Below are 57232 nucleotides of genomic sequence, written 5' to 3' on the forward strand. Positions count from 1 at the left end.
CCGGCTCCGGGCCCGCGCCTGAGCCGGTCCGGAGCCGGTCCGCCCCCTGCCCGTCCCCACCGCTCCCACGGCTGCCGTGCCGCCCGGCCACGTCGTCACGTCGCCGTCCGCTCGTGGGGCGGGCGGTGACTACAGGGCCCGGCGCGCGTGCAGGGCCGCCGCGACCACCGTGCGGGACTGGTGCTCGACCTGGTGCTCCAACGGCACCCAGCGGGCCCGGAACCGCTCGGCGAACGCGTCGCACCAGTCCGCCACGAGACGCTCCGCGCGGGGCGCCGCCCGGTCGTCGCGCTCGCGCAGCACCCGCCACAGCATCGCCGCCGCCCGCAGCGGCAGCCGGCGGGCGAAGGCGTCCACACTCCCGACGTACGCCACCGTGGTGCCGGCCGGGGGCGTGTGCGTCCAGTCGCCGGCCAGGCCCGGCACCAGCTCCAGTGCCCAGCGGGCCGCCCGCAGCAGGGGCCCGTCGACGCCCTCCAGCCGCGGCGAGGCCTCCGCCAGCACCCGCTCCACCTCCCCCGCGTCCCGCAGCAGCCGCCCCGCCAGCCGCCGGATCGCCTCCGCGGGATCCGGGTGCGGCGCCGGATCGTCGACCATGTCGCTCGCCCACATCGGCACCTCCACGACCGCGGTCAGGCCGCCGTGGCGGTGGGCGTGGTACCAGGTGCTGTGCCGCGCGTCGTCCGGCAGGCTCGGATACGCCGCCCCCGCCCCGGGCTCCGGCAGCACGTGCACCCCCGGTCCGGACGCCGGCCAGCCCGCCGCGTCGGAGGCGCCCGTCTCCACCGGGATGTGCGACTGCGCCGCCGACTTGGCGAACGGTTCCGCGAGGCCCGGCACGTCCCTCGTCAACTGCACCCAGCTGCCGCCCAGTTCGGTGCCGTGCAGCGTCACCTGGAGGTAGGGCCGCAGTTCGTCGATGACGCCGGTCAGCGCGCGGGTCTCGGGCGGCAGCCGGTCCGCGGGCAGCAGCGCCGGGGACCACTCGGGCTGCTCCGGGCCCGCCGGCCGGAAGAAGCCCCGGTGGTACTCCAACAGGCTGCGCGGCGCGGGCGTCACGTGCAGGCTCGCCCCGTCCGGATCCGCGCACAGCAGGAAGTGCCAGGACGTGCCGTCCCGCAACTCCCTGTCGGACAGCACGCGTTCGGCCAGGGCGAGCAGGGTGGGACCGCCGGCGGGTTCGTTCGCGTGGGCCCCCGCGACGACCAGCACGGCCCGCCGCGCGTGCCCCACCGACAGCAGGTGCAGCGGCCGTCCCGCGCGGGAGAGCCCCACCTTCCGCAGCCCGCACAGCCCGGGCCGGAGCGTGGCCAGCGTCCTGGCGGACGAGGTCAGTTCCGTCACCGTGGGGTAGCGCAGCTCCGGCAGGAGACTCACCCCCGTCGTGTCCGACCGGCCTTCGCCTCCGCAGTACCCCACGGACTCGGTGACCTGTCAAGAACGCGTCACGGGTGCTTTCGGGAGGCGCCCGGAAGCACCCCGCGAACGGCCCCCGGCGGACGCCGCGGCATCCGGGGCCGCCGCCCCGACGGCCGCCGCGGCAGCCGGGTGCCACCGCCCCGGCGCCGCCGCAGGCCCCGCCCCGCGTCTCACCCCACCCTCTCCAGCAGTGCCACCGGCAGCCGCCCGAACAGTTCCGCCACGCGCGCGTGCCCGGTGAACTCCCGGTCGGGTCCCAGGGCGTCCACCCACCTGCCCGGGGGGAGCGTCAGCCGGGTGTCCCCCCAGCCGCCCGTCTCCGCCAGGCGCAGCGACAGCCGGGTGACGGCCGTGACGACCCGGCCGGAGCGGGCGAAGGCCAGGCAGTGGTCCGCGGCCGGGCCCTCGGCGGGCAGCGGTCCGTACGTCGCCGCCGCACCGAAGGCGTCCGGGTGCCGGCGCCGCAGCCGCAGCGCCGCCGCCGTCACGGCCTCCTTGACGCCGGTGCCCGCGGCGCCGACGTGCTCAGCGCCGACGTGCTCAGCGCCGACGTGCTCGGAACCGATGTGCTCGGAACCGACGCCCGCGGCGCCTACGGGTTCAGCGTCGACGTCGTCGGAGCCGGTGCTCCCGGCGCCGACCGCCCCGGTGCCGGCGTCCGCCGGCGGGAAACGGACGGGGCGCCGGTTGTCGGGGTCGACCAGGGCCAGGTACTCGCCCTCCGTGCCCTGGTAGACGTCCGGCACCCCCGGCATCGTCAGCTGCACCAGCGCCGCGCCCAGCACGTTCGCCCGGACGTGCGGCGCGAGCGCCTCCCGCAGCGCGGCCACCCGCTCACCCGGCACCCCGCACGGCCCCGCCGTGACGAACGCGGCCACGGCCTCCTCGTAGGGCGGCTCCTGCTCCGTCCAGCTCGTGTGCACGCCCGCCTCGCGCACGTGCTTGAGCATCGCCTCCCGGACGCGCTCCGGGGCGGCCGGCCCGAGCCCGAACACGGTCTGCCAGGCCGCCCACGCCGACTGCCCGTCCGGCGCGTCCTCCTCGGCGCGCGCGACCTTCTCCAGGACCTCCGCCCAGCGCTCCGGGCACTCGGTGAGCACGGCCAGCGCCGCCCGGACGTCGGCGCTGCGCTTGGTGTCGTGCGTGGACAGCACCGTCCCGGTGAGCGGCCAGTCGCGCTGCACGCGCGCGCAGTACGCGTGGAAACCGGCGGGGGAGACGCCCTGCCGGCCGGGGTCGCCGCCGACCTCGTTCGCCGAGAGCAGCGGCACGTACCGGTAGAACGCCGTGTCCTCGACCGACTTGGCCCGCAGCGCGGACGCCGTCTGCGCGAACCGGGCGCGGAACTCCACCGCCGCCGGATCCTCCCCGCCGCCCAGCACCAGGCCGCGCACCACGTCCACGGCCCCCGCCTCCTCGGGCACGGCGAAGGCGAGCCGGGCCTCCCCGGCGGCCTCCTCGGTGACGACGGCGGCCGCGTCGCCCGAGGCGTACGGCCGGTAGACCTCCATGCGCACCAGCAGCTCCTCCAGCGCCGTGCGCAGCGCCCAGGGCGCCCGGTCGCGCAGTGCGGGGTCCGGCGACGCCGCGCACGCGCGCGCGGCCGCCCGCGTCAGCCGGTCCAGCTCGGTCGCCAGCTCGTGCCGGAGCACCGCGTACGCCGCCCGCCGCACCGTCGCCGCCCAGTCCCCGCCCAGGTCCGCCCGCGGGGCCGCGAACCGCCGGTACAGCTCCAGCAGCTCCCCGGCGCCCGCCGGGTCCGTGAACAGGCCGTCGACGTGGCGCAGGGCGTCGTAGCCGGTGGTGCCCGCGACCGGCCAGGCGTCCGGCAGCCGCTCGCCGTCGGCGAGGATCTTCTCCACGACCGTCCAGCGGCCCCCGCTCGCCGTGTGCAGCCGCGCCAGGTAGGCGTCGGGGTCGGCGAGCCCGTCCGGGTGGTCGACGCGCAGCCCGTCCACCACGCCCTCGTGCAGCAGCTGGAGGATCTTGCCGTGGGTGGCGTCGAACACCTCCGGGTCCTCCACCCGCACCCCGATCAGCTCCGAGATGCTGAAGAACCGCCGGTAGTTCAGCTCCGTGCGGGCCAGCCGCCACCACGCCGGCCGGTACCACTGGGCGTCGAGCAGCTCGGGCAGCGGCAGGTCCGCGGTCCCCTCGCGCAACGGGAGGACGTGGTCGTAGTAGCGCAGGACGTCCCCGTCGACGCGCAGCTCGTCGAGCACCTCGCCCACCGGGGCGCCGAGGACGGGCAGCAGCAGACGGCCGCCCTGCGCCTCCCAGTCGACGTCGAACCAGCGCGCGTACGGCGACCGCGGGCCCTCCCTCAGCACCTCCCACAGGGCGCGGTTGTGCCGCGGCGCCATGGCCATGTGGTTGGGCACGATGTCCACGACCAGCCCGAGCCCGTGCTCGCGCGCCGTGCGCGACAGGGCCCGCAGCCCCTCCTCGCCGCCCAGCTCCGTCCGCACGCGCGTGTGGTCGACCACGTCGTAGCCGTGCGGGGAGCCGGGCACGGCCTCCAGCACGGGGGACAGGTGCAGGTGCGACACGCCGAGCGAGGCCAGGTACGGCACGGCCGCCGCCGCGGCTCCGAACGGGAACCCGGGCTGGAGCTGGAGCCGGTAGGTGGCCGTGGGCACGACGGGGACAGGGCGCTCAGAGGTCATGCAGACCTACGTACCCGCCCTGCCCCCTTTCGTGTCATCCCGGCCACCGGGTGTCATCCCGACCACCGATCACCGATCACCGATCACCGGCCACCGGCCCGTGCGGGCCGGCGGCCTACGCGGGCCGCTGCAGGACGGTCATGCTCCGGTCGACCAGGGTCAGCCGGTCACCGGCCTCGACCCGCACGGGCGTCTCGCCCCGCACGGACTCCGGGTTCGCCGTGTCCACGACCACCTGCCACTGCCGGCCGTGGTCGACCGGCACCACGAACTCCAGGGTCTTGGGGGAGGCGTTGAACATCAGCAGGAAGGAGTCGTCGGTGATCCGCTCCCCGCGCGAGCCCGGCTCGGAGATCGCGTTGCCGTTGAGGAACACCGTCAGCGTCGAGGCCTGCGCCGAGTTCCAGTCCCGCTGGGCCATCTCCTTGCCCTCCGGGGTGAACCACGCGATGTCCGACAGGTCGTCGTGCGTCCCCTCCACGGGCCGTCCGTGGAAGAAGCGCCGGCGGCGGAACACGGGGTGCTCCTTGCGCAGCCGCACGATCTCCCGCGTGAAGTCGAGCATCTCGCCGCCCTCCCCCCCGGGGTCGGGCCACCGCACCCACGACAGCTCGCTGTCCTGGCAGTAGGCGTTGTTGTTGCCGCGCTGGGTGCGCGCCACCTCGTCGCCGTGGCTGATCATGGGCACGCCCTGCGACAGCATCAGCGTCGCCATGAAGTTCCGCATCTGCCGGGACCGCAGCTCCAGCACGTCCGGATCGTCGCTGTCGCCCTCGGCGCCGCAGTTCCAGGAGCGGTTGTGGCTCTCGCCGTCCCGGTTGTCCTCGCCGTTGGCGTCGTTGTGCTTGTCGTTGTACGACACCAGGTCGCGCAGCGTGAACCCGTCGTGGCAGGTCACGAAGTTGATCGAGGCCAGCGGCCGGCGTCCGTCGTCCTGGTACAGGTCGGAGGAGCCGGTCAGCCGGGAGGCGAACTCGGCGAGCGTGCGCTGCTCGCCCCGCCACACGTCCCGCACGGTGTCGCGGTACTTGCCGTTCCACTCGGTCCACAGCGGCGGGAAGTTCCCCACCTGGTAGCCGCCCTCGCCCACGTCCCACGGCTCGGCGATCAGCTTCACCTGGGAGACGACCGGGTCCTGCTGCACCAGGTCGAAGAACGACGACAGCCGGTCCACCTCGTGGAACTGGCGGGCCAGGGTCGCCGCGAGGTCGAAGCGGAACCCGTCGACGTGCATCTCGGTGACCCAGTACCGCAGCGAGTCCATGATCATCTGGAGCACGTGCGGGGACCGCATGAGCAGCGAGTTCCCGGTCCCCGTGGTGTCCATGTAGTACCGCGGGTCGTCCGCCAGCCGGTAGTACTGGGCGTTGTCGATGCCCCGGAAGGACAGCGTCGGGCCCAGGTGGTTGCCCTCGGCGGTGTGGTTGTAGACCACGTCGAGGATCACCTCGATGCCCGCCTCGTGCAGGGCCCGCACCGCCGACTTGAACTCCAGCACCTGCTGCCCGCGGTCGCCCCAGGAGGCGTACGCGTTGTGCGGGGCGAAGAAGCCGATCGTGTTGTAGCCCCAGTAGTTGTTGAGGCCCATGTCGACCAGGCGGTGATCGTTGACGAACTGGTGCACGGGCATCAGCTCCAGCGCCGTGACGCCCAGCTCGGTGAGGTGTTCGATGATCGCCGGGTGCGCCAGGGCGGCGTAGGTGCCGCGCAGCTCCTCCGGCAGCCCCGGATGGAGCATCGTGAGGCCCTTGACGTGCGCCTCGTAGATCACCGTGTGGTGGTACTCGGTGCGGGGGCGCCGGTCGTCGCCCCAGTCGAAGTAGGGGTTGACCACGACCGACGTCATCGTGTGGGGGGCCGAGTCGAGGTCGTTGCGCTTGTCGGGGGCCCCGAAGTGGTAGCCGTACACCTCCTCGCCCCACCGCACCGCACCGCTGATCGCCTTCGCGTACGGGTCGAGCAGCAGCTTCGCCGAGTTGCAGCGCGACCCGCGCTCGGGCGCGTACGGCCCGTGCATCCGGAAGCCGTAGCGCTGCCCCGGCATGATGCCCGGCACGTATGCGTGCCGGACGAAGGCGTCGCTCTCGCGAAGTTCCACCGCCGTCTCCGAGCCGTCGTCGTGCAGCAGACACAGCTCTACTCGGTCCGCGGCCTCCGTGAAGACCGCGAAGTTCGTACCGGCGCCGTCGTACGTGGCGCCGAGGGGATATGCCTCTCCAGGCCAGACCTGCATGGACACGACTCTTTCAGGTGTGCTGCTCCGCCGGGACCGCCTTCGTACCGAGTCTCCAGGAAAGTGAGGGAACCACCTGTGACTTACGTCCCTCTTACCGGGCGACCAGTGCATACGCCCCATTCGGCGTACGCCGAACCAGTGGGGCCTACAACGTACTCCCGGGGCACAGGGGGAGTAGGGGGAAGATGTGCGCACGACAGTGCGCCGCCACCTGGGCAAGGTGGTGGCAGGCGCGGCCGTCGCGGTGGCCGCGACAGCCGCGATGATCGCGATCACCCTGCCGGGGACGGCGGGGGCGGAGGGAACCGGAGGGGGATCGGCCGGCCGGACGGCGGCCGCCGCACAGGACGGCGCCGCACAGGACGGCGCGGGACAGCAGGACGGCGCGGCGGCGGTGGCGCCCGGCGTCGTCGAGCAGGCGCCCGCCGAGGGCGAGCGCGGCACGGGGCGCGACCCGCTGACCGACGACGAGATCGCCCGCGTCGAGCGCATCGCGCTCAACCGGCAGCTGCTCGACGCGAGCCGGGACGTCGACGGCGACCGCGGCCCGCAGCACCTCGGCGTGGACCTCGCCGAACCCGAGGCCGACGAGGTCGACGACCCCTCGGCGCCCCGCCGCGCCGAGGTGACCTTCTACGACTACGAGGACGACACGCTCGTCACCAGGACCGTCAACCTGGACACCGGCAAGGTCGAGGCCACCGACAGCGGACGGGGCGTCCAGCCGCCGCTCAGCCGCGCCGAGAACACCGAGGCGGCCGCGCTGCTGATCGCCGACCCGCTCGGCGCGGGCCTGCGCGCCGACTACCGGGACGCCACCGGGAAGAAGCTCACCTCGCCGGAGCAGCTGCAGCTCTCCAGCATGGTGTACCGCGCGGTGCCGGGCGCCCAGCCCGCCGCCTTCGACCGGTGCGGGATCCACCGCTGCGCCCGGCTGCTGCTGAAGGTCAAGAACGGCCCGTGGATCGACACCCGGTCCCTGGCGATCGACCTCAGCACCCGCAAGGTGGCCGCGCTCACCCGCTGAGCGCCCCCTTCCGTCCGCTTTTCCGACTCACCTCCCGCGCGGCCGCGCCGCCTGCCCGGGAGGACGACGCACAGGGAGTCATGTCCGCATGCGCCTGAACCACCCGAACGGCGGTCACCGGCCGCCCGCGATCAGCCGTGCCCGCAGGAGCGCGGCCCTCGGCCTGTCCGTGGCCGCGCTGGCCGCCGGAGTGTCCGCGACCGGCACCGCCCCGGCCGCCGCCCGCCCGAAGGCGGCCCCCGCGGCCGCCGCCGACTGCAGCGCCGCCTACCGCATCCAGCAGAAACTCGCAGGCGGTACGACCTGGAGCATGTGCTGGCGCTTCGAGTCCAAGTCCGGGCTCGTCCTGGAGAAGGTCTCCTACCAGCCGCGCGGCGAGGCCCGCCCGATCAGGGTCCTCAACAGCGCCAAACTCGCCCAGATCCACGTGCCGTACGACGACGGCTCCAACGAGTACAACGACATCACCGACTACAACTTCGGCTCGGGCCTGGTCAACATGAGCCCCGCCGAGTGCCCCGGCGGCACCATCAAGACGGTGAAGGTCCCCGACGCCTACAACTCCGAGAGCCCCGACGTGAAGGGCCTGTGCACCACCACGCGGGCCCGCGGCCACGCCTACCGGATGCAGACCGACTCCGGGAAGGTCTACCAGGCGCAGGGCAAGGACCTGCTCGTCTACACCGTCAACAAGGTGAGCTGGTACGAGTACATCACCGAGTGGCGCTTCTCCGACGACGGCACCGTCTCCATGAACGTCGGCGCCACCGGCAGCCTCTCGCCCTTCGACTACGACGCCGGCGACGGCCGCGGCTGGCCCATAGGCAAGGGCGCCAGGTCCTACGCCACCAGCCACAACCACAACGTGTTCTGGCGGCTCGACTTCGGCCTCGACGGGTCGAAGAACAAGGTCGAGCAGTACGACTCGGTGGTCAAGCCGCCCGCCGGCGGCGCCCAGGCCCCCACCAACAAGACCACCCGCACCCCCGTCACCAAGGAACTCGCGGGCGACGCCAAGAACATGCGCTGGTGGCGCGTGGTCAGCACCACCGGCAAGAACAAGGACGGCCACCCGCGTTCGTACGAGATCGTCCCCGGCGTCAGCAGCAAGTACCCGGGCCGCGCCTTCACCCGGCACGACGTCTACTTCACGCAGTACGACAAGTGCGAGCGGTACGCCAACAACAACGTCCGGCTGTGCCCCTCCGGACATCCCACGACCGTCGACAAGTGGGTGAACGGCCAGGCCCTCACCCACCCCGTGGCCTGGGTGAACGTCGGCTTCCACCACGTCGCGCGGGACGAGGACCAGCAGCCCATGCCGGTGCACTGGCAGGGATTCTCCATCGCGCCCCGGGACGTCACCGCTATGAGCCCGCTCACTCCGCCCGCCCTCACCGGTGAGAACGGCCGCCCGCGCGCCGGAAGTTGAGAAACGACCCTGTCCATCCGGCTGCACCGCCGACCGCTCCCGGAGTACCCTTCCTTGATCGTTGGGACGGGGATGCTCGGGGGAGCGGAAGGCGGTGCGCGGGTGGGCTCGGGAGGCCTGGAGCTGCCCTCTGGTGACGACAGTCACGAGGGGGGCTCCACAGACGTCCCGCCCGGCACGGTGTCCCTGGCCCGGCCGATGGAGGGCGCCATCGGACCGGAGCTGGACTGGGACGCCGAGGCCTGGCGGGAGGTGCGCACCCGCGCCCAGCGGGCCGGCCGGGCCTACATCTGGCTGAACCTCGTCGAACAGCGGCTGCGCGCCGTGGTGGCCGCCGTGCTGCGGCCGATCTACGAACCCGTCCACGGCGACGAGTGGGTGGTCGCCGCGGCCGGGCCCGCCGGCCAGGAGTGGGTCCAGCGCGCCGTCGCCGTCCGCGAAGTCAGCCGCCGCAAGGGCTACTTGCTCGATCCGGCCGACGACAACGTGATCTCCTTCCTCACCCTGCCGCAGCTGCGCGAACTGATGGTGCAGCACTGGCCCTGCTTCGCGCCGTACCTCGACGACCGCCGGGACGTCGAACTCGCCCTGGACGAGCTGGAGGTGACCCGCAACGTCGTCTCCCGCAACCGGGCGCTGTCCGAGGCCGTCCTGAGCCAGGCCGAACGCGCCTCCGCGCGCCTGCTGGAGATGCTCGGCACCGGCGGCGACGTCCCCTCCGCGCGCCGGCTGCCGGTGGACGCCGTCGAGGACCTCGTCGGCGACCGGTACGCGGACGTGGTCGCCGTCCACTCCGACCGGGTGCGCCTGCTGCGCCAGTTCCCCGCCGAGGACATCTTCGACGGGGCCCGCCGGCTCGACGCGATCGGCATCGGCCTCAACCTGCTCGTGCAGAACTTCTCCGGCCGGCGGCTCGTCCGGCTGGCCGAGGCGGGCGCCCGGGTGCGGCTGCTGTTCCTCAACCCGGCCTCCAGCGCGGTGAAGCGCCGCGAGCGCGAACTCGGCATGAAGCGGGGCGAACTGAGCCGGTCCGTGGAGATGAACATCCTGCACATGCGCCGGGTCCGCTCCCGGCTGCGCGACCCCGGCGCCTTCCAGATCCAGGTCTACGACGAGACGCCCCGCTTCACCGCCTACCTGGTCGACGGCGACGGCACCGACGGGATCGCGGTCGTGCAGTCCTACCTGCGGCGCATGCGCGGCATGGAGGCGCCGGTGCTGGTGCTGCGCAACGGCGACCGGGTGGTCAAGTCGGGCGAGGCCGACGAAGGCGGACTTTTCGCGGCCTACCGCGAGGAGTTCGAGCTGGCCTGGGTGGACTCGCGGCCGGTGTCCTGACCGCCGGTGGGTGATCTGCCGAATCTGTCGGATCTGTTTGATCTGTCGGATTTGCGGAATTTGCCGGAAGCGGCCGGGTGGTGGGCGGAACGCGTTCCGCTGATTGTCAGTGGCGCGTGCGAAGGTGGAGACCACTGGGGGAAGCACCACCAAGAAGGGGGGCCACCATGGCCTGGCACCGCGAGCTGCTCATCGGCTTCGACCTGGAGACGACCGGGACCGACCCGCGCGAGGCGCGCATCGTCACGGGCGCCGTGATCGAGGTCAGGGACGGCCAGGTCCTCGGGGGCCGGGAATGGCTGGCCGACCCGGGCGTGGAGATCCCGGCGGAGGCGGTGGCGGTCCACGGCATCAGCAACGAACGGGCGAACTCCGAGGGCCGTCCGGCCGGAGAGGTCGCGGACGCCATCGCCGGCGCCCTCACCTCCCACTGGCGCACCGGCGTCCCCGTCGTCGCCTACAACGCGGCCTTCGACCTCACCCTGCTCTCCGCCGAACTGCGCAGACACGGCCTGCCCTCCCTGCGCGACCGCCTGGCCGGCCTCGACCCCGCCCCGGTCGTCGACCCGTACACCATCGACCGCCGGGTCGACCGCTACCGCCGGGGCAAGCGCAACCTCGAAGCGGTCTGCGCCGAGTACGGCGTCACCCTCGACGCGGCGCACGACGCCCGCGCCGACGCCCTCGCCGCGGCCCGTCTGGCCCGCGCGATAGCCGAGCGCCACCCCAAGGTCGCCGCCCTCGACCCGGCGGAGCTGCACCGCCGCCAGATCGAGTGGTACGCGGCCTGGGCGGCGGACTTCCAGGACTTCCTGCGCCGCAAGGGCGACGCGGACGCCGTCGTCGACGGCGTCTGGCCGGTGCGGGAGCCGGTGGACAGCCGCACCGGCTGAGCCCGGCCCGCGGCCGCACCCTTCACGTCCGGCCCGCGGCCGCCGGGCGGTGCCGGGCGGCCGCCGGAGACGGCCGGGCAGGGCCCGCCGGGGGCCTCCGGGCGTGGGTCAGAAGGGGTACCAGCGCACCGACTCGTCCCCGTCCCGCAGCGACGCCACCCGGCGCCCGAACTCGGCCAGCGCCCTGGGGTTGGCCGGCGCGTGCTGGGCCACCCAGGCGCAGCTCGCCGTCTCGCGGGCGCCCCGCAGCACCGCGCAGCCCTCCCACTCCCGCACGTCCCAGCCGTAGGCGGCGGTGAAGGAGTCGTAGGCCTCGGCGGGCAGTCCGTAGCGGTCGCGGGAGAGGGCCAGGACGACCAGGTCGTGCTCGCGCAGGTCGGTGGAGAAGGTCTCCAGGTCGACCAGGACCGGCCCGTCCGGGCCGACGTGCACGTTGCGGGGGAGCGCGTCGCCGTGGATCGGGCCGGGCGGCAGGTGGGGCGCGAGCGCGGCGGCCGCCGTCGCGAAGCCGTCCCGCCGCTCGCGCAGGTACGCCGCGTCCGCCGGGTCGACCGCGTCGCCGGCCAGCCGCAGCCAGCGCTCCACGCCGGCCAGCAGGTCGCGCGGCGGCAGCGCGAAGGAGGGAGCGGGCAGCGCGTGCACGAGACGCAGGAGTCCGGCCAGGTCCCGGGGCTCGGCGGGCCGCAGCGGGTCCGGCAGCCGGTGCCACACCGTCACCGGGTGCCCCTCGACGAGCAGGGGCTCCGCCTCGGCCGCCCGCACCGCGGGGACGCCCGCGTCCGCCAGCCAGGCCGCGACGTCCAGCTCGCGCCGGGCCCGCCCCAGCAGCTCCGCGTCCCGGCCGACCTTCACCACCAGGTCGCCGGCGGCGAACACCGCGTTCTCGCCCAGGGCGAGCAGCCGCGCCCCGCCGGCCGGCAGCCCCGCCGCGGCCAGGACGTCCCTCGCGCGCGCCTCGTCCATCGTCCGCCTCCCTGTCGTGACCGTCTGCTCCTGGCGGGACGGCACCGGGAACCGGCCGTCCGCCGCCCAGTCTCGCATTCGCACAGGTCGGACCGGGTGCGCGGTGCCCCGACGACGCAGCCCCGCCGCAGGGCCGGGGCTGGCGACGGGGCTGAGGCCGGCGCCGGGGCTGAGGCGGGGCCGGGGTGGGCCCGCCCCGCGTAGCGCGCCCGGCACCGGGCCGCCTGCGCCGCCCTCGTCGCGCGCCCGCGCCCTGCGTCCGTACCGTCCGCGTCCGTACCCGTCCCCGCCCTCCCGTGTCCCTGCCCCCCGTGTCCCCGCCCCCCGTGTCCCCGCCCCCCGTCGCCCGCGCCGCCCGCGTCGCCCGTGTCCGTGGGCGGCCACCCGGGGTGGGGGAGGGGCGAGGCGGCGGCCCCGGCCTTCCCGGGGTACCGCGGCGGCGCGATCGGCCGGCGGGTGACGGGAATCCGGCGCCGGTCCGCCGTCGGTGACGGCACCGGCACGTTATTGCATTGCACGAGACGTCTCGTCTCGCGTACTGTCTCTCACATGACCGCACCCGCGCACATCGCCATGTTCTCCATCGCCGCCCACGGCCATGTGAACCCCAGCCTGGAGGTGATCCGCGAACTCGTCGCACGCGGGCACCGGGTCACCTACGCCGTTCCCCCCGCCCTCGCCGACAAGGTCGCCGCGACCGGCGCCGAGGTGAGGCCCTGGCATTCCATCCTCCCCTCGCCCGACGCGGACCCGTCGGTCTGGGGCTCCACCCTCCTCGACAACGTGGAGCCCTTCCTCGCCGACGCCGTCCAGGCGCTGCCCCAGCTGGCCGAGGCGTACGAGGGCGACGAGCCCGACCTCGTCCTGCACGACATCGCCTCCTACCCGGCCCGCGTCCTCGCCCACCGCTGGGGCGTGCCCGCCATCTCCCTCTCACCGGCCCTCGTCGCCTGGGAGGGCTACGAACAGGAGGTCGCCGAACCGATGTGGGCCGAGCCGAAGAGGACCGCGCGCGGCCGGGCCTACTACGCCCGCTTCCACGCCTGGCTGGAGGAGAGCGGCATCACCGCCCACCCCGACGACTTCGTCGGCCGGCCCGCCCGCTCCCTGGTGCTCATCCCGAAGGCGCTCCAGCCGAACGCCGACCGGGTCGACGAGAGCGTGTACACGTTCGTCGGCGCCTGCCAGGGAGACCGCACCGCGGAGGGCGACTGGGCCCGGCCGGCCGACGCCGAGAAGGTCGTGCTCGTCTCCCTGGGCTCCGCCTTCACCAAGCGGCCGGACTTCTACCGCGCCTGCGTCCAGGCCTTCGCCGGACTGCCCGGCTGGCACCTCGTGCTCCAGATCGGCAGGCACGTCGACCCCGCCGAGCTGGGCGACGTCCCCGCGAACGTCGAAGTGCGTTCCTGGGTGCCGCAGTTGGCCGTGCTGCGGCAGGCCGACCTGTTCGTCACCCACGCCGGCGCCGGCGGCAGCCAGGAGGGGATGGCGACGGCGACGCCGATGATCGCCGTACCGCAGGCCGCCGACCAGTTCGGCAACGCGGACGTGCTCCAGTCGCTCGGGGTCGCCCGCCACCTCCCCGCCGAGGAGGCCACCGCCGAGGCACTGCGCGCCGCCGCGCTGGCCCTGGTCGACGACCCCGAGGTGGCCCGGCGCCTGAGGGCGATCCGGGCCGGCATGGCCGAGGAGGGCGGCACCCGCAGGGCGGCCGACCTCATCGAGGCCGAACTGCCCGCCCGGTAACCGCCCCCGGCTCCGCTCCTGCCCGGACCCCGCTCCTGGCCAGGCCCCCGCCTTTGGCCAGGCGCCCGCCCCTGCCCCGTCGGCACCTCTGCCCCGACCTCCGCTCCTGCCCCGGTCGGTACCCCGGCCCCGGCCTCCGTTCACACCCCGGTCGGCCCCCCCGGTCGGCACCCGTCCCGGTCGGCACCCGTCCCGGTCGGCACCCGTCCCGGCGGACAGGGGTGAGGGCCCGTCGACTCCCCGGTGGTCGACGGGCCCTCGGTCCGGGAGGGCTCCGCAGCCCCGGTTCCGGAGATCCAGGGCTGCGGGCGTCCGGAGGCGTGCGGGACGGTGTGGTCAGCGGGTCAGCGGGTCAGCGGGTCAGCGGGTCAGCGGGTCAGCGGGTCACACCCGCGCCGGCTCGCCCTCGTCGTCCCTCGTCGTCGGCCCGACACCTCCGACCGCTCCGACCGCTTCGGCCGACTCGTCGTGGGTCAGGTCGGGCAGGCGGTGCAGCCACGTCGGCAGGTACCAGTTGCGCTCGCCGAGCAGCGCCATCACCGCCGGGAGCAGCACGCCCCGGATGATCGTCGCGTCGATCAGGACCGCGGCGGCCAGGCCGACGCCCATCTGCTTCATGGACTGCATGGACAGCGTGCCGAAGATCGCGAAGACGGCGACCATGATGACGGCGGCGCTGGTCACGACCCCGGCCGTGGTGACGACACCGTGGGTGATGGCGTCCCGCGTGGTCCGGCCGCGCAGCCGTGCCTCGCGGATCCGGGAGACCACGAACACGTGGTAGTCCATCGACAGGCCGAACAGGATCACGAAGAGGAACAGCGGCAGCCAGGTGACGATGGCGCCGACGCCCTCCGCGCCCACCAGGGACGCGCCCCAGCCGTGCTGGAAGACGCCCACGAGGATGCCGTAGGCGGCGCCCACCGACAGCAGGTTGAGCACGATCGAGGTGATCGCGATCGTCAGCGAGCGGAACGAGAGCAGCATCAGCGCGAAGGCGAAGACGACGACGAACGCGAACACCGGGACGACGGCTCCGGCCAGCTGGTCGTTGAAGTCCTTGGAACCGGCCACCTGCCCGGTGATCGGCGCCTCGACGCCGGCCACCTTCCCGAGCGTCGCGGGCCGCACCTCGTCGCGCAGCTTGTCCAGGCTCGCGCCCGCCTCGTCCAGGTCGGAACCGCCGACCAGCGGGACGTACACGAAGGCGATGTTCTGCGCGTCGTGCAGCTTGATCTCGACGGGGCCGCGGGAGGCGCCCGAACTGATCGCCCGCTCGCGGAAGCCGGAGAGGGCCGACCGCACCTCGGGGGCGTTGATGTCCTTCGCCCGGACGACCACCTCGGCCGGGTCGGAGCCGCCGGGGAAGGCCGCGTTGACCCGGTTGTAGGTCTGCACGATCGGCAGCGAGTCGCCGAACTCCTGGTCCAGGGTGAGGTTCTGGGTCTTCATGCCGAGCGCGGGGGCCGCGACGGCCAGCAGCGCGCCGGCCGCGACGACCACGGAGACCAGGGGCCGGGCGAGGACGCCCTTGAGGACGGCCGACCAGAACCGGCTCTCGCCACCGCCCTTGCGGGCGCGGGCCCGGCGGCGCAGGAAGGGGATGCGGCCCTTCTCGACCCGCTCGCCCAGCAGCGACAGGAGCGCGGGCAGCACGGTCACGGAGCCGACCATGGCCACGGCCACCACCATCAGCGAGGCCAGGCCCATCGCCTCGAACTCGGCGAGCCCGGTGAACAGCATGCCCGCCATCGCCACGCACACGGTGACGCCGGAGACGATGATCGCCCGGCCGCTGGTGGCGGCGGCGATCCGCAGCGCGGTCTGCCCGTCCCGGCCGGCCTCGCGCTCCTCGCGCTCGCGGCGCAGGTAGAACAGGCAGTAGTCGACGCCGACGGCCAGACCGACCAGCAGCATCACGGAGTTGGCGGTGTCGCTCATCGGCATGACGTGGCTGACGACGCCCATCAGACCCATCGTCGCCATGATCGCGGTGACCGCGAGCAGCACCGGGAGCAGGGCGGCCACCAGGGCGCCGAACGCGATGAGCAGGATGCCGAGGGCCACCGGCACCGCGGAGTACTCGGCCTTCTGGAAGTCGTCGCCGAACGCGTCGTCGAACGTCTTCATCATGCTGGCGCCGCCGATCTCCTCGATCCGCAGCGCCCCGTGGTCCTCCTGCACGCCCTCGACGGCCTTCAGGACGGGCTCGATCCGCTCGCCGGCGGTGTCGGAGTCGCCGCGCACGTCGAACTGCACCAGCGCGCTGCGGCCGTCCTTCGAGATCGTCCGCGAGTCGTACGGCGAGGTGACCTCGGTGACCTCGCCGGTGCCCTCGACGGCCGTGACGACCGCCTCGACGGCCTCGCGGAACGCGGCGTCCGTCGCCTTCAGCTTCGCGTCCCTGGCCTGGACGAGGACCGTCTCGCTCGCGGGCTCCTCGATCCCGGCGTCCTCGATGATCCTGGCGGCGGTGTGCGTCTCGCCCTTGAGCTGGTCGCTGTCCTTGACGTCGACCCGGCCGGCCGCCGACCCCAGCGCCATGGCCAGGAACACGAACAGCACCCAGATCCCGACGGCCGTCCAGCGGTGCCGGGCACTCCAGCCGCCGGCCCGCGCGGCGATGCCCCGCACCCGTGAATCTCCGTTCCCCATGACGGGCTTTCCCCCTCGCGGTGCGGTGGCAGCCCCCTGCCGCCACCTCTCCCTTCGAAGGTAGGGGGCGTATAAAACCATCTCGTCGTGCTGGTCGACGAGGTGCGGGCCGCCCGGCTCCTCCCCTCGGACCCCGCCGTCTCACCGCTGGGGAGGACGGCGGCCCCCTACATCTATCGCCGGGCCTCGGGGACGACGATCAGGGTCGTGCCCCGCCGGCCCGTCCCACCGCACCCGCCCGCGGGCGGGCCCTCAGGCCCCGACCGCCGCCGGCACCGGCACGCGGGCCGCGTCGTAGCGCTCCAGCAGGACGCGGGCCACCTCGGGGGCCGGGCCCAGCACGTCGGCCAGGACGTCCGCCCGCGCCGCGCCCCGGGCGATGCGGTCGGGGAGGAAGCCGGGGGCCAGGACGTACGGGGCGACCGCCACCGTGGCGCAGCCCAGCTCGCGCAGTTCGCGCACCGCGTCCTCGGTGCGCGGCAGGGCCGCGGAGGCGAACGCGGGTCGCACGGCGCACCAACCGGTGCGCCACCACTCCCGCGCGATGTCGGCGATCACCGCGATCGCCTCCGGGTCCGTGGACCCCGCCGAGGCCAGCACGACCCCGGTCGAGGACTTGTCGGCGGGCGTCAGCCCCGCCTCGTACAGGCGCCGTTCCAGCGCGGACAGCAGCAGCGGGGAGGGGCCGAGCACCTCCGCCGGGTGGATCCGCAGCCGGCGCGGCGCGTCCCGCAGGACGGCCGGGATGTCCGCCTTGGCGTGGAACGCGCGCGTCAGCAGCAGCGGGAGCGCCACCACGTCGCGCACGCCCTCCGCCGCCAGCGACTCCAGCACCCCCTGCACGGAGGGGACGTTGAAGTCCAGGAAGCCGGTCTCCACCCGCAGCCCGGGCCGCAGCGACCGCACCCGCCGCACGAGGGCGTGGACGGTCGCCGCGTGCCGCGGATCGCGGCTGCCGTGGGCGATGACGAGGAGGACCGGTTCTCGGCGCACGGGAGTCAGCCCTTCACCAGCAGTCCGCGCCCGCGCAGCACCCGCCGCTCCAGCGGACTGAAGATCAGCAGGTCGATGGCGATGCCCACGAACAGGATCAGCACGATCGCCTCGAACACCATCGCCATGGAGCTGGCGTTGCGGCCGTTCTCCAGCAGCGCGCCCAGGCCGATGCCCAGGTCGGGGGAGGAGGCGATGATCTCCGCCGCCATCAGCGACCGCCAGGAGAAGGCCCAGCCCTGCTTCAGCCCGCCCAGGTAGCCGGGCAGCGAGGCCGGCAGCACGATGTGCCAGGCGCCCTTCAGCCCGGTCGCGCCCATGGTGCGGCCCGCCCGCAGGAACAGCGGCGGCACCTGGTCGATGCCGGAGACCAGGCCGTTGGCGATGGAGGGGACGGCGCCGAGCAGGATCACCGCGTACATCATGGAGTTGTTCAGGCCCAGCCAGATCACCGCGGGCGGCACCCACGCCACCGACGGCAGCGACTGCAGACCGGACAGGACCGGGCCGATCGCGGCGCGCACGAACCTCACCCGCGCCACCAGCAGACCCAGCGGGGTGCCGATGGCGAGCGCCAGCAGGAAGCCGAGCAGACCGCGCGAGACGCTGGTCCAGATGTAGCCGAGGAGCTTGCCCTCCAGCCACGCGTCCCGGAACTCGGCGCCCACGTCGGACGGGGACGGCAGCTTCGCCGGGTCGTCGACGATCCTGAAGGTGATCAGCGCCTGCCAGACCACCAGGACCACCGCGATCGCGACGACCGGCGGCAGGATCTTGTTGACGAAGGTCTGCCGGAAGGACGTACCGGCGGTCGCCGGGGTCTCGAGGGCGTCGAGGCCCGCCTCCACTCCCGCGATGCCGTTGTCGCGGACCGGGGCCTTCGCCGCCGGTCCGCCGGTCTCAGTGCTGGCCATGACGGCGGATCTCCCCACGCAGGACTTCGGTGATCTCCAGGGACAGCTCGGCGACGGGAGCGTCCTCGATGCGGCGCGGCTGCGGAATGCCGACCGTCCACTCGCGCGCCACCCGGCCCGGCCGGGAGGACAGCAGCACGACGCGCTGCGCGAGCCGCACCGCCTCGCGCACGTTGTGCGTGACGAACAGCACCGAAAGGCCCGTCTCCGCCCAGATCCGGGTGAGTTCGTCGTGCAGCACGTCCCGCGTGATCGCGTCGAGCGCCGCGAACGGCTCGTCCATCAGCAGCAGCCGCGCGTCCTGGGCCAGCGCCCGCGCCAGCGCCACCCGCTGGCGCATACCGCCGGACAGCTCGTGCACCCGCTTGCCGTACGAGCCCTTCAGCCGGACCAGTTCGAGCAGTTCCTCGGCGCGGGCGCGCCGGTCGTTCTTGGCAACTCCCCCCAGTTTCAGGGCGAGTTCGATGTTCTTGCCCGCGGTGAGCCACGGGAACAGGGCGTGCTCCTGGAACATCAGGGCCGGCCGCCCGTCGGTGCTGATCTCGCCGGCGCTCGGGGCGTCGAGCCCCGCCACCAGGTTCAGCAGCGTCGACTTGCCGCAGCCCGAGGCCCCCAGGAGGGTGACGAACTCGCCCGGCGCGACATCGAGACTGATGTCGTCCAGGACGAGCTGCGGCCCGGCGGGCCCGGCGAAGGACTTCGAGACGTGCTCGATGCGGGCGGCGTGGTCCACCGACCTGGTGCCGTCGGCGGCCCTGGCGAGGGTGGTTGCCATGGTCGTCACCTCCTGGGAACTCTCGTGGTTGCGTGGTTACTCGACGCCGAGGCCGGCGTCGTCGACGGGGGGCTCACCCGCGGCCCGGAGGACCTCGTTCAGGGGTGCGAGGTCGTAGATGCCGTCCAGCAGCGGGTCCTCCAGCAGGCCGGCCTCGACCGCGTGCCGGGCCTCGCTGTTCAGCGTGGCCGCCAGCGGGTCGTCGGTGAACCGGATGGACTTCCACGCCGGGTCCAGCACCTTGGCGGGCAGGGCCTTGCCGGAGTCCGCCTTCAGCTGGGCGTTCGCCGCCGCCTTCGCCTCGTCGGGGTGGGCGTTGATGTACTTGTTGACGTCGACCGACGCCTTCAGGACCGCCGCGACGGCCTTCGGGTGCTCCGCGAGGAACTTCTGCGACACGATGATGTTCGTGATCACGAACTTCTTGTCGGGCCACAGGTCGGACTCGTCCAGCAGCACCTTCGCGCCCTCGGCCACCAGCTTCGACGCGGTCGGCTCGGGCACCCAGGCGCCGTCGACGGAACCGGATCGGTAGGCGTCCGGGGTGACCTTGTTGTCGGTGCGGACGACCGACACGTCGCCCTTGCCGCTCTCCGCGTCGACCTTCCAGCCCTGCTCGGAGATCCAGTTCAGCAGCGCCACGTCCTGCGTGTTGCCGAGCTGCGGCGTGGCGATCCTCTTGCCCTTGACGTCCGCGACGGACTTGATCTCGGCCGGGTTCACCACCAGCTTCACCCCGCCGGACGCCGAACCGCCCACGATGCGCAGGTTCTTGCCGGCGGACCTGGTGTAGCCGTTGATCGCCGGGGAGGGACCGATCCAGCCGATGTCGATCGAGCCGGAGTTGAGCGCCTCGATCTCGGAGGGGCCGGCGTTGAAGACCTGGTACGACGCCTCGGTGGCGCCGAGCGCCTTCTGGAAGTACCCCTTGTTCACGCCGACGAGGGCGGTCCCGTGGGTCAGGTTGCCGAAGTAGCCGATTTTGACGGAGTCGAGGCCGTCGATCTTCTCCGCCCCGGCGGCGACCTTCTGCCCGGCCGGCTCGTCCGCGGCCTGAGAGCCGTAACCGCAGGCGGCGAGGGCCAGCAGGGGAAGCGCGGCCAGGACGGCGAGGCCGCGGCGCAGCGGGCGGCGGGGGCTGCCCCCGCCCGGACGGAGCCGGGAAAGGGGGAGGTTGGCAGGCACGGGAGGTCTTCCTCTCGTCGGCCCGGCGGTCACGGTCTCTCAGGTCGTGGCCGGGAGGTCGGCAGGTTTTCGTCTACGGCGGCGGGGGGTACGGGCGCGCAGGCAGTGCGCGCAGGTCAGCGCGCACATCGCGCCACCCCGCCCTGCCCGCTGCCGACGGCGCCGCTGCCGACGCGGCCGCCCTCCTTCGCGAACGTGGAGTAGTGGTCGGTGGAGTTCACGTCAGAAGTCCCACCCGTCGTCCCCGTCCGGGTCCTTGACCGGCTCGGGGGAGGCGAACGACTCGCCGACCATGCCCGCGGTGAGCGTGGTGCCGTCGCTCGGGTCGATCAGGATGAACGAGCCGGTGCGCCGGGAGTCGGCGTAGGAGTCCACCGGCAGCGGCTCCGCGGTGCGGATCTTCACCCGGCCGATGTCGTTGGCGACGAGCTGTCCCGGGTGCGGGTGCAGGGACAGGTCGTCGAGCGTGAGACGGGAGGGGATGTCCTTGACGATCGCCTTGACGGTGCGGGTGCCGTGCTTGAGCAGGACCCGGTGGCCGACGGTCAGCGGCGCGTCGGCGACGTGGCAGACGGTCGCCTCGACGTCCTGGGTGGTCGGCGGGGCGTCCTTGCCGGGCACGATCAGGTCGCCGCGCGAGACGTCGATGTCGTCCTCCAGCAGGACGGTCACCGACTGCGTCGTCCAGGCCACGTCGACCGGCGTGCCGAGCAGGTCGATGCCCGCGATCCGCGTGGAGCGGCCGGACGGCAGCACCGTGACCTGCTCGCCCACCCGGAACGTGCCGGCGGCGATCTGGCCCGCGTAGCCGCGGTAGTCGCGGTGCTCGGCCGTCTGCGGCCGGATCACGTACTGCACGGGCAGCCGCGCGTGGCAGTGCGCCAGGTCGTGACTGACCGGAACCGTCTCCAGGTGCTCCAGGAAGGTCGGCCCGGCGTACCAGTCCATGTGCGCGGACGGCTCCACCACGTTGTCCCCGGCGAGCGCCGAGATCGGGATGGCGGTGACCTCGGGGACGCCCAGCTCGCCCGCGTAGGCGGTGAACTCCTCGGCGATCGCCGCGAAGACGGACTCCGCGTAGCCGACGAGGTCCATCTTGTTGACGGCGAGGACCACGTGCGGGACGCGCAGCAGGGCGGCGATCGCGGCGTGGCGGCGGGTCTGTTCGACGACGCCGTTGCGGGCGTCGACGAGGACCACCGTCAGCTCGGCCGTGGAGGCACCCGTCACCATGTTGCGGGTGTACTGCACGTGGCCGGGGGTGTCGGCGAGGATGAACCGGCGCCGGGGGGTGGCGAAGTAGCGGTAGGCCACGTCGATGGTGATGCCCTGCTCGCGTTCGGCGCGCAGGCCGTCGGTGAGCAGCGCGAGGTCGGGGCCGTCCTGTCCGCGGCTCGCCGACGCGCGCTCCACGGCCTCCAACTGGTCGGTGAGCACCGACTTGGAGTCGTGCAGGAGCCGTCCCACGAGGGTGGACTTGCCGTCGTCGACGGAGCCGGCGGTGGCGAACCGCAGCAGGGTGGTGGCCGAGAGCTCCTCGGTCGTGATCGTGCTCATGGCTAGAAGTACCCCTCGCGCTTGCGGTCTTCCATCGCGGCCTCGGACATCTTGTCGTCGGCGCGGGTGGCGCCGCGCTCGGTGAGCCGGGAGGCGGCGATCTCGGCGATGACCTGCTCCAGCGTCAGTGCCTCGGAGTCGACGGCGCCGGTGCAGGACATGTCGCCGACGGTGCGGTAGCGCACGAGGCGCTTCTCGACCGTCTCGTTCTCCTTCGGGCCGCCCCAGTCGCCGGCCGTCAGCCACATCCCGGCCCGCCGGAACACCTCGCGCTCGTGGGCGAAGTAGATCTGGGGCAGTTCGATGCCCTCGCGGGCGATGTACTGCCACACGTCCAGCTCGGTCCAGTTGGACAGCGGGAAGACGCGGACGTGCTCACCGGGGGCGTGCCGGCCGTTGTACAGGTTCCACAGCTCGGGGCGCTGGCGGCGCGGGTCCCACTGCGAGAACTCGTCCCGCAGGGAGAACACGCGCTCCTTGGCGCGGGCCTTCTCCTCGTCGCGCCGTCCGCCGCCGAAGACCGCGTCGAACCGCTCGGCCTGGATCTTCTCCGTCAGCGGCAGCGTCTGCAGCGGGTTGCGGGTGCCGTCCGGGCGCTCCTTGAGGACGCCGCGGTCGATGTAGTCCTGCACGGAGGCGACGTGCAGGCGCAGCCCGTGCCGGGCGACCGCGCGGTCGCGGTAGTCGAGGACCTCGGGGAAGTTGTGCCCGGTGTCCACGTGCAGCAGCGAGAACGGCACCGGCGCCGGCGTGAACGCCTTCAGCGCCAGGTGCAGCATGACGATGGAGTCCTTGCCGCCGGAGAACAGGATCACCGGGTTCTCGAACTCGCCCGCCACCTCGCGGAAGATGTGCACCGCCTCCGACTCCAGGGAGTCCAGGTGGCTGAGGGCGTACGGGGAGTCCGTGCCCTCCTCGGTCCGTGCGACGGTCGTCACACCAGTCCCCTCTCGCTGAGCAGGGCGTACACCGACGCCGCGGACTCCTTGACGGTCTGGTTCTGGGACTCGATCCGCAGATCGGGCCGCTCGGGGACCTCGTAGGGGTCGTCCACCCCGGTGAGCCCGGTCAGCTCGCCCGCCGCCTGCTTGGCGTACAGGCCCTTCACGTCCCGCTCGCTGCACACCTCGACCGGGGTCGCCACGTGCACCTCCAGGTACGCCGTCGTGCCCTCCTCGTGGCGCTTGCGGACCGCCTCGCGGCTGTCGGCGTACGGCGCGATCACCGGCACGAGCGCCTTCACCCCGTTGCGGGCGAGCAGTTCGGCGAGGAAACCGATGCGCTGCACGTTGGTGTGCCGGTCCTCGCGGCTGAAGCCGAGGCCCGCGGAGATGAACTCGCGGATCTCGTCGCCGTCGAGCACCTCGACGCGGTGGCCCTCCTCGCGCAGCCGGGCGGCCAGCTCGTACGCGATGGTGGTCTTGCCGGCGCTCGGCAGACCCGTGAGCCAGACGGTGGCTCCGGTCGTCACGTGGTTCTCCTGGGTCGCAGTGGTCGCAGTGGTCGCTTCCGCCGCCACCGTGGCGGCGGGAGCCGGGGGAGTCGTGCGGGCCGTCTCGGCGCCCGTCATCCGTGTAGCCCGCACTCGGTCTTCGCGCGGCCCGCCCAGCGGCCGGCGCGCGCGTCCTCGCCCTCCAGGACCCGGCGGGTGCAGGGGGCGCAGCCGACGGAGGCGTAGCCGTCCGTCAGCAGGGGGTTGGTCAGCACGCCGTGCTCGGCGACGTAGGCGTCCACGTCGTCCTGGGTCCAGCGGGCGATCGGGGAGACCTTGACCTTCTGCCGCTTCTCGTCCCAGCCGACGACCGGCGTGTTCGCCCGGGTCGCGGACTCGTCGCGGCGCAGCCCGGTCGCCCAGGCCCGGTAGCCCTTCAGGCCCTCTTCCAGGGGCCGCACCTTGCGGAGCGCGCAGCACAGGTCGGGGTCGCGGTCGTGCAGCCTCGGCCCGTACTCGGCGTCCTGCTCGGCGACCGTCTGCCGCGGGGTGAGGGTGAGGACGTTGACGTCCATCACGGCCTCGACCGCGTCCCGGGTGCCGATGGTCTCGGGGAAGTGGTAGCCGGTGTCGAGGAAGACCACGTCCACGCCCCTGCGCACGCGGGAGGCCAGATGGGCCACCACCGCGTCCTCCATGGACGAGGTCACGCAGAACTCCTCGCCGAAGGTGTCCACGGCCCACTGGAGGATCTCCAGCGCGGAGGCGTCCTCCAGGTCGCGGCCCGCCTGCTCGGCGAGCGACTTCAACTCCTCGGCGGTGCGGTGTTCCTGAGCCGACGTCATATCGCCTCCCCTCCCTCGTCGGTGCGCCGGATCCCCCGGGCGAGCAGCTCGAGGAACTTCAGCTGGAACGCGCGGTTGCACGCGGCGCACTCCCAGGCGCCGTGTCCCTCCTCGCTCGGCCGCAGGTCCTCGTCACCGCAGTAGGGGCAGTGGAAGGGGGCGGCGCGCTCGCTCACGACAGGGCCTCCTCGTCGGCCCGCGCGGCCCACGCGGCGAACCGCTCGCCGTCCTCGCGCTCCGCCTGGAACCGCTTGAGCACCCGCTCCACGTAGTCGGGCAGTTCGTCCGAAGTGACCTTCAGACCACGGACCTTGCGGCCGAAGCCGGCCTCGAGGCCGAGTGCTCCGCCCAGGTGCACCTGGTAGCCCTCGACCTGCTCACCCGCGTCGTCGAGGACCAGCTGGCCCTTGAGGCCGATGTCCGCCACCTGGATGCGGGCGCAGGCGTTCGGGCAGCCGTTGAGGTTGATGGTGATCGGCTCGTCGAACTCCGGCAGGCGGCGCTCGAGTTCGTCGATCAGGGCGGAGCCGCGCTGCTTGGTCTCGACGATGGCGAGCTTGCAGTACTCGATGCCGGTGCAGGCCATCGTGCCGCGCCGGAACGGGGAGGGCTCGGCGGTCAGGTCCAGCGCTCCGAGGGCCTCGACCAGCGACGTGACCCGGGCCTCCTCGACGTCGAGGATGATCATCTTCTGCTCGGCGGTGGTCCGGACCCGGCCCGAGCCGTGCGCCTCGGCCAGCTCCGCGATCTTCGTCAGGGTGGCGCCGTCCACGCGGCCGACGCGCGGGGCGAAACCGACGTAGAAACGGCCGTCCTTCTGGCGGTGCACGCCGACGTGGTCGCGCCAGCGTCCGGCGGGCTCGGCGGGGGCGGGGCCGTCGACGAGCCGGCGCCGCAGGTACTCGTCCTCCAGCACCCGGCGGAACTTCTCCGGACCCCAGTCGGCGACCAGGAACTTCAGCCGGGCGCGGTTGCGCAGCCGCCGGTAGCCGTAGTCGCGGAAGATGGAGACGACGCCCTCGTGCACGTCCGCGACCTCGTCCAGCGGCACCCAGGCGCCGAGCCGCACCCCCAGCTTGGGGTTGGTGGACAGGCCGCCGCCGACCCACACGTCGAAACCGGGGCCGTGCTCGGGGTGTTCGACGCCGACGAAGGCGACGTCGTTGATCTCGTGCGCCACGTCCAGCAGCGGCGAACCGGAGACCGCGGTCTTGAACTTGCGGGGCAGGTTCGAGAAGGCCGGGTTGCCGACGATCCGGCGGTGGATCTCCTCGATGGCGGGGGTGCCGTCGACGATCTCGTCCTCGGCGATGCCGGCGACGGGCGAGCCGAGGATGGTGCGGGGCGTGTCACCGCAGGCCTCGGTGGTGGACAGGCCGACCGCCTCCAGGCGGTTCCAGATCTCCGGCACGTCCTCGATGCGGATCCAGTGGTACTGCACGTTCTGCCGGTCGGTGATGTCCGCGGTGCCGCGCGCGAACTCCTGCGAGATCTCGCCGATCACGCGCAGCTGACGGGTCGTGAGCCGGCCGCCGTCGATGCGGACCCGCAGCATGAAGAACTCGTCGTCCAGCTCCTCCGGCGCCAGGACCGCGGTCTTGCCGCCGTCGATCCCGGGCTTGCGCTGGGTGTAGAGCCCCCACCAGCGCATCCGTCCGCGCAGGTCGTTGGGGTCGATCGAGTCGAAGCCGCGCTTGGAGTAGACCGTCTCAATGCGTGTCCGCACATTGAGACCGTCGTCGTCCTTCTTGAACTGCTCGTTGCCGTTGAGCGGGGTGAAGTGTCCCGCGGCCCACTGACCCTCGCCGCGGTGACGGCTCACCTTGCGGCGGGGCGCTGAGGCGGCAGGGCTGTCGGGGGTGGCGGCCATCGTGAATACGTCCTTCGGGACAGTGACGGGAGGGGGCCGGCGCGTGGCGCCGTCCGTGAGGAACGGTGGTCGGGTGCCGGGCGGGCGGCCCTGACCTGCGCAGCAGGGAGCGCGCGGAGGCACACGTGCGCGTCGTTGCGCGGAGGAAGGGCGGAGAGGGCTGTCGGCGGGAGCTTCGGCTCGTCAGCTCGCCGGACAGATGGCGCTGGACATGCGGCCGAGATCGACGTGCCGCCGACTCACCAAGGCAACTCCAGTTCCGGACATGACGGAAGCGTGGCACGGCGATCTGGACACAGTCCAGCTTCGTCCGCCATGTGGACACCCTGGTCTCGCCATGTGGGATCAGGGTGGCGTCGGTCACATGCGTCGCGTGACGTCTTGTCGACGCAGGTCAGACGGGGTATGCGCCCGGCCAGGGGCCCGGAGTGGCCACCTCGGGCTGCTCCTCGACCGAGGTGTCGAACAGGGTGAACCCACGGCGCCGGTAGTTGTCCATCGCGTGCTCGCCGTCCAGGCTGCACGTGTGCAGCCACACCCGCTTCGTCCGCGACAGCCCCGGCCAGCGGTCCGCCAGGTCCCAGGCGCGCGCGGCGCCGTACGACAGCAGGTGGCCGCCGATCCGCCGCCCGCGGAAGGCCGGGACCAGCCCGAAGTAGACGATCTCGACGGCCCCGTCGTCCTGCGCCTCCAGCTCCACGTACCCCGCGGGCGTCCCCCGGTCGTACGCCACCCAGGTCTCCACGCCCGGCCGGTCCAGGTGCTCCCGCCACCGCGCGTACGTCCAGCCCAGCCGGTCGGTCCAGCGGATGTCCCCGCCGACGGAGGCGTACAGGAAACGGCTGAACTCGGGCGAGGGCACCGCGGCGCGCACGATCCGCACGTCGCCCCCGGGCGCGGCGGCCGGTCGCAGGTCGCCCGGCGAGGTCTGCTCCAGGGACCAGGTGGTCACGGGTATGTCGGTCATGCCCGCCAGGGAATCATCTACTCCGCGGATCTGTCGATCGAGGCCAGCGGCAGCGCGAACAGCATCCGGCCGGACTGCGTCCACACCTCGCCGGTCTGCGCCCAGTACGACAGGGACTCGGTCCGCGGGCTCCAGCAGTCCCGGCTGTCGTCGGCGCCGCAGTGCGCGGCCCGCGCGCCGTCCGCGTCCTGCCGCCACAGCGTCCCGCGCCGGTCCTCGGCACCGCTCCGGCTCACGTACCAGCCGTCCTCGTGGGACAGCACGCCGCGCACCCCGCTCGCCCCGGTCCGGTAGGCCTGCGTCACGCCGACCCGACCCGCCGGGCCGGCGGCGAGGAGACCGGCCCGGCCGGGCGCGGTGTCGAAGGCGTACCGCCACAGCCGGGCGCCCCGGTCGCCGTCGTCGAGGGTCCACTCCCCGGCCACGAGGGTGTCCGGGGCGGTGCTGCGGTCCAGGGAGACGGTGGCGGGGCGCGGGGCGCCGGAGCCGCCGGCCGGCCGGTAGGAGGCCACGGCCGGCAGGACGTACGGGGCGCCGTGCGCCGACCAGCCGCCGGGCACCCGGCCGACCGCCGAACCGGAGGCCGTGGCCCGGTGGATGCGGTCGACGTCGTACACGTACAGCGCGGACCGGTCCCCGTCGCCGGCGGTCACCAGCAGCTTGTCCTGGTACCAGACCATGCCGGAGACCCGGGAGACCAGGCCCCGGTAGTCGCGTCCCCCGTCCACGGGGACGGCCAGCAGTGCCCAGGTGTAGGAGAGCCGGGCCGGGTCGTCCGCGTCCACGAACGCGACCCGCGCCAGACCGCGGTCGGCGACCGGGCCGGAGTCGCGCGACCAGCCGGAGACGATCACCCGGTGCGCGCCCCAGCGGCCGTCCTCGTCCGCGTCGCCGGAGGTGGTGACGGCGCCCGGCTCCCAGCCGGCGGTGTCGTCGGTGTTCCAGCAGTACGCGCGGGTGGCCGTCGGGGCGACGGGCAGGGCGTCGCGCTCGCCCCCGGTGCAGCCGGCCGCGCCGCGCAGCGAACGGCCGGCGGCGCTCAGTGCCTCGCCGACGCCGACCGCCGGGCCCATCTCCGCGGCGAGCCGGTCCAGGGAGGCCTGCGGCACCGTCTCCTCCGTCAGCCGCAACGCGGCCGTGTCGGCGGACGACGTGAGCGGTTCGAGCGCGCCGGGGCCGTCGGAGACCGTGGCCTGGGAGGCGCTGATCATGGTGGCGGCCGCGGTGAGCGCGAGGGCGGTTCCCGCCAGGAAACCACGCAGCACCCTGCCCCGCCTGCGCCGGCGATGTCGGCCGCGCTGCTTCATTCGTCCTCCCGAGGCGTGCCAACTGCGCCCGACGAACCTTGCGTTGCCCGAGGAGCGGGTGAGGTGACCCCCGGGGGATGCTACGGCAGCCGGCGTCCGCGGGGGGCGAAGACCGCGTATCCGTACGGAAACTGCTACGACGCGGGCCGGTCACGGGACGGGACGCCGACGGCCCCGCGCACGGCGGGCACGCGCCGGCAGCCGCTCTCCGGATCGCCCCGGCTCCCGCCGGCTGCCACCCCGCTCCTGCCGGCTGCCGCCCCGCTCCCGCCGGCTCCCGCCCGCCCCGGTCGGAGCACGGGCCGGCCGGAGCGCGCCCCGGTCAGAGCACGGGCCGGGCCCGCTCCACGATCGCCCGCAGATCCAGCGTGTGGGGCAGCGTCCCGAAGGCGGCGCCGCCGTCACCGGCCAGCCGCGCCGCGCAGAACGCGTCGGCCACCTCCGGCGGCGCGAACCGCACGAGCAGCGACCCCTGCAGCACCAGCGCGAACCGCTCCGCGATCCGCCGGGCCCGCGCCTCCGCCCCGTCCAGGTCGGCCAGTTCGGTCAGCAGGTCCTTGATCGCCGCGTCCAGCCGGTGGTCCGCCCCGCGCGCTTGTCCCACCTCCTGGAGGAACGCGTTCAGCGCCTGCGGCTCGCGCCGCAGCGCCCGCAGCACGTCCAGCGCCTGGACGTTCCCCGCGCCCTCCCAGACCGAGTTCAGCGGCGACTCGCGCACCAGCCGGGGCATCCCCGACTCCTCCACGTACCCGTTGCCGCCCAGGCACTCCGCGGCCTCCACCGCCACCGGCGCACAGCGCTTGGTCACCCAGTACTTGGCGGCCGGCACCGCGATCCGCAGCAGCGCCCGCTCCTGCTCGCCGTCGTCGTCGCAGGCCGCCGCGAGCCGCAGGCCCAGGACCGTCGCCGCCTCCGACTCCAGCGCCAGATCGGCCAGCACGTTGCGCATCAGCGGCTTGTCGACGAGCTTCCCGCCGAACGCCTCCCGGTACGTGCCGTGGTGCACGGCCTGCGCGACGGCCGCCCGCATCAGCCCCGCCGACCCCAGCACGCAGTCGAGCCGGGTCGCCGCCACCATGTCGATGATGGTGCGCACCCCGCGCCCCTCCTCACCGACCCGGCGGGCCCACGTCCCGTCGAACTCCACCTCGGCGGAGGCGTTCGACCGGTTGCCCAGTTTGTCCTTGAGGCGCTGGATCAGGAACGGGTTGCGCGTGCCGTCCTCCAGCACCCGCGGCACCAGGAAGCAGGTCAGCCCCTCCGCGGCCTGTGCCAGCACCAGGAAGCCGTCCGACATCGGCGCCGAACAGAACCACTTGTGCCCCGTCAGCACGTACGTCCCGGCCTCGGCCAGCGGCCGCGCGGACGTCGTGTTCGCCCGCACGTCGCTGCCGCCCTGCTTCTCCGTCATCCCCATCCCGAACAGGGCCCCCGCCTTGTGCCGGGCGGGCCGCAGCTCCCGTTCGTAGACCGTGGACGTCAGCCGCGGCACCCACTCGGCCGCCAGCTCCGGGTCGGTGCGCAGCGCGGGTACGGCCGCGTGCGTCATGGACAGCGGGCAGCCGTTCCCGGCCTCGACCTGGGTCCACACCAGGAAGCCCGCCGCCCGCCGCACGTGTCCGCCCGGACGCGTCCAGGCCGCGGTCAGCCCCGCGCCGACCCCCTTGCCCAGCAGCCGGTGCCACGCGGGATGGAAGACGACCTCGTCGACGCGGTGCCCGTAGCGGTCGTGCGTGCGCAGCTCGGGCGGATGCTCGTTCGCCTGCACCGCCCACTCCTGGAGCTGGGCCGACCCGGCGGCCCGGCCCAGCGCCGACAGCTCGCCGCGCGCCTCGTCGAGCAGCCCCGGATCGAGGTGCCGCTCCACCGCGGACACCAGGGCCCGGTCGGTGCCGTAGACGTCGTGTCCGAGGAGGGGAGGGGGCTGGTTGGTCACGGTGTGCGTACTGCCTGCCATACGGCGAACCTACCCCCCGGTACGGCGGTCATGGCCGCGGGAGCCCGGAACGTGCCGCCCGGGACCTGCCGCCGGGCCCACCGGAGGTGAGTGCGGCCCCGCGCGGCGGATACCTTTAAGGCGTGCAGCCAGCAAGTCAGTCACCCGAGCAACCCGAGACACCCGGCGGGCGTCTCCATCGGGCGCGTGCCCTCTACCGCAACGTCTCCAAACGGAGGACCGCCTGGCTGCTGGTCAAGGACACCGTCGACTCCTGCATCGAGTACCGCATCCTCGGCCTCGCCGCCGAGGCCGCCTTCTTCACGCTGCTGTCCGTGCCGCCGCTGCTGCTCAGCCTCATCGGCCTGCTCGGCTACGTCGACGACTGGACCGGCACCGACACCATCAGCAGCCTGGAGACCAACCTCCTCGACGCCTCGCGCACCGTCCTGTCCGAGAAGGGCGTCGCGCAGATCGCCCAGCCGATCCTCGACGACGTGATGAAGGGCGGCCGCCCCGACGTCATCTCCATCGGCTTCCTGTTCGCCCTGTGGTCCGGCTCGCGCGCGGTGAACGTCTTCATAGACACGATCACCGTCATGTACGGCCTCGACGGCGTGCGCGGCATCGTCAAGACCCGGCTGGTGGCGTTCCTGCTGTTCGTCGCCGCGCTGCTGATCGGCTCGATCGCGCTGCCCCTGCTGGTCGCCGGGCCCGACGCCGTCGTACGGATCGTGCCGTGGTCGACGACGGTCGTCCAGGTCCTCTACTGGCCCGTCGTGATCCTGCTGTCGATCGCCTTCCTGACCACGCTCTACCACGTGTCCGTCCCGGTGCGCTCCCCGTGGATCGAGGACGTGCCCGGCGCGCTGGTCGCCCTCGCCATGTGGGTGCTCGGCAGCTTCCTGCTCCGCATCTACCTGCAGAGCACGATCGAGGGTGCCACCATCTACGGTTCCCTGGCCGCCGCCGTCGCCGTCCTGCTGTGGATCGGCGTGTCCGCGTTCGCCGTGCTCGTCGGCGCCGCCATGAACGCCGCCATCGACCGCGTCTGGCCGGCCGCCGCGACGGCCGCCGCCCGTGACGCCAACGAGCGGCTGCGGCAGGAGGAGGCCGCCGAGTACGTCGCCCGGGTGGCCGCCGCCCGCGCCCACGAGGACCCCGACGATCCCGACATGCCCTCGGAGTTCCCCGAACGCTGGTCGCGGTTCCTGCCCCCGGAGGACGTCACGGGCCGGCTGCGCACCCACGTGAGGACCGCGCCGAAGGGCAACGGGGGCGGACCGGAGTGCCCGCCCCCCGAGGGGTGAGACGACGCCCCGGGGCCCGAGGCCCTAGGCCCGGGGCCCGAGCCATGAGCCCTGAGGCTCGGCACCCGGTACCCCCGCCCGTGAGCCGCGCGTAGCCTGGGCCCCGTGTACGAGGAGCGGCCTTCCCGGCTCGCCGGTGCGGTGGTGTGGACCAGCACCCCGGCGGGCGGCGCCCCGGGTCCCGTGCTGCCCGACGGCTGCATGGACCTGTTGTGGAACGAGGGCAGGCTGATCGTCGCCGGACCCGACACCCGCGCGCACCTCCCCGACGGCCCGGCCACGCCCTGGGCGGGCGTGCGCCTCCACCCCGGCACCGCGCCCGCCCTCCTCGGCGTGCCCGCCCACGAACTGCGCGACCGGCGGGTGGAGCTGACCGACCTGTGGCCCGCGGCGACGGTACGACGGCTGTGCGCCGGGATCGAGGCCGCGACGCACCCGGCGACCGGGCTGGAGGAACTGGCGCTGGAGCGGGCCGCCCCGCCCGACCCCGTACTGCGCCGACTGGTGACCGCGCTCGCGCGGGGCCGCCCGGTCGCCGCCGTCGCGGAGGAACTCGGCCTCGGTCCACGGCAGCTGCACCGGCGCTCCCTGCACGCCTTCGGCTACGGCCCCAAGACGCTGGCCCGTGTCCTGCGTCTCCAGCGCGCCCTGGCCCTGGCCCGGCGGGGCGTGCCGTACGCGGACACCGCGACCCGCGCCGGTTACGCCGACCAGGCGCACTTCGCCCGGGACGTCAAGGAGCTGAGCGGCATGACGCCGACGGCGCTGCTGGGCCGGTGAAGCCGGGGGCCGGGGAGGCCGGGCGCGGCGGAGGCCGGGGCGGCTGGGACCGAGAGGCGCCGTGGTGGTCGGGACCGAGAGGTCAGGGGCCGGTCAGGGGTGCGAACAGGTCGACCTCGTGACCGTCCGGGTCCTGTACGACGGCGTACCGCTGGCCCCAGAAGGCGTCCCACGGCTCCAGCTCGCCCGCGCACCCGGCCGCCACCAGTTCCTCGTACACCGCGTCGACCTCGGCCGGGTCCTCGCAGCGCAGCGCGAGGGAGTGCCGGCCGCCCCGGGCCGGGGTCAGCCGGCCGGGGTGGAAGGACCGGACGGTGTCCTCGGTGTCCAGCAGCAGCCGCAGCCCGCCCGGCAGCACGGCCTCGGCGTGCGGCTCCCGCTCGGCGCCCCCGGGGAACGCGAAGCCGAGCCGGCGGTAGAAGGTGACGGAGGCGGCCATGTCGGAGACGACCAGGCCGACGGCATCGAATCGTGGACTCATGCGGCCCACCGTAGGCAGCGCCGCCCGGCGGGTCTTGAAGGAAACGGACACACCGTGGCGCGCGGGGGCCGTCCGTGCGCGGGGCCCGTCCGCCGCACCCGTACCGTCCCGCTCGTCAGGTGGGGGCGACCGGGCCGTTCTGTGTGGCCACCGGGTCCGACAAGCCCGCGTCGCGGGCCGCGGAGACGAGGTGATCGAGCCGGGCCGGAAGGGTGTCCGTCCCGCCCGGGAGCACGCGCCCGGTCCCCGGAAACACCGCGGCCCCTGAACACCTGTGCGGCAGGATGACCGCATGACCCGTGCCGTCCGCCTGCTCCCCGTCCTGCTGCTGGGGTCCGTGCTGCTCACCGCCTGCGGCAGCGAGCGGGCCGGCCCCGCGGACTCCGCCGACCCTGCCGGACCCGCCGAACTGGCCTCCCGCGCACAGGCGCTGGGCATCGCGCCGGAGGCGGTGTACACCACCGACGCCCCCGGTCACACCCTCGCCCAGCAGTCCGTCGGCGTGCTCGGCGACGACGGCTTCTCCGCCGTCTACGTCTCCCCGCAGAAGGGGACACAGGTGCGACTCGCCGTCGACCGGGGCACGGTGACCGCCGCCACCTGCGAACGGCGAACCGGCGCCGAGGCCGCCACGACACCCGTCACCTGCGTCCGCGACGGCGACGCCTGGTACCGCAGCGCCGGGCAGTGGGCGGAGTACGCCGTCCCGAAGAAGGACTTCGTCGTCCGCGTCGGCGGCACGGGCGTGCCCCGGGACGTCCTGCGCGAGGCCGTCGACCACCTGCACCGCCCCTCCGCCGACGAACTCGACACCCTCCTGCCGTCGGCACCGGCGGGCGGCGAACCGGTGGAGCGCGGAGACCTGCCGTCGTTCGGCGACGGAGCTCCCGACAACGACGTCGACGCGGGCGGCTGAGCCACCCGCCGCACGGCCGGCGTCGGGCGGGGGACCGGCGGGGCGCCGCCTCCGCCCTCCGCTCCGGGAGTCCGCCGCCTCCGCCGAAACCTTCGTCCGGGACCCGGAACGCCGCCCCGGAGCGCCCACGCCGCCCCGCATAGAGTCGGGTGTCATGACCGTCCGCCTGCTCGTGTACACCCGTACCGCCGACTACCGCCACGACTCCATCCCGGACGCCGTGGCCGCCGTACGCGCGACAGCAGATGTCGCCGTCGACCACACCGAGGACCCTGCGGCCCTGGAGACGCCGCTGGACGGGTACGCGGCCGTGGTCTTCCTCTCCACCAGCGGTGAGGTGCTGACCCCGGCGGGGCGGGAGCGTCTCGCCCGGTACGTCGACTCGGGCGGCGGCTTCGCCGGCGTGCACGCGGCGGCCTGCACCGAGTACGACTGGCCGTACTACGGCGAACTCCTCGGCGCCCGCTTCGCCCGCCACCCCGCCCTCCAGCCCGGCAGGGCGCTCGTCGAGGACCACGGGCATCCCGCCACCCGCCACCTGCCGGCCGTCTGGGACTTCACCGACGAGTGGTACGACTTCCACACCAACCCCCGGGGGCGGGACCGGGACGGGGGACGAGGCCGCGTCCACGTGCTGGTCACCGCCGACGAGTCCTCCTACGACGGCGGCGGGATGGGCCCCGACCACCCGCTGGCCTGGTGCCGCGAACAGGGCACGGGCCGCGTCTTCTACACCGCTCTCGGCCACACGTCCGAGGCCTACCGGGACCCCGGCTTCCTGGCCCACCTGCGCGGCGGGATCGGCTGGGCGGCCGGGGTGGCGGAATGAGGCGTGCGGACGTGCGGACGTGCGGACGTGCGGCTCGCGTGACGTCTGCGCGCTGAGCCGCCTGAGCCGCCTGGGGTGGCTGGGGTGCCTGAGCCGCCTGGGGTGACCGTGGCCATCGGGACCGCCGGGACCGCCGGGATGCGGGCGGCCCGCACCCCGGGCGGCCCGCAGGCGCGGTGCTCGCTACCGGCCCGGTGGTGCGGTGCTCGCCCGTTCCACCAGCCGGGTGGAGAGCTCCGTGCGGGTCCCTTCCGGGTGCTCGCCGTCCATCATCCGCACCAGCAGCCGCAGGGCCGTCGCCGCCATCTCGGCCAGCGGCTGGCGGACGGTCGTCAGGGCCGGCGTGGCCCAGCGGGACTCGGGGAGATCGTCGAAGCCGACCACGCTGATGTCGTCCGGGACCCGTAATCCCCGTTCCGCCAGGGCCTCGTACACACCCAGCGCCATCCGGTCGGAGCACACGAAGACGGCCGTCGGCGGCTCGGGCAGGTCGAGCAGCTCGTGCATGCGATGACGGGCCACGGACTCGTCGAAGCCGGCGTGGCGGACGTACTCCGGGCGGTGGCCGAGGCCCGCCGAGGCCAGGGCGGAGCGGTAACCGGCCACGCGCGCGGTGCTGCACATCCTGCGGTGCGCTCCGGCGACCACCGCGATCCGCTCGTGGCCGAGGGCCAGCAGGTGCTCGGTCGCCGTCACGCCCCCCTGCCAGTTCGCCGCGCCCACCGACACCACGCCCGGCGGCGGCTCCAGCACCGGGTCGATCATCACGAACGGGATCCGGTGCTGCTCCAGCCACAGGTACTGGCTCTCCGACAACTCCGCCAGGTCGAACAGCACCCCGGCCGAACCGCGCGCGGTGAGCTTGTCCAGCCAGCCCCGTTGCGGACGGCCCGCCCGGGTGCGGGACAGCGCGGCCGAGACGACCACGTCCAGGCCCGCGTCGTGCGCCGCCTCCTCCACACCGTGCAGCACCGCACCCGACCAGGTGTTGGCCAGGGAGCGCACCACGAGATCGACCAGCCGGGGCGGCTTCGTCGGGTCGAAACGGGGTCTGCGCACGTAACCGAGCCGGTCCAGGGCCTCGGTGACACGGCGTCGGGTCTCGGGAGCCACGTCCTCGCGGCCGTTGACCACTTTCGAGGCGGTGGGCACGGACACCCCCGCCTCGCGGGCCACGACCGCCAGGGTCGGCCCGGCCGTCGCCACGCTCGCACTGTCCGTGCGGACCATCGGAAACCACCTCTCCGGCCCGCCCGGGGGCCAGCGAAAGTTCGACCACCGCCCTTTCGGAGCCGATCCTGACCGACGGCTCGCAGAAAGCGCTTGCTATCCTAGGTCCGCCTCGGCGTGGCGTGAAGACGTGGGCACCGGTCGTGAGGTGAGGGCGGGTGTCGCGGCGAGAGGGGCGCCTCGCGAAGCTCACCGTCCACGTCGTCGACTGGACCCCGGCAAGATGCCCCTGTTCCTGGAGGGGGCCGCCCGGGCGTCCGCGAAACCGGGCGTCACACCGGTGCCGCCGGGCACCCTGCCCGGCGTCGCGGCACTGGACGTGCCCGAGCACCTGGTCGAGATCGAGGCCGTGGCCGTCCTCGACTGGACCCCGCCCTCGGCCGGACGTCTTTCGTGGCGGGGGTGGACGTCCCCGGACCGGGCAGCGCCGGTCCGGCCGCCCCTGAGCCGGCCGCTCCCGGTCCGGCCGCTCCCGGCCCCTCGTGCCCAGCCGCCCTCACGCCCAGTCGCCCTCACGTCCGGCCGCCCCGCGCCCGCTCGGCACCGCTCGGCGGACGCACCCGGCCGAGCCTCCGCACCACGGTCATGGCTGCGCGCCACGGTCACGGCTGCGGGCCGGTCACGCCCTGGTCAGGGTCCGCGCGATCGACGCGACCGCGTCCGGGCCCACCCGGCAGCAGCCGCCGATCAGCCGGGCGCCCGAGTCCCGCCAGGCGAGGACCTGCTCGGGGGCGAACGTGGAGCGGCCGCTCCAGGCGCGGGCCCCGGCGTCCCAGGCCTCGCCGCTGTTGGGGTAGACGACGACCGGCTTGCCCGTCACCCGCGCCGCCGTCGCCACGGCATCCTCGACGTCCTCGGGGGCGCAGCAGTTCACACCGACCGCGATCACCTCGTCCGCCTCCGCGGCCGGGGCGAACGCCTCCTCCAGCGGCTGCCCGGCGCGGGTGCGGCCGCCCGCGACGCTGTACGACAGCCAGGCCGGCACGCCCAGTCCGCGCACCGCCCGCAGCAGCGCCTCGGCCTCCTCCGCGTCCGGCACGGTCTCCAGCGCCAGCACGTCCGGCCCGGCGGCCGCCAGCACCTCGAGCCGGGGCCGGTGGAACCGCTCCAGCTCGTCCACCGTCAACCCGTAACGGCCCCGGTACTCGGACCCGTCCGCGAGCATCGCCCCGTACGGCCCCACCGACGCCGCCACCCACAACGGCCGGCGAACGCCCCCGCTCCGGGCCCGCCGGGCCGCCTCCCGCGCCAGTTCCACGCTCAGCGCGAGCAGCCGGGCCGCCTCCTCGCGGTCGATCCCGCGCTTCGCGAAGCCCTCGAAGGTCGCCTGGTAGCTGGAAGTGATGGCCACGTCCGCGCCCGCCTCGAAGTAGGCGAGGTGCGCCCCGGTGACGGCCTCGGGCCGCTCGGCGAGCAGCCGCGCCGACCACAGCTCGTCGCTCAGGTCGTGCCCGGCGGACTCCAGCTGGTTGGACATGCCGCCGTCGAGGACCACGGTCCCGGCGGCGAGCGCCGCGGCGAGGTCGGGCCGGCGCGGACCGGAAGCCTGTGCCGAGGAGTCGTGGGCCGAGCCGGCGTGCGCGGAGGGACCGGGCGGGGGAGGGGTGTCGCTGGTCATGCCCCGACGCTAGTCGAAGCAGGAACGGACGAGCCGAGGCCGTCCATCAGGTGAGCAGGCCGCCCACGATGTGGGACGCCGGGCTACGATCACGCACTCCCCGCCCCACCGCACCCGTACGGACCCGCCATGACTTCCCCCGACACCACCGACACCACCGAGGCCACCGGCCCCGGACCGGACACCGGCCCCGCACCAGACACCGGCACCGGCACCGGCCTCAGCCCCGCACCGGCACCCGCTCCCCGCCGTCGCCGCTTCGGCCTCCCCGCCGCCACCGCCCTCGTCATGGGCAACATCATCGGCGGCGGTGTCTTCGTGCTGCCCGCGGCGGTCGCCCCGTACGGCACGGTCAGCCTGCTCGCCCTGGTCGTCCTCTCCGTGGCCGCGCTCCTCCTCGCCCTCCTCTTCGGCAGGCTGGCCCGCCGCAGCCCCGTCACCGGCGGCCTGTACGTGTACCCGCGCGACGCGTTCGGCCCCTTCGCCGGCTTCCTGTCCGCCTGGTCGTACTGGACGATGTGCTGGGTCAGCATCGCCGCGCTGGCCGTCGCCGTCGTCGGCTACGTCGACGTGCTGGTACCGCTGCACGGCAGTCACGCCCTCGAAGTGCTCGTCGCGCTGGCCGCGCTGTGGCTGCCGGCCGCCGCCAACTTCGCCGGCACCCGCTGGGTGGGCACGGTACAGATCGTGTCGACCGTCCTGAAGTTCGTCCCGCTGCTGGTGGTCGCCACGGTCGGCCTGTTCTTCGTCGACACCGACAACTTCGGGCCGTTCAACGCTTCCGGGGACAGCGTCCCGGGCGCGCTCGCCGCCTCCGCCGCCCTCCTGCTCTACAGCTTCCTCGGTGTGGAGTCGGCGGCCGTCAGCGCGGGCGAGGTCGACGACCCCGAACGCACCGTCGGCCGGGCGGGCGTCCTCGGCACGCTGGGATCCGCGCTCGTCTACCTGCTGGGCACGGTCGCCGTGTTCGGCCTGGTCCCGCACGAGCGGCTCGTCGACTCCGGAGCGCCCTTCGCCGACGCCGTGAACGCGATCACGGGCGGCAGTTGGGGCGGCACCGTCATCTCCCTGGTCGCCGTCGCCTCCATCGTCGGCTGCCTCAACGGCTGGATCCTGCTGGCCGCGCAGATGCCGTACGCCGCCGCCCGCGACGGACTCTTCCCGCGGCCGTTCGCCCGCGTCGGCAAGGGCGGGGTGCCCGGTTTCGGCGTGTGGGCCGTGGCCGTCCTCGGCATGGTGCTCATCGGCCTCAACTACACGGCGGGCCCCGACACCACGTTCCGCGTGCTGGTCCTCATCACCACGTTCACCGGCTGCGTCCCGTACCTGCTGTCGGCCGCGGCCCAGCTGTACTGGCTGGCCCGCGGCACCCGCGAACGCGTCCGTCCCGCGGGTCTGGCCCGTGACCTGGTCGTGGCCGCGCTCTCCTTCGCCTTCTCCTTCTGGCTGATCGCGGGGGCGGGTTACGCCGCCGTCTACCAGGGCGTGCTGTTCCTCTTCGCGGGCATCCCGGTGTACGTGTGGCTGCGCGGCCGCCGGGAGACGCCGGAGCCGACCGCGCCGACCGCGCCGACGGGGTGACCGCAGGCCCCCCAGCAGTGGACGCACGCCACCTGACGTCTTTTCAGGAGATCAGGCCAGGAGGTCGATCGCGTCGAAGGCGGTCCCCGCGCTGAGGAAGCCGGTCGTCCCCGAACCGCTCACCACGTTGATCCTCAGCACGTTGTACTGGCCGGTGTCGGTCCGCCAGGCGCTCGCCGGGACGCTGTAGGTGAAGGTGTGGTTGTTGCCCCGGTAGGAACCGTTGGTCAGCGACCGCGTGTTCGGCTGGGCCGGCGGGGAGGGGACGGCCGAGGTCCAGGTGTCGTTGACGACGACCTGCGGGCGGCCGTTGGCGTAGGCCGTCGTCACGCCGATCCGCAGGGTGTGCGCGGCGGCCGCCTGGGCCGCGGTGAGCCGGAAGTACACCAGCAGGCCGCTGTTGACGTCCTTCCAGACGTAGCAGGGGAAGGCGGAGGTCTCGCTGCCGCTGCCGATCACCACGTTGCCGGTCCAGGCGGCGGCCCGGACGTCGGAGGGGTGCGCGTACGTCATGAGGTCGGCGTTCTTGAAGCCGGCGGGCGTGCCGGTCCACTCGTTGATGCGCCAGACGGCGCTCGCGTTGCCCGGGTCGTTCGTGGCCGGGATCGCGATCGTGTTGAGGGCGGTCGTCGCCCCGGCGGACACGGTCACCTGCGTGCCGTACACCGCCAGCTCGCTCTTGTACACGGTCAGCGTGTACGTCCCGGGCAGCACCCCGCCGATCGAGTAGTAGCCGTCCGAGGACCGCGCCGGACCCCAGTACTGGGCCGCGGAATTGGCCAGCCCCACCGTGTACGGGTACGCCGTGTTCCGCCCGGTGATGCCGACGCCCGCGACCCGGCCCCGGCCGCTCGCGCCGACGTACCCGGCGATGCCCAGCGAGTCCGCCCAGGGCGTGGTCAGCGTGCCCGGGAACAGCGCCGGCGAGGGGGCGCCGCCGTCCGTGAACGCGATGACGTACGGCCCCTGGAGGCCGAAGCGCTGCTCCTCGGTCTGGTTCTGGCCGTAGTACAGGATCTCGTACAGGCCGCCGCCGTCCGCGCTCTGGTGGCGCAGCAGGGAGCGGTAGAAGGGGCCGCCGGAGGCCTTCTCGTGGTTGCTGCGCACGATCCACAGGCCGACGCCCCCGGTCGTCCAGCCGATGTGGGTGTAGTCCGTCACCCGCAGCCTCGAGTAGTGCTTCGAGCGGGTCTGGCCGTCGGACTTCGCGAACACGTCCGAGGCCTCGACGGTGCGGGTGGTGTACGTGGAGGAGTCGGGCTCGTCGTTGAGGAACAGGCCCTTCCTCACGCGCAGGATGTAACGGGTCGCCGAGACGGACGCGTCGGCCTTGTTCGTCCACAGGTAGACGTTGTTCTCGCCGCTGCGGGCCGCGTAGTAGTGCTTCAGCGTGCCGTACGCGACGGAGATCAGGATCGTCGCACCGGACTGCTTCACCGACACGCCGGAGGCGCCGAGGCCGGACTCGACGTGCGAGTTCATGCCGCCGTAGCCCTGGTACTCCACGCCGCGGTGGACGAGCGAGGTCAGGTCGCCGTTGGACTTGGCGACCTTGAAGACGAGGCCCGCGCCGGTGTCGACGACGTAGTGCGAGCCGTCGTCGCTCCAGCCGAAGGCCGCGGCGGACGCGGGAGCGGCGAGGGGGCCGGCGAGCGCGGCGGTGCCGGCGGCGGCCGCGGTGCCGAGGACGAAGGTGCGGCGGCGGACCGGCCGATGGCTGTCGGATCCGGACATGGGGGTGCCTCCTCCGGGAGGTGTGGGGGTGCGGGTGACTGGCCAGCGTGGCAGTTGAATCGATTTCGCGAAAGGCCTTTCACGTTCCGCGAGTTGGTGATCCGGCTGAATGGGCCCGACATCTAGAAAGCGCTTGCCGGAGGCGGTACGGTCCTCCGCCAGGTCCTGTTGCCGCGACCGAGGAGCCGCAAGTGAGACGTTTCACCACCGCCGTGCCGGCCGCGCTGGCCCTGGCCGCCGCCCTGACGGCCGTACCCGCCGCCCGGGCCGACGACGGCGCGGGCCCGCCGCCCGGCATCGCCGGCTGCACCGCCACCGCCTGCCACTTCGACGTACCGCCCGGCACCTACGACGTGAGGGTCCTCCTCGGCGGCGAGACCGCGTCGAGCACCGCCGTCGGCGGCGAGACCCGGCGCGCCCTGCTCCCCGAGACCGCCGTCGCGGCGGGCGAGCGCGTCGCGCGCGGCTTCACCGTGGACGTCCGCACCCCCGAGGGCGAACCGACCGGTGCCGAGGGGACCCCCGGCCTGGACCTCGTCCTCGGCGGCTCGGCCCCCGCCCTCGCCGGCATCCGCGTCACCCCCGCCCGGCACTCCCGCCAGGTCCTCCTCGTCGGCGACTCCACCGTCTGCGACCAGCCGGGCGACCCGTACTCCGGCTGGGGCCAGCGACTGCCGCAGTACCTGCGCAGGGGCGTCTCCGTCGCCAACCACGCCGATTCCGGCGAGAGCACGGTCAGCTATCTGGGGGACCCGCGGCTGTGGGCCACCGTCCGGCCGCGGATCCACCGCGGCGACCTGGTGCTGATCCAGCTGGCCCACAACGACAAGACGACCGACGGGGCCACCTACCGGGCGAACCTGGAGACCCTGGTCGCCGGCGTCCGCGCGCGGGGCGGCGAGCCGGTCCTCGTCACCCCGGTCGTGCGCCGCTGGTTCAACGCCGACGGCACGCTGGACAACGGGACGGCCCTGCTGGTCAACGGACTCGGCGTCGACCACCCCGCCGTCGTCCGCTCGGTCGCCGCGGCGCACGGCGTCCCGCTGATCGACCTCACGGCGAAGACCAAGGCCCTGGTGGAGTCCCTGGGCGTGGAGAGGTCCAAGGCCCTGTACCTCTACGACGAGAAACGGGACAACACCCACACCTCGGTGCACGGCGCCACCGTCTACGCCGGCCTGGTCCGTGACGAACTCCTCGCCCTGCGCCTGGTGCCGGCGGGCCTCGTGCGGCTGGGATAGGTCCCTGGGGGCGCCCCGACCGGAACCGGGACGCCCCCAGGCCCGCCGCCCCGCGGACGGCGGACCACGACCGCCGGCACCGCGACCGTCACTGTCACCGGCACTGTCACCGGCACTGTCACCGGCACCGGCCCCGGCACCGGCCCCGGCACCGGCCCCGGCACCGGCACCGGCACCTGCTCCCGCTCGTCCGCCTGTCCGTTCGCCCGTTGCCCCGCGGGGGGTGGTTGCACGAGACTCCCGGCATGACTTCCAAGATCCGTCACGTGACGATCGACAGCGCGGACGCGCACGGTCTGGCGACGTTCTGGTCCGCGGTCCTCGGCGAACCCCTCCACGAGGACGACCGTCCCGGCGACGAGGAGGCGCTCATCGAGGGCGCCGGCCTGCTCTTCGTGACGGTTCCCGAGCGCAAGACCGTCAAGAACCGCGTCCACCTCGACCTCCAGCCGCAGGACCGCACCCGCGACGAGGAGGTCGACCGCCTGCTCGCCCTCGGCGCCACCCTGGTCGCCGACCACCGCCGGCCGGACGGCACCGGGTGGGCGCTCCTCGCCGACCTGGAGGGCAACGAGTTCTGCGTGGAGCGGAGCGCGGCGGAACGGGCGGGCTGAGGCGCGCCGGCCCGACGGCGTGCGCCGCGCGGAACGCCGTTCTCCGGCTCCTCGGCTCCCCGGCTGCCCCGCTCGGCGGGTCCTTGCCCGCCGCCCGAGGACGCCGGTCACCCGCCGGTGGGCCAGTGCGTCAGGGCCGCGTGCAGGGCCTCGACCGCCTTGTCCCACGAGCGCTGGACGTCGCGGGGCGCCCCGAAGCCGCCGCCCGCCTCCAGGGTGCAGTAGCCGTGGAAGGTGCTCCGCAGCAGGCGTACGGCGTCGGTGAGGTCGGGTTCCTCGAGGCCGTACGCGCGGAGCATGCCGTAGGTGATGTCGGCGGTGCGGCGGAACGCCGGGGCCTCGGCGACCAGGGTCTGGTCCATGGGGATCTGGGTGGCGGCGTACCGTCCCGGATGCCGCAGCGCGTACGCGCGGTAGGCGCCGGCGAAGGCCGCGAGGGCCTCCTTGCCGGAGCGGCCCGCGACGGCCGGGGCGATCCGGTCGATCAGTTCGGCGCCCGCGTACAGCGCGAGGCGGGTCCGCAGGTCCTGGATGTTCCGGACGTGCGAGTACAGGCTCGCGTCCTTGACGCCGAAGCGGCGGGCCAGCGCGGAGAGGGTGACGTTGTCGAACCCGGCCTCGTCGGCGAGGTCGGCGGCGGCCGTGACCAGAAGGTCCGCGGTGAGGCCGGCTCGGGGCATGGGGGACGCCTTGTTCGTCGGGTGCCTGGTGGGTCGGAGAGGATCCTAAGGGCTGCCCCGGCGGCACCCCCTCCTCGCCCACGCCCGCGACCGTCCTCGCCCGCGACCGTCCTCGCCCGTGACCGGGCCCGGCCGCGACCGGCCCCGCCCGCGACCGTCCTGGGCCGCGACCACGACCGCTCACGGCCGCGCCGGATGCCGGAGCCGCGCCGGCGGCCTCAGCCGACCGGCGCGTACACCACCCCCAGTTTGTCGACCTCGGTCCCGGCGCGGCCCGTGAAGCCGACGATCTGCCGGCCGGGCGGGGCGGTGAAGGTCCTCGCGTCGGCGGTCGCCGTACCGGCCGACAGGGTGCGGCCCTTGTCGGTCGTGAAGGACGCCGAGAAGACGCGCGTACGGCCGTCCTTCTGACCCCGCGTCAGCTCGACGGACGTGAGGTGCTCGCCCGCCGCCAGGGTCAGGGAGACGGCCGTGCCGCCGGTGCCCCCGTGGGTGAGGACCGTGCCGCCGTCGTGGGCCAGGGAGACGGCGTCCAGGCGGGAGCCGCCGCGCAGCGTGAGGGTGCGGGGGGCCGGGACGGCCGGCAGGTCGTCCGCGTCGGTGAACGCCGTGCCGTGGGGGCCGCCGAAGAAGTCGCTCGCCCGCAGGCCCGCGGCGAGGGTGTAGGAGAAGTCCACCGTGTGGGGGAAGTGGTCGGAGAGGTTGCCGCCGGCGGAGTCCAGGAAGGACGCCCACGCGTTCCGGTACCGGGTGGCGTCGAGCGACAGGAGCCTGCTGCCGCGGTAGAGGACCTTGTCGACCACCTCGCAGTCGTCCGTCGGCGCCGTCGTCGGGCACAGCAGCGCGTCCGCGCCCGAGGCCGGCGGCGTACCGCCCCTGACCAGCTCCACCCAGGGGTCGGTGAGCCCGTTCTCGGCGACGAGGGTGCGGATGTTGTCCTGGGCCCGGGTGTAGCGGGTGTTGGTGTCGCCCATCACGATCACCGCGTTGCCGGACGAGTTCACCCGGACGAAGTCCGACAGCTGCTCGATGTTGGCGCGTCGCGCGGCCATCGCGTCGTCCGTGGAGTCGGCGTTGGTGTGCACGTTGTACAGGTCGAGGAAAACGCCTTCCGCGAGTCGCACCCGGGCCAGCGAGAAGCCCTTCGGCGTGAGGCAGTTGGTGCCGGTGCAGGCGTTCCACCTCACCCGCTCGAAGTCCTCGAAGGGGTGGTCGGAGAGGGTGTTGAGGCCGTCCCCGAAGGGCACGCCGCCGCTCGTCGCGGTCCGGTGGGGGTGGTCGTCGCCCGCGTACAGCGCCGCGTGGTGGTTGAAGTCCTCCTGGACGTTGACGATGTCGTACGCCCCCAGCCGCGGCGAGATCAGCGGGGTGTTGGTCGCCGGCCGGCCCGAACTCAGGCCCTCGGGCAGGCCCGCCACGTTGTAGGTGAGCACGGTGAACGAACCGGTGGTGGCCGCCGCGGGCGCGCCGGAGGCGGCGGCCGCGGCGGGCGCCGCGTCCGTGGCCGCGAGGCCGGTGAGGGTGAGCGCGGCGGCCGCGAGGGCGCCGAGGAGTCGTCGTCTCATGATGTGGATGTCTCCCGGTGGGGGCGGGCTGCTGGGAAGGTGGACGCTGCTCGGGTTCGGCGTCAACCAGTCTGATGCGAAAGGGCAGTTGAGGGAACAGCGGGAGACGGGGACGAGCCGCCGTGTGCGGGTCGGCCACCGCTCACCCCCAGGTCGTTCAAAATTCACGTTTCGCCCTGATCCTCCTCACGCGGCGCGCACGCGCCGCGGCAGGCAGCCGCGGAAGGCAGCGGCAACCGGGAGGGCACCATGGGACACGGCCACGGACACGCGCACGGCCACCACCATCACGGACACGAGCACCACGACCACGAGGCGGCCACCGCGCTGCCCGCCGCCTTCGACACCGCCGTGCCCGACGAGGCCCTCAGCCCCGAGCAGCGGTCCCGCCGGTCGCTGCTGCGCCGCGCCGGCCTCCTCGGCGCCGGTATCGCCGCCGGAAGCGTCCTCGGCCAGACGGCCGCCGCGACGCCGGCCGCCGCCCCGGCGGCCCGTGCCGCCGGCGGCCGCCGCTCCACGGGCTTCCTCTGGCTGGCCGGCGACCACCACATCCACACCCAGTACAGCAGCGACGGCAAGTACCGCGTCGTCGACCAGGTCCGCCAGGGCGCCCGGCACGGCATGGACTGGCTGGTCATCACCGACCACGGCAGCACCACGCACGCCAGGATCGGCGTCGAGAAGGTCAACCCGGACATCAGGGAGGCCCGGGCCGCGCACGAGGACACCCTCGTCTTCCAGGGCCTGGAATGGAACATCCCGGGCGCCGAACACGGCACCGTCTTCGTCCACCCCGGGCGCAACGAGGTCTCCGTCCTGAAGCAGTTCGAGACCGACTACGACGGCAGCGTCAAGGGTGCCTCCGACTCGACGCCCGCCAACGAGGCCCTCGCCGTCGCCGGACTCGCCTTCCTCGGCGAGCAGGTCCGCCGCCGCAAGGTCAAGGACGCGCTGATGCTCGCCAACCACCCGGCGCGGCGCGGCGTCGACTCCCCGCACGAGATCCGCGCCTGGCGCGACGCGACGCCCGCGGGCCGCCAGATCGCCGTCGGCTTCGAGGGCGCCCCCGGCCACCAGGCCGCCGGCCTGCCCGCCCCGCTCGGCATGGGCCGCGCCCGCGGCATCTACGACAACAACCCCGGTGCGAACTCCTTCCCCGGCTACCCGCTGGAGAGCTACCGCACCTGGGGCGGCTTCGACTGGATGACGGCCACCGTCGGCGGACTGTGGGACAGCCTCCTCGCCGAGGGCAAGCCCTGGTGGATCACCGCCAACTCCGACTCCCACCAGGTCTACGCCGACACCGCCGTGCGCGGCCCCGGCGGCGACTTCGCCACCGAGGGCCGCTACCGGGACCCGGTCTACGGCGGCCGGATCGACATCACCCAGGGCGACTACTGGCCCGGCCAGTACAGCCGCACCCACGTCGGCTCCGACGGCTTCTCCTACGCCGCCGTCATGGACGGCATCCGCGCCGGACGCGTCTGGGTCGACCACGGGCAGCTCGTCGACGGGCTCGACGTGCGCGTGGCCGGCGGCGGCCGCTGGGCCACCCTCGGCGGCGCCCTGCACGTGAAGAAGGGCACGTCGGTGAAGCTGACGGTCGACGTGGCGCTCGCCGCCGGCGCCAACTGGGCGGGCTTCGTGCCCGAGCTGGCCCGCGTGGACGTCATCCAGGGCGACGTCACGGGCCCGGTCGCCGACAAGGACACCTTCACCGCGCCGACCGCCAAGGTCGTCCGCACCTACGAGGTCGACAGGACGGCCGGGACGGTACGGCTCACCTACGACCTGGGACGGGTGGACCGGCCGGTGTACGTCCGGCTGCGCGGCTCGGACGGCAACCGCAGCGCCGTCGGCGCGATGGGCGCGGCCGTCGACCCGGCGGGCCCGGCCATCGACGTCGTCGGTGACGCCGACCCGTGGGCCGACCTCTGGTTCTACACCAACCCGGTCTGGGTCCTGCCGTCGTGACAGCGCCCCACCGCGAGCCGTCGCCCCGCACGCCGTACGCCCTGACGGTGGACGCCGGTTCGCGCGACCTGCGTGCCGCCGACCACCTGCTCCGCACCCTCGCGGCGGAACTCGGACTCGCGGAAGGGGTGTTCGGCTGCACCCACCTCCTGCGGGGCGAGCGGCCGCGGGTCGCCGTCTCCCTCGCACCGGAGACGGCGGTGGAGCGGGACGACCTGCGGGCGCGGCTGGCGGCCCGGGGCTACGAGGCGGCCGAGGGCGTCCCGGACCCCGTGGGCCGCGCGGTGCTGTACCGCGGGGCGGACCGGCTGCGCGGCACGACGACGGTCGGGGAGCTGCTGTCCGGGTCCGCGATCGACCGCGTCACGGTCCTGGGCGCCCCGGACGAACCGGCCCCGTCGGCAAGGCTGGTGACGAACGATCACGTCCGCCCGCAGTGGCGGGACGGCGAGCTGGTGCTCACCGCGATGCCCGCCGCGGGCGGCACCCTGGTCCCCTTCGAGGTGCCCGAACCGACGCCCTGCTGCGCGGACCACTGAGGTCAGCGCGGCTCGCGGCGGCCCCGGCGCGGTCGGCGCGGCGCGTCCAGCCCGCCGACCGCCGCCCGCACGTGCGCGGGGCCCCCGGGAGCGCTGCCGCCCGCACACCGCCACACCGCACGGCCGTCCTCCTGGCCCGCGTGCATCCCGAGGCCGTGCTCGTCGCAGACCGGCCAGACCTGCCACAGGCACTCCAGCACGGTCTCCTGCGCGGCCTCGGCGACCTCGGCGAGCGCGGTGCCGGGATCGGACGCGGAGCCGTGCCAGAGGTGGTCGCCGTGCCGGCGGCCGTCGGGCAGGGCGACGTACACGTGCTCGCGCCCCGCCCCCTCCTCGGCCTCCTCCTCGTCCCAGGACGGCAGGGCCACCAGCCGCAGGGGACCCCGGCCGGGGAGCAGCGCGTCCAGGTCCCGGCCGACGAGCGCCAAGGCCTCCTCCCACAGCGGGTACTCGCCGGGCCGGACGGAGCGGGGACTGTCGTGAGAGCCGTTCATGCAGGTCATCGTGCCGCATACCGACGCCGGTGTGCCGCACGGCGGTGTGCCGACGCCGACGCGGCGTCACGGCACGGCGTGCGCCGGGGCTCGGCAAGGGCTTGGGAAAGGGTCCGTACGAAGGCGCGGCCGGGCGCGGCGGCTCACGGGCCGAGGACGTCCCGCACGAAGGCGTTGGTGAACGTCCCGGCCGGATCCAGTTCCCGGACCAGCGCCCGGAAGTCGTCGATCCGCGGATACCGCCCGCGCACCGCGGCGGCGGGCGTCTCGTACACCTTGCCCCAGTGCGGCCGGGGCCCGAACGGCTCCAGAACGGCCTCCAGCTCCCGCACCACCGGCAGCACGGCGGCCGTGTCGTCGATCCAGGTGAAGTGCACGGCGACGGAGTCCCGCCCGTGGGCCGGGCTCAGCCACTGCTCGTCGGCGGCGACGGTACGCACCTCGCAGACCTGCAGCACGGGGGCGACCGTGTCCCGGACGCCGTCGATCGCGCGCAGGACGCCGGCGGCGTGCTCCCGCGGCAGCAGGTACTCGCTCTGCAGCTCGTTCCCGCTGCTCGGCGTGAACTCCGCGCGGAAGTGCGGCAGCCGCTCGTGCCACGGCCCCGGCACCCCGAACTGCTCCGTGCAGTTGACCGCGGGCATCCCCGGCACCGGATGCAGCGCCTCGGCGGCCGGCGCCGCCCACGGGAAGGCGGCCAGGGGCTGGTCGGTGCGCCGCTTGAGCCACACCTGCCGGAACCCGGGCGCCCGCCAGTCGGTGAACAGGCTCACGCTGTACGCCGCCGCCGCGACGGCCTCGAAGTCCAGTCCGTCCAGGGGGAGTTCGGTGAACAGGTGCTGCTCGACCTCGAAGGCCGGCTCCAGGTCCAGGGTGAGCGCGGTGACGACACCGAGGGCGCCCAGCGAGGTGACGGCCCCGCCGAACCGCTCGTCCCCCCGTCCGATCACGACCGTCGACCCGTCCGCCGTGACGATCTCCACCTCCCGCACCGGCGCCGCCAGGGGACCGTTGCCCACTCCCGAACCGTGGGTGCCGGTCGCCACCGAGCCGGCCACCGAGATGTGCGGCAGCGAGGCCATGTTCGGCAGCGCCAGCCCGTGCGCGTGCACCCGCCGGGCCAGCTCGGCGTACCGCACCCCGCCGCCGACCCGCACCGTCCGCGCCGACGGGTCCACCTCGACCTCCGCGGGCAGCGCGTCCAGGGACAGCAGCACCCCCTCCGGGCCCGGCTCGGCGATCGCGTTGAAGGAGTGCCCGCTGCCCAGCACCCGCACCCGCCCGCTCGCCGCGACGAGCGAGCGCAGCGCGTCGAGCGAGGCGGGGCGGTGCAGCTCCCCGGCGGTGTACGTGATGTTGCCCGCCCAGTTGGTCACGGTCTCGGCCATGCGGATCGCCCTCCCGAGGAGATCGAGAACCAGGAATTCCCAGGTGGAACCTACCGTGCCCGCAACACGAGGCCCCCCGCCCCCACCCCCGCGCGAGCGGGGGCATACCGTGAGGAGTCGTACGCCTGAACCGGGAGGAGAGACGATGGGCAGCCGTACCGCGCTGGTCGAGGATCTGATGGAGCGGTTTCCGCACGTGCCGCGGGAGGCCGTCCTCAAGGAGGACCTGCTGCGCGGAGGCGTGGCCTTCGACCCCTCCGCGCTCAGCGACAACGAGGGCGGTGAGGTCAAGCCGAAGTCGTACTTCATCTTCTCCTTCGACCACGGCACCCTCCCCGAGCTGGGCGAGGCCGCGCTGCGCCGCCCGCCGGAGGAGATCATCCTCACCGGCGGCCCCTACGACCTGCGGCGCACCGTCGTCTCGGTCCGGGTGAACCCCGCCTCGCCCTACCGGGTGGCGGCCGGCGAGGACGGGATGCTCGGTCTCTACCTCGACGGGAAGCGGATCTCGGACGTCGGCGTGCCGCCCATGCCCGAGTACTACCGGCACAAGCTCTCCAACGGGAAGTCCGTCATGGAGGTCGCCCCCACCATCCAGTGGGGCTACCTGATCTACCTGACCGTCTTCCGGGTCTGCCAGTACTTCGGCGCCAAGGAGGAGTGCCAGTACTGCGACATCAACCACAACTGGCGCCAGCACAAGGCGGCCGGGCGGCCGTACACCGGTGTCAAGGACGTCGAGGAGGTGCTGGAGGCCCTCGAGATCATCGACCGGTACGACACCGCCAAGGCCTCCACCGCCTACACGCTCACCGGCGGCGCGATCACCAAGACGGTCTCCGGGCGCGACGAGGCCGACTTCTACGGCCACTACGCCAAGGCCATCGAGGAACGCTTCCCGGGCCGCTGGATCGGCAAGGTCGTCGCCCAGGCCCTCCCGCGCGACGACGTGCAGCGCTTCAAGGACCACGGCGTGCAGATCTACCACCCCAACTACGAGGTGTGGGACGAGTACCTGTTCAAGATGTACTGCCCCGGCAAGGAGCGCTACGTCGGCCGCGACGAGTGGCACAAGCGCATCCTCGACTCGGCGGAGATCTTCGGGGCGCGCAACGTCATCCCCAACTTCGTGGCGGGCGTGGAGATGGCCGAGCCCTTCGGCTTCAAGACGGTCGACGAGGCCATCGCCTCCACCACCGAGGGCCTGCGCTTCTTCATGTCGCACGGCATCACGCCCCGGTTCACCACCTGGTGCCCGGAGCCCACGACCCCGCTCGGCAAGGCCAACCCGCAGGGCGCGCCGCTGGAGTACCACATCCGCCTGCTCCAGGCGTACCGGGCCACGATGGACGAGTTCGGCCTGGCCTCGCCCCCCGGGTACGGGGAGCCCGGCCCCGGACGCGCCGTCTTCTCCGTGAGCTCCTTCATGGACAGCCTGCCGGCGAACGAGCCCTCGGCCACGGAGGGCGAACCCTCGACGGTCTGACCACCCGCGCTCACGCCCGGGTGCGGGTGCGGGTCCGAGCCCGAGCCCCGGTGCGGGTCCGAGCCCGGATGCGGGTCCGGGTCCACGTCCGCGCCCGCGTCCGGGCCCCGACCGGAGCCGATGCCGTGGGGGACGCCGCGGCCGTCGCGGACCCGGGGAGCACCCCCGCACCGGGCCGCGGGGCGGTCCGCGCCCGTGCCGGAGGCCCCGGAGGCCCCGGCCGGAGGGCGCGGTCGCCCTGTCATGACATCTGAACAGCGCGCTTGTCAGTTGTGCGCAACTCGTGAAAAGCTCTGGCACTGCCGCGAGGTTCCCCCCAACTCCATTGCCGACATGTTGAGTTGACCTCGCTTGTGGATGCAGGAGACTCATGCCCGACCTGCCGACCCCCAAGGACGCCGCCGAGGCCGCTCTCTTCTCGGAGTGCTGGGACGCCGTTCTGTCGTACGCCGACCTGTGCACCTCCGGGTCGACCGCGGCCAACCACCTGGCCCGCGAGGCGTTCGCGCTCGGCATACGCGAGGCCCGCGCGGCCGAGGACGGCGTCCGGCACGCGGCCGGCCGCCGCGCGTCCCGGCTGCCCCGGATCCCCCTGCTGCTGACCGCCGTACGCACCACGGCGGCCGCCTGGGAGGCCCGGGGGCAGGGCCACCGGCTCGATCCCGACCTGCGACTGTGGCTGAACTCCGACAAAGCCGCCCGGTACACCGGACCGCCCCTGCGCCGGCCCATCGCGCTGCGCGGGCTGCGCGACATGCAGGAGCCGGACGCCGCGCTGCTGTGGCTGGCGGAGGTGGAGGCGCTGCCGCCGCGCGCCGTCGCCCGCAGGCAGGGGCTGGACCCGGCCGCCGCGATGGAGGAGCTGAACCAGGTACGGGGCCTGTTCCGGGACCGCTGCCACCGCAACCATCTCGACACGCCGATGGACGCCGAGTGCCGCAGCTACGTCCGCCTCCTGGACGCCGTGACCCGCTCGCCCGTCGCCGAGACGCCGGAGGACCTCTCCCGGCACCTCGCCACCTGCGTGGAGTGCGCGGAGGCCGCGGCCTGCCTGCGGCTGCACGGCGGCGGGCTGCCGGCGGCGCTGGCCCAGGGCGTCATCGGCTGGGGCGGGCTCGCCTACCTGGAGCGCCGCCGCCGCGCCGCGGAGGTGCGGATGAGCGCCGGCGGTCCGCCCGCGCCCGACCCGGACGGCGCGTGGGGCGACCCGGCCGCCGACAAGGCCCGCACCCTGCGCAACGGCCTGCTCGTCGCCGCCGTCCTCGTCTCCGCGCTGGCCCTCGCCGCCTCGCTGATGCCGTTCGGCGAGAGCGACGACTCCGCCGCGCGGGGCGGCCTCCCCGCCGGCAGCACGCCGGTGGCCGGCCCCGGCAACCCGTCCGGGCCGACCGTCGTGCCCGGCACCTCCTCCTCGTCGACCGGTACGGGCACCGGTGCCGGATCCGGTGCGCCGAAGCCGTCCGCGGACGGTACGCCGTCGACGACGAACCGGGCCGATCCGGAACCCCAGGGCACCTCGTCGCCCACCGCGGGCACGGCCGCCTGCGAGGTGGCCTACGACCTGGTCAACCAGTGGCCCGACGGCTTCCAGGCCACCGTCACCGTGACCACCGCCGAGCCGCTCGACTCCTGGCGGGTCGCCTGGTCCTTCCGGGACGGCCAGCGCGTCGACCAGATGTGGGACGCGAGCGTCGCGCAGGACGGCGCGCGGGTCACCGCCACCGCCGCCGACTACAACAGGGAGGTCCCGGCGGACGGCACCCTCTCCTTCGGCTTCCTCGCCTCCTGGCAGCACAAGAACACCGCACCGTACGGCTTCAGCCTCAACGGCGCCGCCTGCGCCCTGTCCTGATCCGACGCCGGGCCCCGACGCCGGCCCTTGACGCCGGTCCCCGACACCGGACCGGTCGCCGGACCGGACCGGTGCCAGGCCGGGCGTCAGACCGGTGTCAGGCCCGGGTTGCCCGCCTCCGTGACGAAGGACGCCGCCGTGGAGACCGGGGAGTCCGGCGTCGTCACGGCCGCCAGCGTGCGGAAGTCGGCGCGGGCCGCGTCCGGGGTCAGCCGTACCCGGACGTAGCCGCGCCGGCCGTCGTAGAAGCGCAGGTGCGGGTTGGCCGTCAGGTACGTCTGCCAGTTGGCGGGCCGCTCCGTGCCGTCCCTGCCGCTGGCGACGGACGTGGCGACGATCTCGGTGCCGACGGTCCTCGACGCCGGGTCGTCGAAGTCGGCCTTGATGTCGAAGGCGTAGCCCACGTGGACGTCGCCGGTCAGCACGAGCAGGTTGTCCACCCCGGCCTCCCGCGCCCCGGCGAGGATGCGGCCGCGGGAGGCGCGGTAGCCGTCCCAGGCGTCCATCGACATCTTCGCCCGCGCGTCGGTGGACAGCCTGCGCTGGGAGAAGCAGACCTGCTGCGGCATCACGTTCCACACCGCGCCGGACGCCCGCCAGCCGTCCAGCAGCCACTTCTCCTGGGCCGCGCCGGTCATGGTGCGCGCCGGATCGTCCGACTCGGGACCGGGCACGTGCTGGACGTCGCCGTAGGCCTGGTCGGAGCGGTACTGGCGGGTGTCGAGGACGTCGAACTGCGCGAGCGAGCCCCAGTGCAGGCGCCGGTACAGCGGCATGTCGGGTCCGACCGGGGCCCGGCGGGCGCGCAGCGGCTGGTGCTCCCAGTAGGCCCGGTAGGCGGCGGCCCGCCGCAGCAGGAACGCGGCCGGCGGGCTGCCGTGCTCGTCGACGGCGCCGGCGTAGTTGTTCTCGGTCTCGTGGTCGTCCCAGGCGACGACGAAGGGGTGCGCCGCGTGGGCGGCACGCAGGTCGGGGTCGCTCTTGTACAGGGCGTACCGCAGCCGGTACTCCTCCAGGGTGACGGTCTCCCGGTCGAACACCGCGGGCAGCACCCGGTCCCGGTAGGCGCGCGCGCCGCCGGCGGAGTCCACCGGGTACTCGTACAGGTAGTCCCCGAGGTGGAGGACCACGTCGAGGTCCTCCTGCGCGAGGTGCCGGTGCGCCGTGAAGTACCCGTCGTAGTAGGCCTGGCAGGACACGGCCGCGAAGGCGAGCGAGCCCGGGGCGGCGCCGAGGGCCGGCGCGGTGCGGGTCCGGCCGGTCTCACTGGTCCAGGCGCCCGTCCGGAACCGGTAGTGGTACGGCCGTCCCGCGTCCAGGCCGGTGACCTCGACGTGCAGGGTGTGGTTGTGCTCGGGCAGCGCGAGGGCGGTGCCGCGGCGCACCACCAGGCCGAAGCGCTCGTCCTGCGCCACCTCCCACTCCACGGCGACGCTCTGCCCGGCCAGCCCTCCGCCCGGCTCGTACGGCGCCGGAGCGATCCGGGTCCACAGGACCACGGAGTCGGGCAACGGGTCGCCGGAGGCCACGCCCAGGGTGAAGGGGTCCTCGGAGATCCTCGCCGGGTCGAGCCGGCGGGCGGCGGCCGCCCCCCGCGCGGGGGTGTGGGTGGCGAAGGCGAGGGCCGCCGCGGCGGCGGTCAGCGTCAGGAACCGGCGGCGGCCGAAGTGCCCTGCGGCGGCCTGCAGTTCGGGACCGTGGACGGCCGCGGACCGCCGGTGGGCGGCGGCGCCGGGGAGGGGGGTGCGGTGACGGCCGGTCGGACGCATGGGGGCTCGGCTCCCGTGAGGATCAGGGGGGCGTCTGCGGCCTCGGCGGCCGGAGCCCGCGGCGCGGGCCCCTAGATGCTAAGCGGACAATCTCCGCAATTCGGTTAGGCGTGACGTCTCTTCGGGAAGTCGGCCGTCCCGGGGCCGCCGGCCGTTTCCGCCGCGCCGGCCGCCCTTCGGGCCGTCGGCCGTCTCCAGGGGGTCCGCCGCGGGCGGGCCGCCTGTCCTGCACGGGCCTTCTGTCGTGGACGGGCCGGTGTCCGGGCCGTCCTGACCGGACGTCAGTGCGCGAGGGCCGCTACAGGCCGATGTAGAAGCGCACGGTCGTGCCGTCCGGTGCCGTGTGCAGGCGCACCAGGTCCGCCACGTAGTGCACCAGCATCAGGCCCCGGCCGCCGATCTGGCCGCGGGCCGGCGGCCTGCGGCCGGCGAGCGGGTCGGTCAGCCGTCCCCCGTCGCTGACCTCGCACACGACCTGGCCCGCCTCGGCCCAGATCCGCAGCGTGCCCTGCCCGCCGCCGTGGACGACGCTGTTGGTCGTCAGCTCCGCGACCGCCAGTTCCGTGTCCTGGAGCCGCTGCCCGCCCAGACCCAGCCGCGCGACCAGGCCGACGGCGAAGTGGCGTGCGTCGGGCAGTTCGGCGGAGCCGAAGGAGAAGGAGGCGGCGTCCGGCGAGGGCACGAGCACCTCGTTGTACCGATCCACCACGGACCGCCAGTCGTAGGCCTCGCTGGCCCGCTCACGGCCGTCGTCGATCAGCGTGGGGTGGGTGATCCGCGCGTCGGCGAGGACGTCCGCGTCCAGGCCGTTCGCGTCGTACGGGCACAGGATGGTCGCCGCCCGGCCCTCGAAGGACGCGTTGATCAGCGCCTCGTGCTGTGCGCACGCCGGGTACTCCACCGGGCTGCGGCCGGCCCAGACCGGCTCCCCGACGATCCGCACCCGCCCGTGCGGATGGGCGTCGGCGAACGCGCGCAGCACCCCCGGGATGATCCGTCCGGGGTTGCGGCCGGCGTCGGTCATGTCCAGGAGCAGGACGTCCTCGGCATCCGTACCGAGTCCGGCCCTGATCGGTTCCAGCCGGGGACCGGGCACGGCCACCGCCACCGGTTCGCCGAGGGCCAGACCCTCCCGGACGAAGGGCAGCATGTGGTCGGTGTAGTCCCGTTCCGAGCGGTAGAACAGCGCCGCGTGGAGGAACTTCCCGTCTGCTGCGGCCGTCATCGCGGCGCCACCTCGATCCCGTGCATGGACGGCCAGAACAACGCCAGCACGCGCGGCAGCTGCGGGGGCGGGCACTCCACGACGACCCGTCCGCCCGGCAGGTTCATCGCGGTGACGGCGAGCGCCGACACGCCGGCCACGTCGACGAAGCCCACGCGGGAGAGTTCCACGTAGGACACGTCGGCGTGCCGCCGGGCCAGGTCGGCCAGCGCTCCCTCCCAGGACCCGCGGGTGGCCGCGCCGATCTCGCCACTGACACGGATGCCGGCACGACCGGACAACGGGATCACCTCCAGCACGGAACCGCCGTGCGGGGGAGCGGCCTTCCCCTGGTCGCGCGTGCCATCCACACTCGGTCTCCTCCGCGGTCGCCGGCCCTCTGCTCGGATTGCTCGGATTGCTTGCGTGCCGGCGTGGACGGACGGAAGGCACCTTTCCGGCCACGCAGCCTACCGCCCGTGCGGTGGCGCGGGCGGAGGTGCCCCACCCGTACCATGCGGATGCCCCGGGAGCCGGGCGGTCATGCCTGTCCCGGACCCCGCCCCACCCGGGCGCCCCGCCCCACCCGGGCGCCCCGCCCCACCCGGGCGCCCCGCCCCGCCCGGGCGCCCCGGTCGTCCCGGCTGTTCCAGGTGGCCGGGGACGACGGTTCAGCTCCCCCCGGTCTCCGCGAGGGTGTGTGCCACGAGGGCGTTGGCGTGCCCGTGGCCGAGACCGTGCTCGGACTTGAGCCAGGCGACCAGCTCCATGTGCCGGGTCAGCGGCGAGGCGCGGATCAGCTCCTGCCACTCGGCGACCGGACGGCCGTACTTCTTCTCGATCGAGGGGAAATAGGCGGCGGGGCCTTTCACGGGAGCGCTCACGGCGATCACGTCCTTTCCTGTGGCGGAGTCCCGCGGGAGGCGGTCACTTCTCATGACAGCGGAAGGGCGCCGAAATGATCGGCCGGAGGGTGTGACGTGCGTCACCGCTCGGGTGCGTCCCCTGTCGTGAGCCGCGCACCGGGTCCCGGAAAACGAATGGCGTCCGGCACCGGCGCGCCCCTACCCTGACGGGGCCTCGTCCGGCGGCCACCGCCGGCGCCCGGACGACGCACACGACGCACGCGCGGACCGCGTGCACACGGATGACGTGCACGCGGATGACGTGCACGATCTGCACGACGCACGTGACACGGATCAGGAGGTGTGACCGATGACTGTCGCCGACACGGGTGCTGCTCGCAGCCACCAGACGCTCGTCCACCCCACCCCCGCGGTCTCCGGCTGACCACACGAGCCTCCGCGCGCCGCCGAGCGCGCCGCCGGGACCGCCCCTGTGAAGGGTCCGTCTTGAACCTCTCCACCTCCCCGGCCTCCTCCCACCCGCTCGTCCCCTACGGCTGGGACGACGGCTGGGCGGCCGAGTTCGCCGTACACGCCGAGCGCGGGCTGCTGCCCGGCCGGGTCGTCCGTGTCGACCGCGGGCAGTGCGACGTCGTCACCGGCGACGGCGTCGTCCGCGCGGACACCGCCTTCGTCACCCCGCACGACCCCCTGCGCGTGGTGTGCACCGGAGACTGGGTCGCCGTCGACGCCGACGGCAACCCGCGCTACGCACGGGCGTACCTGCCGCGCCGTACCGCCTTCGTGCGCTCCACCTCGTCCAAACGGTCCGAGGGGCAGATCCTCGCGGCCAACGTCGACCACGCGATCGTCGCCCTGTCGCTCGCCGTCGAACTCGACCTCGGGCGCGTCGAACGGTTCCTGGCGCTGGCCTGGGAATCGGGCG

The 57232-nt window shown here is 74.0% G+C and carries 47 protein-coding genes and 2 pseudogenes (1 of these 49 running past the window's edge); 18 read left to right on the top strand and 31 right to left on the bottom strand.

Annotation, left to right across the window (positions count from 1 at the left end; genetic code table 11):
- Nucleotides 1-129 precede the first annotated feature (129 nt).
- From ACF09K_RS21325 to glgX, 3 genes are all read right to left on the bottom strand, one after another.
- Entirely contained in the window at nt 130-1377 is a 1248-nt protein-coding gene (locus ACF09K_RS21325; protein ID WP_392245700.1) for a M14 family zinc carboxypeptidase, read from the bottom strand.
- Between the two features lie 212 nt (nt 1378-1589).
- Nucleotides 1590-4085 carry a malto-oligosyltrehalose synthase gene (treY, locus tag ACF09K_RS21330; RefSeq protein ID WP_392245701.1) on the bottom strand — a complete coding sequence of 832 codons (2496 nt, stop codon included), beginning with the start codon at nt 4083-4085 and terminating at the stop codon, nt 1590-1592.
- Between the two features lie 115 nt (nt 4086-4200).
- The gene (glgX, locus tag ACF09K_RS21335; RefSeq protein WP_392245702.1) at nt 4201-6318 is read right to left on the bottom strand and encodes a glycogen debranching protein GlgX; all 2118 of its coding nucleotides are present in this window, start codon (nt 6316-6318) and stop codon (nt 4201-4203) included.
- Nucleotides 6319-6508: 190 nt separating this feature from the next.
- Between glgX and ACF09K_RS21340 the strand changes: the two genes are divergently transcribed.
- From ACF09K_RS21340 to ACF09K_RS21355, 4 genes are all read left to right on the top strand, one after another.
- A complete protein-coding gene (locus tag ACF09K_RS21340; RefSeq protein ID WP_392245703.1) occupies nt 6509-7348 on the top strand; it encodes a Tat pathway signal sequence domain protein in 840 nt (279 codons plus the stop codon).
- A gap of 88 nt (nt 7349-7436) precedes the next feature.
- Nucleotides 7437-8780 carry a copper amine oxidase gene (locus ACF09K_RS21345; protein WP_392245704.1) on the top strand — a complete coding sequence of 448 codons (1344 nt, stop codon included), beginning with the start codon at nt 7437-7439 and terminating at the stop codon, nt 8778-8780.
- Between the two features lie 72 nt (nt 8781-8852).
- Entirely contained in the window at nt 8853-10118 is a 1266-nt protein-coding gene (locus tag ACF09K_RS21350) for an SAV2148 family HEPN domain-containing protein (RefSeq protein ID WP_392246000.1), read from the top strand.
- Nucleotides 10119-10285: 167 nt separating this feature from the next.
- A complete protein-coding gene (locus ACF09K_RS21355; protein WP_392245705.1) occupies nt 10286-11011 on the top strand; it encodes a 3'-5' exonuclease in 726 nt (241 codons plus the stop codon).
- Between the two features lie 108 nt (nt 11012-11119).
- Here the strand turns inward: ACF09K_RS21355 and ACF09K_RS21360 are convergent, their stop codons facing one another.
- On the bottom strand, nt 11120-11974 hold the full coding sequence (locus ACF09K_RS21360) for a phosphotransferase enzyme family protein (protein ID WP_392245706.1): 855 nt from the start codon (nt 11972-11974) through the stop codon (nt 11120-11122).
- Between the two features lie 506 nt (nt 11975-12480).
- Between ACF09K_RS21360 and mgt the strand changes: the two are divergent.
- Nucleotides 12481-13720: pseudogene (gene mgt / locus ACF09K_RS21365) on the top strand (macrolide-inactivating glycosyltransferase).
- A 384-nt stretch (nt 13721-14104) separates the two neighbouring features.
- On the opposite strand, the gene ACF09K_RS21370 reads toward mgt, so the two are convergent.
- The 15 genes from ACF09K_RS21370 to ACF09K_RS21440 form a co-directional block, all read right to left on the bottom strand.
- Nucleotides 14105-16375, bottom strand: a complete 2271-nt coding sequence (locus tag ACF09K_RS21370; RefSeq protein ID WP_392245707.1) for an MMPL family transporter — start codon at nt 16373-16375, stop codon at nt 14105-14107.
- A 252-nt stretch (nt 16376-16627) separates the two neighbouring features.
- The gene (locus tag ACF09K_RS21375) at nt 16628-17368 is read right to left on the bottom strand and encodes a sirohydrochlorin chelatase (protein WP_392245708.1); all 741 of its coding nucleotides are present in this window, start codon (nt 17366-17368) and stop codon (nt 16628-16630) included.
- Between the two features lie 5 nt (nt 17369-17373).
- Nucleotides 17374-18282, bottom strand: a complete 909-nt coding sequence (locus tag ACF09K_RS21380; RefSeq protein WP_392245710.1) for an ABC transporter permease — start codon at nt 18280-18282, stop codon at nt 17374-17376.
- A complete protein-coding gene (locus ACF09K_RS21385; protein WP_392245712.1) occupies nt 18269-19057 on the bottom strand; it encodes an ABC transporter ATP-binding protein in 789 nt (262 codons plus the stop codon). Before ACF09K_RS21385 ends, ACF09K_RS21380 begins: the two co-directional genes overlap by 14 nt.
- 36 nt (nt 19058-19093) lie before the next feature.
- Nucleotides 19094-20242, bottom strand: a complete 1149-nt coding sequence (locus tag ACF09K_RS21390) for an aliphatic sulfonate ABC transporter substrate-binding protein (protein WP_392245714.1) — start codon at nt 20240-20242, stop codon at nt 19094-19096.
- Between the two features lie 222 nt (nt 20243-20464).
- Nucleotides 20465-21799 carry a sulfate adenylyltransferase subunit 1 gene (locus ACF09K_RS21395; RefSeq protein WP_392245716.1) on the bottom strand — a complete coding sequence of 445 codons (1335 nt, stop codon included), beginning with the start codon at nt 21797-21799 and terminating at the stop codon, nt 20465-20467.
- A gap of 2 nt (nt 21800-21801) precedes the next feature.
- Nucleotides 21802-22737 carry a sulfate adenylyltransferase subunit CysD gene (cysD, locus tag ACF09K_RS21400; RefSeq protein WP_392245717.1) on the bottom strand — a complete coding sequence of 312 codons (936 nt, stop codon included), beginning with the start codon at nt 22735-22737 and terminating at the stop codon, nt 21802-21804.
- Nucleotides 22734-23270, bottom strand: coding sequence for an adenylyl-sulfate kinase (gene cysC / locus ACF09K_RS21405; protein ID WP_392245718.1), 537 nt, complete (start codon nt 23268-23270; stop codon nt 22734-22736). Before cysC ends, cysD begins: the two co-directional genes overlap by 4 nt.
- 95 nt (nt 23271-23365) lie before the next feature.
- Nucleotides 23366-24076 carry a phosphoadenylyl-sulfate reductase gene (locus ACF09K_RS21410; RefSeq protein ID WP_392245720.1) on the bottom strand — a complete coding sequence of 237 codons (711 nt, stop codon included), beginning with the start codon at nt 24074-24076 and terminating at the stop codon, nt 23366-23368.
- On the bottom strand, nt 24073-24252 hold the full coding sequence (locus tag ACF09K_RS21415) for a hypothetical protein (RefSeq protein ID WP_392245721.1): 180 nt from the start codon (nt 24250-24252) through the stop codon (nt 24073-24075). Before ACF09K_RS21415 ends, ACF09K_RS21410 begins: the two co-directional genes overlap by 4 nt.
- Nucleotides 24249-25946: a nitrite/sulfite reductase gene (locus ACF09K_RS21420; protein WP_392245723.1), complete on the bottom strand. Its 1698-nt coding sequence runs from the start codon at nt 25944-25946 to the stop codon at nt 24249-24251. The genes ACF09K_RS21415 and ACF09K_RS21420 overlap by 4 nt, the downstream gene beginning before the upstream one ends.
- A gap of 183 nt (nt 25947-26129) precedes the next feature.
- Nucleotides 26130-26285: a putative leader peptide gene (locus tag ACF09K_RS21425; protein ID WP_392245724.1), complete on the bottom strand. Its 156-nt coding sequence runs from the start codon at nt 26283-26285 to the stop codon at nt 26130-26132.
- A 55-nt stretch (nt 26286-26340) separates the two neighbouring features.
- Nucleotides 26341-26913: a GNAT family N-acetyltransferase gene (locus tag ACF09K_RS21430; RefSeq protein WP_392245726.1), complete on the bottom strand. Its 573-nt coding sequence runs from the start codon at nt 26911-26913 to the stop codon at nt 26341-26343.
- Between the two features lie 17 nt (nt 26914-26930).
- Entirely contained in the window at nt 26931-28220 is a 1290-nt protein-coding gene (locus ACF09K_RS21435) for a hypothetical protein (protein ID WP_392245728.1), read from the bottom strand.
- A gap of 322 nt (nt 28221-28542) precedes the next feature.
- A complete protein-coding gene (locus ACF09K_RS21440) occupies nt 28543-30177 on the bottom strand; it encodes an acyl-CoA dehydrogenase family protein (RefSeq protein ID WP_392245730.1) in 1635 nt (544 codons plus the stop codon).
- Nucleotides 30178-30299: 122 nt separating this feature from the next.
- Between ACF09K_RS21440 and ACF09K_RS21445 the strand changes: the two genes are divergently transcribed.
- On the top strand, nt 30300-31466 hold the full coding sequence (locus ACF09K_RS21445) for a YihY/virulence factor BrkB family protein (protein WP_392245731.1): 1167 nt from the start codon (nt 30300-30302) through the stop codon (nt 31464-31466).
- A 105-nt stretch (nt 31467-31571) separates the two neighbouring features.
- The gene (locus tag ACF09K_RS21450; protein ID WP_392245733.1) at nt 31572-32246 is read left to right on the top strand and encodes a helix-turn-helix domain-containing protein; all 675 of its coding nucleotides are present in this window, start codon (nt 31572-31574) and stop codon (nt 32244-32246) included.
- An 82-nt stretch (nt 32247-32328) separates the two neighbouring features.
- Here the strand turns inward: ACF09K_RS21450 and ACF09K_RS21455 are convergent, their stop codons facing one another.
- The gene (locus ACF09K_RS21455; RefSeq protein ID WP_392245735.1) at nt 32329-32727 is read right to left on the bottom strand and encodes a VOC family protein; all 399 of its coding nucleotides are present in this window, start codon (nt 32725-32727) and stop codon (nt 32329-32331) included.
- A gap of 292 nt (nt 32728-33019) precedes the next feature.
- Between ACF09K_RS21455 and ACF09K_RS21460 the strand changes: the two genes are divergently transcribed.
- Together ACF09K_RS21460 and ACF09K_RS21465 are read left to right on the top strand one after the other, a co-directional pair.
- Nucleotides 33020-33643: a hypothetical protein gene (locus tag ACF09K_RS21460; RefSeq protein WP_392245736.1), complete on the top strand. Its 624-nt coding sequence runs from the start codon at nt 33020-33022 to the stop codon at nt 33641-33643.
- 154 nt (nt 33644-33797) lie between these two features.
- Nucleotides 33798-34472: a ThuA domain-containing protein gene (locus ACF09K_RS21465; protein ID WP_392245738.1), complete on the top strand. Its 675-nt coding sequence runs from the start codon at nt 33798-33800 to the stop codon at nt 34470-34472.
- A 183-nt stretch (nt 34473-34655) separates the two neighbouring features.
- Here the strand turns inward: ACF09K_RS21465 and ACF09K_RS21470 are convergent, their stop codons facing one another.
- A complete protein-coding gene (locus ACF09K_RS21470) occupies nt 34656-35702 on the bottom strand; it encodes a LacI family DNA-binding transcriptional regulator (protein ID WP_392245740.1) in 1047 nt (348 codons plus the stop codon).
- A 179-nt stretch (nt 35703-35881) separates the two neighbouring features.
- On the opposite strand from ACF09K_RS21470, the pseudogene ACF09K_RS21475 reads away from it, so the two are divergent.
- Nucleotides 35882-36066 (top strand): annotated as a pseudogene (locus tag ACF09K_RS21475) (RidA family protein); the annotation flags it as partial.
- Between the two features lie 255 nt (nt 36067-36321).
- Here the strand turns inward: ACF09K_RS21475 and mmuM are convergent.
- A complete protein-coding gene (gene mmuM, locus ACF09K_RS21480; RefSeq protein WP_392245741.1) occupies nt 36322-37320 on the bottom strand; it encodes a homocysteine S-methyltransferase in 999 nt (332 codons plus the stop codon).
- 129 nt (nt 37321-37449) lie between these two features.
- On the opposite strand from mmuM, the gene ACF09K_RS21485 reads away from it, so the two are divergent.
- Nucleotides 37450-38901, top strand: coding sequence for an APC family permease (locus tag ACF09K_RS21485; protein WP_392245743.1), 1452 nt, complete (start codon nt 37450-37452; stop codon nt 38899-38901).
- A 51-nt stretch (nt 38902-38952) separates the two neighbouring features.
- Here ACF09K_RS21485 and ACF09K_RS21490 read toward each other — a convergent pair whose 3' ends face one another.
- Nucleotides 38953-40635 (bottom strand): rhamnogalacturonan lyase B N-terminal domain-containing protein, encoded by a 1683-nt coding sequence (locus ACF09K_RS21490; protein WP_392245745.1) that lies wholly within the window; start codon nt 40633-40635, stop codon nt 38953-38955.
- Between the two features lie 191 nt (nt 40636-40826).
- Here ACF09K_RS21490 and ACF09K_RS21495 point away from each other — a divergent pair, with 191 nt between their 5' ends.
- On the top strand, nt 40827-41876 hold the full coding sequence (locus ACF09K_RS21495) for a rhamnogalacturonan acetylesterase (RefSeq protein WP_392245746.1): 1050 nt from the start codon (nt 40827-40829) through the stop codon (nt 41874-41876).
- Nucleotides 41877-42121: 245 nt separating this feature from the next.
- Entirely contained in the window at nt 42122-42490 is a 369-nt protein-coding gene (locus ACF09K_RS21500; RefSeq protein ID WP_392245748.1) for a VOC family protein, read from the top strand.
- A gap of 107 nt (nt 42491-42597) precedes the next feature.
- On the opposite strand, the gene ACF09K_RS21505 is transcribed toward ACF09K_RS21500, so the two are convergent.
- A complete protein-coding gene (locus ACF09K_RS21505) occupies nt 42598-43170 on the bottom strand; it encodes a TetR/AcrR family transcriptional regulator (protein WP_392245749.1) in 573 nt (190 codons plus the stop codon).
- A 218-nt stretch (nt 43171-43388) separates the two neighbouring features.
- Nucleotides 43389-44735, bottom strand: coding sequence for a jacalin-like lectin (locus ACF09K_RS21510; protein ID WP_392245751.1), 1347 nt, complete (start codon nt 44733-44735; stop codon nt 43389-43391).
- Nucleotides 44736-44984: 249 nt separating this feature from the next.
- On the opposite strand from ACF09K_RS21510, the gene ACF09K_RS21515 reads away from it, so the two are divergent.
- Both ACF09K_RS21515 and ACF09K_RS21520 read left to right on the top strand, forming a co-directional pair.
- Nucleotides 44985-46709 carry a PHP domain-containing protein gene (locus ACF09K_RS21515; protein WP_392245753.1) on the top strand — a complete coding sequence of 575 codons (1725 nt, stop codon included), beginning with the start codon at nt 44985-44987 and terminating at the stop codon, nt 46707-46709.
- Nucleotides 46706-47248, top strand: a complete 543-nt coding sequence (locus ACF09K_RS21520; protein ID WP_392245755.1) for a hypothetical protein — start codon at nt 46706-46708, stop codon at nt 47246-47248. Before ACF09K_RS21515 ends, ACF09K_RS21520 begins: the two co-directional genes overlap by 4 nt.
- Nucleotides 47249-47250: 2 nt before the next feature.
- On the opposite strand, the gene ACF09K_RS21525 is transcribed toward ACF09K_RS21520, so the two are convergent.
- Both ACF09K_RS21525 and ACF09K_RS21530 read right to left on the bottom strand, forming a co-directional pair.
- Nucleotides 47251-47742 (bottom strand): hypothetical protein, encoded by a 492-nt coding sequence (locus ACF09K_RS21525; protein ID WP_392245756.1) that lies wholly within the window; start codon nt 47740-47742, stop codon nt 47251-47253.
- Between the two features lie 143 nt (nt 47743-47885).
- The gene (locus ACF09K_RS21530) at nt 47886-49130 is read right to left on the bottom strand and encodes an FAD-binding protein (RefSeq protein ID WP_392245758.1); all 1245 of its coding nucleotides are present in this window, start codon (nt 49128-49130) and stop codon (nt 47886-47888) included.
- Between the two features lie 145 nt (nt 49131-49275).
- On the opposite strand from ACF09K_RS21530, the gene ACF09K_RS21535 reads away from it, so the two are divergent.
- Together ACF09K_RS21535 and ACF09K_RS21540 are read left to right on the top strand one after the other, a co-directional pair.
- The gene (locus ACF09K_RS21535; RefSeq protein ID WP_392245759.1) at nt 49276-50616 is read left to right on the top strand and encodes a radical SAM protein; all 1341 of its coding nucleotides are present in this window, start codon (nt 49276-49278) and stop codon (nt 50614-50616) included.
- 370 nt (nt 50617-50986) lie between these two features.
- Nucleotides 50987-52468, top strand: coding sequence for a cellulose binding domain-containing protein (locus ACF09K_RS21540; RefSeq protein WP_392245761.1), 1482 nt, complete (start codon nt 50987-50989; stop codon nt 52466-52468).
- A gap of 86 nt (nt 52469-52554) precedes the next feature.
- Here the strand turns inward: ACF09K_RS21540 and ACF09K_RS21545 are convergent, their stop codons facing one another.
- The 4 genes from ACF09K_RS21545 to ACF09K_RS21560 all read right to left on the bottom strand — a co-directional run bounded on the left by ACF09K_RS21545 (nt 52555) and on the right by ACF09K_RS21560 (nt 56325).
- Nucleotides 52555-54237, bottom strand: coding sequence for an alkaline phosphatase D family protein (locus tag ACF09K_RS21545; RefSeq protein WP_392245763.1), 1683 nt, complete (start codon nt 54235-54237; stop codon nt 52555-52557).
- 298 nt (nt 54238-54535) lie between these two features.
- Nucleotides 54536-55462 (bottom strand): anti-sigma factor RsbA family regulatory protein, encoded by a 927-nt coding sequence (locus tag ACF09K_RS21550; RefSeq protein ID WP_392245764.1) that lies wholly within the window; start codon nt 55460-55462, stop codon nt 54536-54538.
- On the bottom strand, nt 55459-55812 hold the full coding sequence (locus ACF09K_RS21555) for an STAS domain-containing protein (protein ID WP_392245766.1): 354 nt from the start codon (nt 55810-55812) through the stop codon (nt 55459-55461). The genes ACF09K_RS21550 and ACF09K_RS21555 overlap by 4 nt, the downstream gene beginning before the upstream one ends.
- Before the next feature lie 300 nt (nt 55813-56112).
- The gene (locus ACF09K_RS21560; RefSeq protein ID WP_392245767.1) at nt 56113-56325 is read right to left on the bottom strand and encodes a DUF4287 domain-containing protein; all 213 of its coding nucleotides are present in this window, start codon (nt 56323-56325) and stop codon (nt 56113-56115) included.
- 468 nt (nt 56326-56793) lie between these two features.
- Here ACF09K_RS21560 and rsgA point away from each other — a divergent pair, with 468 nt between their 5' ends.
- A protein-coding gene (rsgA, locus tag ACF09K_RS21565; protein WP_392245768.1) for a ribosome small subunit-dependent GTPase A crosses the window boundary here: on the top strand, nt 56794-57232 show its start. The gene runs 662 nt beyond the window's last position; 439 of the gene's 1101 nt are visible here — the first part of the coding sequence; it begins with the start codon at nt 56794-56796; its stop codon lies beyond the right edge, outside the window.

This window comes from Streptomyces sp. NPDC014882, from assembly GCF_043081325.1.
In the GTDB taxonomy this organism is placed as follows: domain Bacteria; phylum Actinomycetota; class Actinomycetes; order Streptomycetales; family Streptomycetaceae; genus Streptomyces.

Bases quoted from the DNA above. Each gene is read 5' to 3' on its own strand.
- ACF09K_RS21550 (WP_392245764.1), bottom strand. From the start codon at position 55,462: ATGACGGCCGCAGCAGACGGGAAGTTCCTCCACGCGGCGCTGTTCTAC.
- ACF09K_RS21395 (WP_392245716.1), bottom strand. From the start codon at position 21,799: ATGAGCACGATCACGACCGAGGAGCTCTCGGCCACCACCCTGCTGCGG.
- ACF09K_RS21545 (WP_392245763.1), bottom strand. From the start codon at position 54,237: ATGCGTCCGACCGGCCGTCACCGCACCCCCCTCCCCGGCGCCGCCGCC.
- ACF09K_RS21425 (WP_392245724.1), bottom strand. From the start codon at position 26,285: ATGGCGAGACCAGGGTGTCCACATGGCGGACGAAGCTGGACTGTGTCC.
- ACF09K_RS21515 (WP_392245753.1), top strand. From the start codon at position 44,985: ATGGGACACGGCCACGGACACGCGCACGGCCACCACCATCACGGACAC.
- ACF09K_RS21465 (WP_392245738.1), top strand. From the start codon at position 33,798: ATGACCGTCCGCCTGCTCGTGTACACCCGTACCGCCGACTACCGCCAC.
- ACF09K_RS21430 (WP_392245726.1), bottom strand. From the start codon at position 26,913: ATGACCGACATACCCGTGACCACCTGGTCCCTGGAGCAGACCTCGCCG.
- ACF09K_RS21510 (WP_392245751.1), bottom strand. From the start codon at position 44,735: ATGAGACGACGACTCCTCGGCGCCCTCGCGGCCGCCGCGCTCACCCTC.
- ACF09K_RS21435 (WP_392245728.1), bottom strand. From the start codon at position 28,220: ATGAAGCAGCGCGGCCGACATCGCCGGCGCAGGCGGGGCAGGGTGCTG.
- mmuM (WP_392245741.1), bottom strand. From the start codon at position 37,320: ATGACCAGCGACACCCCTCCCCCGCCCGGTCCCTCCGCGCACGCCGGC.
- ACF09K_RS21345 (WP_392245704.1), top strand. From the start codon at position 7,437: ATGCGCCTGAACCACCCGAACGGCGGTCACCGGCCGCCCGCGATCAGC.
- ACF09K_RS21410 (WP_392245720.1), bottom strand. From the start codon at position 24,076: ATGACGTCGGCTCAGGAACACCGCACCGCCGAGGAGTTGAAGTCGCTC.
- ACF09K_RS21540 (WP_392245761.1), top strand. From the start codon at position 50,987: ATGCCCGACCTGCCGACCCCCAAGGACGCCGCCGAGGCCGCTCTCTTC.
- ACF09K_RS21440 (WP_392245730.1), bottom strand. From the start codon at position 30,177: ATGGCAGGCAGTACGCACACCGTGACCAACCAGCCCCCTCCCCTCCTC.
- ACF09K_RS21470 (WP_392245740.1), bottom strand. From the start codon at position 35,702: ATGGTCCGCACGGACAGTGCGAGCGTGGCGACGGCCGGGCCGACCCTG.
- ACF09K_RS21505 (WP_392245749.1), bottom strand. From the start codon at position 43,170: ATGCCCCGAGCCGGCCTCACCGCGGACCTTCTGGTCACGGCCGCCGCC.
- ACF09K_RS21370 (WP_392245707.1), bottom strand. From the start codon at position 16,375: ATGGGGAACGGAGATTCACGGGTGCGGGGCATCGCCGCGCGGGCCGGC.
- ACF09K_RS21500 (WP_392245748.1), top strand. From the start codon at position 42,122: ATGACTTCCAAGATCCGTCACGTGACGATCGACAGCGCGGACGCGCAC.
- ACF09K_RS21525 (WP_392245756.1), bottom strand. From the start codon at position 47,742: ATGAACGGCTCTCACGACAGTCCCCGCTCCGTCCGGCCCGGCGAGTAC.
- ACF09K_RS21420 (WP_392245723.1), bottom strand. From the start codon at position 25,946: ATGGCCGCCACCCCCGACAGCCCTGCCGCCTCAGCGCCCCGCCGCAAG.
- ACF09K_RS21355 (WP_392245705.1), top strand. From the start codon at position 10,286: ATGGCCTGGCACCGCGAGCTGCTCATCGGCTTCGACCTGGAGACGACC.
- ACF09K_RS21380 (WP_392245710.1), bottom strand. From the start codon at position 18,282: ATGGCCAGCACTGAGACCGGCGGACCGGCGGCGAAGGCCCCGGTCCGC.
- ACF09K_RS21535 (WP_392245759.1), top strand. From the start codon at position 49,276: ATGGGCAGCCGTACCGCGCTGGTCGAGGATCTGATGGAGCGGTTTCCG.
- ACF09K_RS21360 (WP_392245706.1), bottom strand. From the start codon at position 11,974: ATGGACGAGGCGCGCGCGAGGGACGTCCTGGCCGCGGCGGGGCTGCCG.
- ACF09K_RS21490 (WP_392245745.1), bottom strand. From the start codon at position 40,635: ATGTCCGGATCCGACAGCCATCGGCCGGTCCGCCGCCGCACCTTCGTC.
- ACF09K_RS21455 (WP_392245735.1), bottom strand. From the start codon at position 32,727: ATGAGTCCACGATTCGATGCCGTCGGCCTGGTCGTCTCCGACATGGCC.
- ACF09K_RS21485 (WP_392245743.1), top strand. From the start codon at position 37,450: ATGACTTCCCCCGACACCACCGACACCACCGAGGCCACCGGCCCCGGA.
- treY (WP_392245701.1), bottom strand. From the start codon at position 4,085: ATGACCTCTGAGCGCCCTGTCCCCGTCGTGCCCACGGCCACCTACCGG.
- ACF09K_RS21385 (WP_392245712.1), bottom strand. From the start codon at position 19,057: ATGGCAACCACCCTCGCCAGGGCCGCCGACGGCACCAGGTCGGTGGAC.
- ACF09K_RS21530 (WP_392245758.1), bottom strand. From the start codon at position 49,130: ATGGCCGAGACCGTGACCAACTGGGCGGGCAACATCACGTACACCGCC.
- ACF09K_RS21350 (WP_392246000.1), top strand. From the start codon at position 8,853: ATGCTCGGGGGAGCGGAAGGCGGTGCGCGGGTGGGCTCGGGAGGCCTG.
- ACF09K_RS21460 (WP_392245736.1), top strand. From the start codon at position 33,020: ATGACCCGTGCCGTCCGCCTGCTCCCCGTCCTGCTGCTGGGGTCCGTG.
- glgX (WP_392245702.1), bottom strand. From the start codon at position 6,318: ATGCAGGTCTGGCCTGGAGAGGCATATCCCCTCGGCGCCACGTACGAC.